General features: G+C 64.8%; 49 protein-coding genes and 1 pseudogene (1 of these 50 only partly in view). 29 read left to right on the top strand and 21 right to left on the bottom strand.

Annotation, left to right across the window (positions count from 1 at the left end; genetic code table 11):
• Positions 1-1,011, top strand: partial view of a urocanate hydratase gene (hutU, locus tag AC4HIX_RS11820; protein WP_475053517.1) — the 3' portion only. Its footprint begins 672 nt before the window's first position; only the last 1,011 of its 1,683 coding nucleotides appear in the window; its start codon lies off the left edge, out of view; the stop codon is at positions 1,009-1,011.
• Between the two features lie 92 nt (positions 1,012-1,103).
• Here hutU and AC4HIX_RS11815 read toward each other — a convergent pair whose 3' ends face one another.
• The 5 genes from AC4HIX_RS11815 to ugpB all read right to left on the bottom strand — a co-directional run bounded on the left by AC4HIX_RS11815 (position 1,104) and on the right by ugpB (position 6,217).
• Positions 1,104-2,045 carry a glycerophosphodiester phosphodiesterase family protein gene (locus AC4HIX_RS11815; RefSeq protein ID WP_475053515.1) on the bottom strand — a complete coding sequence of 314 codons (942 nt, stop codon included), beginning with the start codon at positions 2,043-2,045 and terminating at the stop codon, positions 1,104-1,106.
• Positions 2,045-3,100, bottom strand: a complete 1,056-nt coding sequence (locus AC4HIX_RS11810; protein WP_475053513.1) for a sn-glycerol-3-phosphate import ATP-binding protein UgpC — start codon at positions 3,098-3,100, stop codon at positions 2,045-2,047. The genes AC4HIX_RS11815 and AC4HIX_RS11810 overlap by 1 nt, the downstream gene beginning before the upstream one ends.
• 11 nt (positions 3,101-3,111) lie before the next feature.
• On the bottom strand, positions 3,112-3,963 hold the full coding sequence (ugpE, locus tag AC4HIX_RS11805; RefSeq protein WP_475053512.1) for a sn-glycerol-3-phosphate ABC transporter permease UgpE: 852 nt from the start codon (positions 3,961-3,963) through the stop codon (positions 3,112-3,114).
• Positions 3,963-4,844: a sn-glycerol-3-phosphate ABC transporter permease UgpA gene (gene ugpA / locus AC4HIX_RS11800; protein ID WP_008558267.1), complete on the bottom strand. Its 882-nt coding sequence runs from the start codon at positions 4,842-4,844 to the stop codon at positions 3,963-3,965. Before ugpA ends, ugpE begins: the two co-directional genes overlap by 1 nt.
• Before the next feature lie 71 nt (positions 4,845-4,915).
• A complete protein-coding gene (ugpB, locus tag AC4HIX_RS11795; RefSeq protein ID WP_475053507.1) occupies positions 4,916-6,217 on the bottom strand; it encodes a sn-glycerol-3-phosphate ABC transporter substrate-binding protein UgpB in 1,302 nt (433 codons plus the stop codon).
• 137 nt (positions 6,218-6,354) lie between these two features.
• Between ugpB and AC4HIX_RS11790 the strand changes: the two genes are divergently transcribed.
• Entirely contained in the window at positions 6,355-7,272 is a 918-nt protein-coding gene (locus tag AC4HIX_RS11790) for a LysR substrate-binding domain-containing protein (protein ID WP_475053505.1), read from the top strand.
• 101 nt (positions 7,273-7,373) lie between these two features.
• On the opposite strand, the gene AC4HIX_RS11785 is transcribed toward AC4HIX_RS11790, so the two are convergent.
• Positions 7,374-8,048: a GntR family transcriptional regulator gene (locus tag AC4HIX_RS11785; protein ID WP_475053502.1), complete on the bottom strand. Its 675-nt coding sequence runs from the start codon at positions 8,046-8,048 to the stop codon at positions 7,374-7,376.
• 107 nt (positions 8,049-8,155) lie between these two features.
• Here AC4HIX_RS11785 and AC4HIX_RS11780 point away from each other — a divergent pair, with 107 nt between their 5' ends.
• From AC4HIX_RS11780 to argE, 13 genes are all read left to right on the top strand, one after another.
• Positions 8,156-8,758 (top strand): amino acid synthesis family protein, encoded by a 603-nt coding sequence (locus AC4HIX_RS11780; RefSeq protein WP_475053500.1) that lies wholly within the window; start codon positions 8,156-8,158, stop codon positions 8,756-8,758.
• Complete coding sequence (locus tag AC4HIX_RS11775; RefSeq protein WP_475053499.1) at positions 8,730-9,533, top strand: alpha/beta fold hydrolase; 804 nt, start codon at positions 8,730-8,732, stop codon at positions 9,531-9,533. The genes AC4HIX_RS11780 and AC4HIX_RS11775 overlap by 29 nt, the downstream gene beginning before the upstream one ends.
• Positions 9,530-10,456 (top strand): flavin reductase, encoded by a 927-nt coding sequence (locus AC4HIX_RS11770; protein ID WP_475053497.1) that lies wholly within the window; start codon positions 9,530-9,532, stop codon positions 10,454-10,456. The genes AC4HIX_RS11775 and AC4HIX_RS11770 overlap by 4 nt, the downstream gene beginning before the upstream one ends.
• Complete coding sequence (locus AC4HIX_RS11765) at positions 10,453-11,490, top strand: LLM class flavin-dependent oxidoreductase (RefSeq protein WP_475053495.1); 1,038 nt, start codon at positions 10,453-10,455, stop codon at positions 11,488-11,490. The genes AC4HIX_RS11770 and AC4HIX_RS11765 overlap by 4 nt, the downstream gene beginning before the upstream one ends.
• Positions 11,491-11,502: 12 nt before the next feature.
• Positions 11,503-12,966: an aldehyde dehydrogenase gene (locus AC4HIX_RS11760; RefSeq protein WP_475053492.1), complete on the top strand. Its 1,464-nt coding sequence runs from the start codon at positions 11,503-11,505 to the stop codon at positions 12,964-12,966.
• A 296-nt stretch (positions 12,967-13,262) separates the two neighbouring features.
• Positions 13,263-14,537, top strand: coding sequence for a flavin-containing monooxygenase (locus AC4HIX_RS11755; RefSeq protein WP_475053491.1), 1,275 nt, complete (start codon positions 13,263-13,265; stop codon positions 14,535-14,537).
• A 123-nt stretch (positions 14,538-14,660) separates the two neighbouring features.
• Positions 14,661-15,077, top strand: coding sequence for a RidA family protein (locus tag AC4HIX_RS11750; protein WP_475053488.1), 417 nt, complete (start codon positions 14,661-14,663; stop codon positions 15,075-15,077).
• Between the two features lie 122 nt (positions 15,078-15,199).
• Positions 15,200-15,874, top strand: coding sequence for a DUF1028 domain-containing protein (locus tag AC4HIX_RS11745; RefSeq protein WP_475053487.1), 675 nt, complete (start codon positions 15,200-15,202; stop codon positions 15,872-15,874).
• A 35-nt stretch (positions 15,875-15,909) separates the two neighbouring features.
• Entirely contained in the window at positions 15,910-17,406 is a 1,497-nt protein-coding gene (locus AC4HIX_RS11740) for an aldehyde dehydrogenase (RefSeq protein WP_475053484.1), read from the top strand.
• Between the two features lie 27 nt (positions 17,407-17,433).
• Positions 17,434-18,372 (top strand): LysR substrate-binding domain-containing protein, encoded by a 939-nt coding sequence (locus AC4HIX_RS11735; RefSeq protein WP_475053482.1) that lies wholly within the window; start codon positions 17,434-17,436, stop codon positions 18,370-18,372.
• A gap of 104 nt (positions 18,373-18,476) precedes the next feature.
• Positions 18,477-20,546, top strand: coding sequence for an oxidoreductase (locus AC4HIX_RS11730; protein WP_475053481.1), 2,070 nt, complete (start codon positions 18,477-18,479; stop codon positions 20,544-20,546).
• 11 nt (positions 20,547-20,557) lie between these two features.
• Complete coding sequence (locus AC4HIX_RS11725; RefSeq protein ID WP_475053479.1) at positions 20,558-20,764, top strand: dodecin; 207 nt, start codon at positions 20,558-20,560, stop codon at positions 20,762-20,764.
• Positions 20,757-21,908 carry an acetylornithine deacetylase gene (argE, locus tag AC4HIX_RS11720; RefSeq protein WP_475053478.1) on the top strand — a complete coding sequence of 384 codons (1,152 nt, stop codon included), beginning with the start codon at positions 20,757-20,759 and terminating at the stop codon, positions 21,906-21,908. Before AC4HIX_RS11725 ends, argE begins: the two co-directional genes overlap by 8 nt.
• Before the next feature lie 9 nt (positions 21,909-21,917).
• On the opposite strand, the gene AC4HIX_RS11715 is transcribed toward argE, so the two are convergent.
• Positions 21,918-23,318: an aspartate ammonia-lyase gene (locus AC4HIX_RS11715; RefSeq protein ID WP_475053476.1), complete on the bottom strand. Its 1,401-nt coding sequence runs from the start codon at positions 23,316-23,318 to the stop codon at positions 21,918-21,920.
• A 250-nt stretch (positions 23,319-23,568) separates the two neighbouring features.
• Here AC4HIX_RS11715 and AC4HIX_RS11710 point away from each other — a divergent pair, with 250 nt between their 5' ends.
• From AC4HIX_RS11710 to AC4HIX_RS11690, 5 genes are all read left to right on the top strand, one after another.
• Positions 23,569-24,660 (top strand): ABC transporter ATP-binding protein, encoded by a 1,092-nt coding sequence (locus tag AC4HIX_RS11710; RefSeq protein WP_475053473.1) that lies wholly within the window; start codon positions 23,569-23,571, stop codon positions 24,658-24,660.
• Positions 24,660-25,589 (top strand): ABC transporter permease, encoded by a 930-nt coding sequence (locus tag AC4HIX_RS11705; RefSeq protein WP_475053471.1) that lies wholly within the window; start codon positions 24,660-24,662, stop codon positions 25,587-25,589. Before AC4HIX_RS11710 ends, AC4HIX_RS11705 begins: the two co-directional genes overlap by 1 nt.
• 3 nt (positions 25,590-25,592) lie before the next feature.
• Positions 25,593-26,402, top strand: coding sequence for an ABC transporter permease (locus AC4HIX_RS11700; RefSeq protein ID WP_421054972.1), 810 nt, complete (start codon positions 25,593-25,595; stop codon positions 26,400-26,402).
• Positions 26,403-26,422: 20 nt separating this feature from the next.
• The gene (locus tag AC4HIX_RS11695; protein ID WP_475053467.1) at positions 26,423-27,460 is read left to right on the top strand and encodes an extracellular solute-binding protein; all 1,038 of its coding nucleotides are present in this window, start codon (positions 26,423-26,425) and stop codon (positions 27,458-27,460) included.
• A 267-nt stretch (positions 27,461-27,727) separates the two neighbouring features.
• The gene (locus AC4HIX_RS11690; RefSeq protein ID WP_475053464.1) at positions 27,728-28,630 is read left to right on the top strand and encodes a complex I NDUFA9 subunit family protein; all 903 of its coding nucleotides are present in this window, start codon (positions 27,728-27,730) and stop codon (positions 28,628-28,630) included.
• Positions 28,631-28,706: 76 nt separating this feature from the next.
• On the opposite strand, the gene AC4HIX_RS11685 is transcribed toward AC4HIX_RS11690, so the two are convergent.
• The 3 genes from AC4HIX_RS11685 to AC4HIX_RS11675 are packed head-to-tail and all read right to left on the bottom strand — an operon-like array spanning position 28,707 to position 32,222.
• Positions 28,707-30,884: a xanthine dehydrogenase family protein molybdopterin-binding subunit gene (locus AC4HIX_RS11685; RefSeq protein WP_475053462.1), complete on the bottom strand. Its 2,178-nt coding sequence runs from the start codon at positions 30,882-30,884 to the stop codon at positions 28,707-28,709.
• A gap of 1 nt (position 30,885) precedes the next feature.
• The gene (locus AC4HIX_RS11680) at positions 30,886-31,347 is read right to left on the bottom strand and encodes a (2Fe-2S)-binding protein (protein WP_475053461.1); all 462 of its coding nucleotides are present in this window, start codon (positions 31,345-31,347) and stop codon (positions 30,886-30,888) included.
• 35 nt (positions 31,348-31,382) lie between these two features.
• Positions 31,383-32,222, bottom strand: coding sequence for an SDR family NAD(P)-dependent oxidoreductase (locus tag AC4HIX_RS11675; protein WP_475053459.1), 840 nt, complete (start codon positions 32,220-32,222; stop codon positions 31,383-31,385).
• A 201-nt stretch (positions 32,223-32,423) separates the two neighbouring features.
• On the opposite strand from AC4HIX_RS11675, the gene AC4HIX_RS11670 reads away from it, so the two are divergent.
• Complete coding sequence (locus tag AC4HIX_RS11670) at positions 32,424-33,314, top strand: AraC family transcriptional regulator N-terminal domain-containing protein (protein WP_475053456.1); 891 nt, start codon at positions 32,424-32,426, stop codon at positions 33,312-33,314.
• Positions 33,315-33,351: 37 nt separating this feature from the next.
• Here AC4HIX_RS11670 and AC4HIX_RS11665 read toward each other — a convergent pair whose 3' ends face one another.
• The 5 genes from AC4HIX_RS11665 to AC4HIX_RS11645 all read right to left on the bottom strand — a co-directional run bounded on the left by AC4HIX_RS11665 (position 33,352) and on the right by AC4HIX_RS11645 (position 39,783).
• Positions 33,352-34,737, bottom strand: a complete 1,386-nt coding sequence (locus AC4HIX_RS11665; RefSeq protein ID WP_475053454.1) for an aldehyde dehydrogenase family protein — start codon at positions 34,735-34,737, stop codon at positions 33,352-33,354.
• Entirely contained in the window at positions 34,734-36,407 is a 1,674-nt protein-coding gene (locus tag AC4HIX_RS11660) for an acetolactate synthase large subunit (protein WP_475053452.1), read from the bottom strand. Before AC4HIX_RS11660 ends, AC4HIX_RS11665 begins: the two co-directional genes overlap by 4 nt.
• A gap of 35 nt (positions 36,408-36,442) precedes the next feature.
• Positions 36,443-37,951, bottom strand: coding sequence for an FMN-binding glutamate synthase family protein (locus AC4HIX_RS11655; protein WP_490399105.1), 1,509 nt, complete (start codon positions 37,949-37,951; stop codon positions 36,443-36,445).
• Positions 37,952-38,263: 312 nt separating this feature from the next.
• Positions 38,264-38,872 carry a RidA family protein gene (locus AC4HIX_RS11650; protein WP_475053448.1) on the bottom strand — a complete coding sequence of 203 codons (609 nt, stop codon included), beginning with the start codon at positions 38,870-38,872 and terminating at the stop codon, positions 38,264-38,266.
• Entirely contained in the window at positions 38,872-39,783 is a 912-nt protein-coding gene (locus AC4HIX_RS11645) for a LysR family transcriptional regulator (protein WP_475053447.1), read from the bottom strand. Before AC4HIX_RS11645 ends, AC4HIX_RS11650 begins: the two co-directional genes overlap by 1 nt.
• Before the next feature lie 128 nt (positions 39,784-39,911).
• On the opposite strand from AC4HIX_RS11645, the gene speB reads away from it, so the two are divergent.
• On the top strand, positions 39,912-40,877 hold the full coding sequence (gene speB / locus AC4HIX_RS11640) for an agmatinase (RefSeq protein WP_475053444.1): 966 nt from the start codon (positions 39,912-39,914) through the stop codon (positions 40,875-40,877).
• A 630-nt stretch (positions 40,878-41,507) separates the two neighbouring features.
• Here speB and AC4HIX_RS11635 read toward each other — a convergent pair.
• From AC4HIX_RS11635 to AC4HIX_RS11615, 5 genes and pseudogenes are all read right to left on the bottom strand, one after another.
• Positions 41,508-41,675, bottom strand: a pseudogene (locus AC4HIX_RS11635) (TetR/AcrR family transcriptional regulator); the annotation flags it as partial.
• A 1-nt stretch (position 41,676) separates the two neighbouring features.
• Entirely contained in the window at positions 41,677-43,239 is a 1,563-nt protein-coding gene (locus AC4HIX_RS11630) for a trimethylamine methyltransferase family protein (protein WP_475053442.1), read from the bottom strand.
• Between the two features lie 4 nt (positions 43,240-43,243).
• The gene (locus AC4HIX_RS11625) at positions 43,244-45,649 is read right to left on the bottom strand and encodes a GcvT family protein (RefSeq protein ID WP_475053439.1); all 2,406 of its coding nucleotides are present in this window, start codon (positions 45,647-45,649) and stop codon (positions 43,244-43,246) included.
• Between the two features lie 144 nt (positions 45,650-45,793).
• Positions 45,794-47,845, bottom strand: a complete 2,052-nt coding sequence (locus AC4HIX_RS11620) for a 2Fe-2S iron-sulfur cluster-binding protein (protein WP_475053438.1) — start codon at positions 47,843-47,845, stop codon at positions 45,794-45,796.
• Positions 47,846-47,933: 88 nt separating this feature from the next.
• Positions 47,934-48,554 (bottom strand): glutathione S-transferase family protein, encoded by a 621-nt coding sequence (locus tag AC4HIX_RS11615; RefSeq protein WP_475053435.1) that lies wholly within the window; start codon positions 48,552-48,554, stop codon positions 47,934-47,936.
• 144 nt (positions 48,555-48,698) lie between these two features.
• Between AC4HIX_RS11615 and AC4HIX_RS11610 the strand changes: the two genes are divergently transcribed.
• From AC4HIX_RS11610 to AC4HIX_RS11580, 7 genes are all read left to right on the top strand, one after another.
• On the top strand, positions 48,699-49,586 hold the full coding sequence (locus tag AC4HIX_RS11610; protein WP_475053432.1) for a LysR family transcriptional regulator: 888 nt from the start codon (positions 48,699-48,701) through the stop codon (positions 49,584-49,586).
• A 326-nt stretch (positions 49,587-49,912) separates the two neighbouring features.
• Entirely contained in the window at positions 49,913-51,049 is a 1,137-nt protein-coding gene (locus AC4HIX_RS11605; RefSeq protein ID WP_475053430.1) for an ABC transporter substrate-binding protein, read from the top strand.
• Positions 51,050-51,121: 72 nt separating this feature from the next.
• The gene (locus tag AC4HIX_RS11600) at positions 51,122-52,042 is read left to right on the top strand and encodes a branched-chain amino acid ABC transporter permease (RefSeq protein ID WP_475053428.1); all 921 of its coding nucleotides are present in this window, start codon (positions 51,122-51,124) and stop codon (positions 52,040-52,042) included.
• On the top strand, positions 52,039-53,028 hold the full coding sequence (locus AC4HIX_RS11595) for a branched-chain amino acid ABC transporter permease (protein WP_475053425.1): 990 nt from the start codon (positions 52,039-52,041) through the stop codon (positions 53,026-53,028). The genes AC4HIX_RS11600 and AC4HIX_RS11595 overlap by 4 nt, the downstream gene beginning before the upstream one ends.
• Entirely contained in the window at positions 53,021-53,776 is a 756-nt protein-coding gene (locus AC4HIX_RS11590) for an ABC transporter ATP-binding protein (RefSeq protein ID WP_475053424.1), read from the top strand. Before AC4HIX_RS11595 ends, AC4HIX_RS11590 begins: the two co-directional genes overlap by 8 nt.
• Complete coding sequence (locus AC4HIX_RS11585) at positions 53,773-54,462, top strand: ABC transporter ATP-binding protein (RefSeq protein ID WP_475053421.1); 690 nt, start codon at positions 53,773-53,775, stop codon at positions 54,460-54,462. The genes AC4HIX_RS11590 and AC4HIX_RS11585 overlap by 4 nt, the downstream gene beginning before the upstream one ends.
• Before the next feature lie 213 nt (positions 54,463-54,675).
• On the top strand, positions 54,676-56,775 hold the full coding sequence (locus tag AC4HIX_RS11580) for a TonB-dependent siderophore receptor (protein ID WP_475053418.1): 2,100 nt from the start codon (positions 54,676-54,678) through the stop codon (positions 56,773-56,775).
• A gap of 82 nt (positions 56,776-56,857) precedes the next feature.
• Here the strand turns inward: AC4HIX_RS11580 and AC4HIX_RS11575 are convergent.
• A partial coding sequence (locus AC4HIX_RS11575; protein ID WP_490399104.1) for an energy transducer TonB occupies positions 56,858-57,120 on the bottom strand: 263 nt, incomplete at its 5' end.

Genomic DNA, 57,120 nt, shown 5'->3' with positions numbered 1-57,120 from the left:
ATCGAGCGCTGGACCGCCAACGGCGAGGCGAAATCCGTGGGCCTGCTGGGCAACGCGGCAGAGATCTTCCCGGAGCTAGTGGAACGCGCCAAGGCGGGCGGCATCCGTCCCGATATCGTGACCGACCAGACCTCCGCGCATGACCCGGTGAACGGCTACCTGCCGCTGGGCTGGACCATGGGCGAATGGAAGGAACGCCGCGTATCAGAGCCTAAAGCGGTGGAAACGGCCGCCCGCGCCAGCATGCGCGTGCAGGTGAAGGCGATGTGCGATTTCCACGCGATGGGCGTGCCCACGGTGGATTACGGCAACAACATCCGCCAGATGGCGCTGGAGGAGGGGCTGGAGAACGCCTTTGACTTCCCTGGCTTTGTGCCCGCCTACATCCGCCCGCTGTTCTGCCGCGGCATCGGCCCGTTCCGCTGGGCGGCGCTGTCGGGCGACCCGGAGGATATCAAGAAGACCGACGCCAAGATGAAGGAGCTGTTCCCGGAAAACGAGCACCTGCACCGCTGGCTGGACATGGCGGAGGAGCGCATCGCGTTCCAGGGCCTGCCCGCGCGGATCTGCTGGATCGGCCTCGGGGACCGCCACAAGGCAGGTCTTGCGTTCAACGAGATGGTCCGCAACGGCGAGCTGAAGGCACCCGTCGTCATTGGCCGCGACCATCTGGACTCCGGTTCCGTGGCCTCGCCCAACCGCGAGACTGAGGCGATGATGGACGGCTCCGACGCGGTCTCCGACTGGCCACTGCTGAATGCGCTGCTGAACACCGCATCGGGCGCGACCTGGGTGTCGCTACACCACGGCGGCGGGGTCGGCATGGGCTTCTCGCAGCATTCCGGCGTGGTGATCTGCTGTGACGGCAGCGAGGACGCAGAGCGCCGGATCGGCCGGGTGCTGTGGAACGACCCGGCCACTGGCGTGATGCGCCACGCGGACGCGGGGTATGACATCGCCAAGGACTGCGCGCGCGAGCATGGGCTGAACCTGCCCGGCATCCTGGGCTGATTGAGAGAAGGCTGAAATCCGACGCGGATTTCAGCCATGAAAAATCCGATTTTTCATGGCCGTTTTCCGTGCCGGAAAACGGCCCCCTTTGTTCAGGCGGTGCGCCAGTGCAGCCCGTGCATCAGCAACTGCCGCTGCACCCGCCCCGGGTAGTCGGTGCAGATCGCATCGACGCCAAGGGCGATCATCCGTTCGATGTCCTCCGGCTCATTCACCGTCCAGACCACCGTTACCAGCCCCAGTTCGCGGGCGCGGGCCAGCGATTCCGGGGTGATGTCCTCGAAATAGGGGCACCAGAACTGGCCCTTGGCGGCGGCCACGCGGTCCGGCAGGTCCAAGGCGCTGCAACCGGCCACTGGGTTCACCGCCTTGGAGGAATCCTCGCCCACTTCATCGGCGTTGTCCGGCAGCTGGGTCAGGAAGGAGGCGGGCATCTCAGGCGCGATCCGCTGGCAATCCGCCAGCAGGTCCCAGTCGAAACTGTGCAGCACCGTGCGCGGCTGCATTGCGGCCTGGCGGACCTCTGACACTACTGCCTCGACCAGGGTCTGGCGCGCGGCGGTGTCCTCCAGCAGCTCCGGGTCGGATTTGATCTCCAGCAGCAGATGCACGTTTTGATGTTCGGGCCGTTGCAGCAGCGCCAGCAGGTCGGCAAGCCGGGGAATGCGCACGCCGCTCAGAAACGCCTGGTCCGGAAACCGCTGGCCGTATGCGCTGCGGCCGTCCAGCCCGCCCGCGTCATAGGCCTGCAGCTCGGCATAGGTCAGCTCCGAAACCTTCGGCTCTTCCCCCTGCAGCCAGCAGCCATCAGCGCCGCGGATCATCGAGCGTGTCAGGCGGTGGTTGTGGGTGATCATTGCCACGCCGTCGCGGGTGGCGGTGACATCCAGCTCCAACAGCTCCACCCCGGCTTTCAGGGTAAACTCAAAGCCTTCCATGGTGTTTTCCGGCAGCACGCCGCGGGCGCCGCGGTGGCCGATCAGGCGGATCACGCCGGGTTCGGCGGCAAAGGCAGGGATCTGGGGGTACTGCATCAGCCCTCCAGCCGTTTGCCGGTGGCGGCATCAAACAGATGGGTCAGCTCCGGCGCCGCCGAGAACCGGCGGATGCTGCCAGTGCCGTCATTGGCGTGGCCCGGGACGCTGGCGGTTATGGTCTGCTCCGTGCCGGGCAGGCGGCCGTGGATCAGGGTGTTGGCGCCCAGCTGCTCCAGCAGCTCCACCTCGATGGCGATGGGGCCAGCGGAGTCTTCCATCAGGTGTTCGGGACGCAGGCCAAGGGTGGCAGTGCCGGAATGGGTGGAGGCCACTGGCAGCACGCCGCCGCCGGGCAGGGCGGCCTGGCCGCCGCTGATTTCCGCCGGGAAGAAGTTCATCGCCGGGCTGCCGATGAAGCCCGCAACAAACACCGAGGCCGGGCGGTCATAAAGCTCAATCGGGGTGCCGAACTGCTCCACATAGCCGCCGTTCAGCACCATCAGCCGGTCGCCCAGCGTCATCGCCTCGACCTGGTCGTGGGTCACGTAGATCGAGGTCACCCCCAGCCGCTGCTGCAGCTTGCGGATTTCCAGCCGCATCTGCACCCGCAGCTTGGCGTCGAGGTTCGACAAAGGCTCGTCGAACAGGAACACCTGCGGATCGCGCACGATGGCGCGGCCCATGGCCACCCGCTGGCGCTGGCCGCCCGACAGCTGGCGCGGCTTGCGGTCGAGGTACTGCTTGATCTCCAGGATCTCCGCCGCCTCCTCGACGCGGCGGTTGATCTCGTCCTTCGGCAGTTTGCGGATCTTCAGGCCATAGGCCATGTTCTGGCGCACCGACATGTGAGGGTAGAGCGCGTAGTTCTGGAACACCATGGCAATGTCGCGCGCCGAGGGTTCCAGTTCGTTCACCCGGCGCCCGCCGATGGCGATCTCGCCGGAGGTGACGCTTTCCAGCCCCGCCACCATCCGCAAGAGCGTGGACTTGCCGCAGCCGGAGGGTCCGACGATGACGATGAACTCGCCGTCGTTGATGTCGCCTTCGACATGGTGGAGCACCTCGGTCGGCCCGTAGGATTTCACCAGGTCTTTGAGTTGAATATCAGCCATTTCGGGGCGCCTTACTTATCGGTTTCCGTCAAGCCCTGCACAAAGAGCTTTTGCATTGCGATGACCACAAACACCGGCGGGATCATCGCCAAGAGGGCCGTGGTCATGATGATGTTCCATTGCGGGCTCTGCTCGGCCGCCTCCAGCATCTGCTTGATCGACATCACGATAGTGGTCATCGAGGTGTCGGTGGTGATCAAAAGCGGCCAGAGGTACTGGTTCCAGCCGAAGATAAACAGGATCACGAACAGCGCCGCGATGTTGGTGCGCGACAAGGGCAGCAGGATGTCAAAGAAGAACCGGAGCGGCCCGGCGCCGTCGATGCGGGCGCTTTCCAAGAGCTCATCCGGCACCGTCAGGAACACCTGGCGGAACATGAACGTCGCGGTGGCCGAGGCGATCAGCGGGATCGACAACCCCCAGTAGCTGTTCAGCATTCCCAGATTGGCGACAACCTCGAACGTCGGCAGGATCCGCACCTCGACCGGCAGCATCAGGGTGATGAAGATCATCCAGAAGAACCCCATGCGGAACGGGAACTTGAAATAGACGATGGCAAAGGCGGAGAGCAGCGAGATAGCGATCTTGCCGGTGGAGATCATCAGCGCCATCGCCAGGGAATTCAGCAGCATCAGCCAGACCGGTGCGGTTTCAGTCCCGCTGAGGCCGGAGCCGAACAGGGTCTGCTTCATGTTCTCCAGAAAGTAGTCGCCGGGCCACAGGGGCAGCGGCGCCTGGTTCATGCGCAGCTGGTCATGTGTGGCGGCGACAAAGGTGATCCAAACCGGCAGCGCGATTGCCAGAACGCCAAGCACCAGCACCAGATGGGTGAGGAAAGCGGTGAGGGGGCGGTTTTCGACCATCAGTATGCCACCTTTCTTTCAACAAAGCGGAACTGGACCACGGTCATGGCGATGACCAGCACCATCAGCACTACCGACTGCGCGGCGGAGCCGCCGAGGTCGAGGCCGACAAAACCGTCGTTGAACACCTTATAGACCAGGATGGTGGTGGAGGTGCCGGGGCCGCCCTGGGTGACGGCGTGGATAATGCCGAAGGTCTCAAAAAAGGCGTAGACCATGTTGATCACCAGCAGGAAAAACGTGGTGGGGGAGATCAGCGGGAAGATGATGGTCCAAAACCGGCGTGCCGGGCCTGCGCCGTCGATGGCGGCGGCCTCGATCACGGAGTTGGGGATCGATTGCATGGCGGCGAGGTAGAACAGGAAATTATAGGCCACCTGCTTCCACGCCGCGGCCAGGATCACCAGTGCCATCGCCTGGGTGCCATTGAGGTAGTGGTTCCAGGTGATGCCCGCGAATTCCAGGAAATAGGGGAAGATGCCCAGGGTCGGGTTGAACATGAACACCCACAGCGCACCCGCCAGCACCGGCGCCACCGCATAGGGCCAGATCAGCATGGTGCGGTAGAACATGGCGCCGCGCACCACCCGCTGGGCAAAGCCCGCGAGGATCAGGGCAAATCCCATCGACAGCGCCGCCACCAGCAGTGAGAAAACTGCGGTGCGCTGGAAACTGGCCAGATAGTGGGGATCGGTGGCGAGAATCTCGAAATTCTCGAACCAGACAAATTCGGTGCCAAGGCCAAAGGCGTCTTCGATCAGGAACGACTGATACATCGCCTGGCTGGCCGGCCAGAGGAAGAACACCAATGTGATGGCGATTTGCGGCGCAACCAGCAGGTAGGGCAGCGCCGAGGTAGGGAAATGCACCCGTTTGAGCATGAAGGACCCCAATCAGGAAAATGACCCTGCCGCCCGGGGGAGGGCGGCAGGGCCGGATGTGTCAGAGTGGTTTACTTCGCGGTGCGCTCGAACTTGCGCAGCAGGTCGTTGCCGCGCTCAACTGCGGCGTCCAGCGCCTCCTGCGCGGTTTTCTCACCGCCCCACAGCGCTTCCAGCTCCTCGTTGATCACGTCGCGGACCTGAACGAAGTTGCCATAGCGCAGACCGCGGCTGTTGGCGGTGGGGGTGTTCAGGCTCAGCTGCTTGATCGCGGTGTCGGTGCCCGGGTTGCTGTCATAGAACCCCTGTTCCTTGGACAGCTCATAGGCGGCCGTGGTGATCGGGACATAGCCGGTCTCCTGGTGCCACCAGGCCTGCACCTCGGGCGAGGAAAGGTAGCTGAGGAATTTGGCGGTGCCTTTGTATTCCTCCTCCTCGTGGCCTGCCAGCACCCACAGGGTGGCGCCGCCGATGATCGAGTTCTGCGGCGCGTCGGCCACCTTGGTGTCCAGCGGCAGCATGGTCTGGCCGAACTCGAACTCCGCCTGCGAGGAGATCGAGCCGTAGTAGGCCGAGGAGTTCATCCACATGCCGCACTCACCGTTGGTGAACATCGGCAGGCTGTCGCCGCGGCGGCCGCCGTAGACAAAAAGGTTGTCCTTGCCCATCGAGGCGACGTCATCCAGGCGCGCGGCCAGCTTGTCATTGTTGAAGGTCAGTTCGGTGTCGAAACCGGCAAAGCCGTTTTCCTGGGTGCCGGTCGGCAGGTCGTGCCAGGCCGAGAAGTTCTCGATCATCACCCAGGACTGCCAGCCGAAGGACATGCCGCACTTCATGCCATTGTCGACCAGCTTCTGCGCGGCGGTTTTCACCTCGTCCCAGGTCTCGGGCACTTCGGCGCCGGCCGCGTCCAGCGCGTCCTTGTTGTACCACAGGACGGGGGTGGAGCTGTTGAAGGGCATCGACAGCAGTTCGCCCTCGGGGGTCTCGTAATAGGACACCACTGCGGGCAGGAAGGCGTCGCCGTCAAACGGTTCGCCTGCGTCGTTCATCAGCTTCTCGACCGGGTAGATCGCGCCCTTGGCGGCCATCATGGTGGCGGTGCCGACCTCGAAGACCTGCACAATCTGCGGGTGTTCCTTGGCGCGGAAGGCGGCAATCGCCGCTGTCATCGTCTCGGTGTAGTTGCCCTTGTAGACGGGCACGACCTTGTAGTCGTCCTGGGTAGCGTTGAAATCTTCGGCAATCTTGTTGACGCGTTCGCCATTGGTGCCGCCCATGGCGTGCCACCACTGAATTTCGGTTTCTGCAAATGCGGTGCTGCCGGCAACGGCCAGAATTGCCGAGGCGCAGAGCAAGGATTTAACGGACATGAGCTTCTCTCCCTAATTTGTTCTGCGATAGCTTTTGTCCGGGCCGGGGGATAATTCAAGCAAAAGTTTTTTGACAAAAATCATAACATCATGTTATGCGGCCGCGTGTTCAACACCAGCCGAAGGCCGCTAACCCCTTGAAATTCAGTCTCAGACAGCTGGAGGCCTTTCAGGCCGTTGCCCGCACCGGGTCCATCACCCGGGCTGCGGAGACGCTGGGAATCTCGCAGCCTGCCGCCAGCCGGCTGCTTTCGGATTTTTCCAAATCAGTGGCGGTGGAGCTGTTCACCCGCCAGGACGGGCTGCTGATTCCCACCAGCGAAGCGCGCTATCTGCTCTCCGAGGTGGGCCGCGTATTCGACAGCCTGAACCACCTGGAGGAGCTCAACCGCGACTTGACCGAGCGCACCGCGGGGCATCTGCGAATTGCTTGCCTGCCGGGGTTCGCCACAGCGCTGCTGCCCAAGCTGCTGGCCCGGTTCCTGGAGCACCGCCCCGGCGTGCGGCTGACGCTGGAGCCGGACCGGCCGGAGCGGATTCTGGAGTGGATCATCGGCGAGCAGTATGACTGCGGCATTACCGACGGTTTTGCCGCCCATCCCGCGGTCGAGAACATCGACATCCCGATCCGCACCGTCTGCGTGCTGCCCGAAGGGGATCCGCTGGCAGAACAGGATGTTATCTCGCCCCGCGATCTGCAGGACCGCAAGATCATCCACACACGGCGCGACAGCCCGTTTTACCGGAGGCTTCACAAGGCGTTTTCCGAAGCCAGGGTGGAGCTGAACAGCTGGATCGAGGTGCGCCAGTTCTCCACCGCCTGCATTATCATCAGCCATGGGCAGGGGGCCTCAGTGGTAAGCGCGTTGGACGCCGAGCAGTTCCGCGGCCAGGGCATTGCCGTCGTGCCGTTTGCGCCGGAGCTGCACCACCGGCTGTCGATCCTGCGGCCGGTGTCGGGCAGCCGTTCGCTGCTGGCGCTGGATTTCCTGGATGCCTTCGTGGACAGCCTGAAACCCTTCCGCGCCGATCCGCCTCAGCCGCCGCGGATCTGAGACTCGGCTGCCGGGGCAAGCGGCCCGCAGGCTGAAATCCGGCGCGGATTTCAGCCATGAAAAATCGATTTTTCATGGCCGATTTCCTCGCAGGAAATCGGTTACCCCTCTTTCAGCAGCCGCTCGGCAGTGTGTTTGGCGTCGCTCAGATGCTGTTCAATGGCTGCCTGCGCGGCCTTGGCATCCCCCGAGACGACGGCCCGGCAGATCTCCTGCATATGGGCGGGACCGGGTTTTTGCCGCTCTGCGGTTGATAGCGTCACAGCCCGCAGCCTGCTGATGCGGCCATTCAGACGCTGGGCGATTTCCCAGGCGACATTGTGGCCGGCGCCTTCAAAGATGATGCGGTAGAACTCGGTCGTCGCCTTCAGCATCGGGCCGGGCACGCCTGCCGCCACGGCCTCTTGCAGTTCGTGCAGCGCGGCCTTCAGCTGCTCCGCCAGCTCTGGCGTCATGTTCTGCGCACAGGCGGTGGCAGCGGCGGTCTCCAGCATCTGGCGGATGTCATAGATCTGCCGCGCGTCCTCCCACCCCAGCTGCGCCACGATCGGCCCCTTGCCAGGCAGGATCTCGACCAGCCCCTCTGCCTCCAGATACCGGATCGTCTCCCGCACCACGGTGCGGCTGACGCCAAGCTGGTCGCACAGGGGCCGCTCCACCAGCCGCTCGCCCGGGGCAAACTGGCCGGAGATGATCGCCTCGCGCATCCGCTCCTGCACGATATCGCGCAGGGTCTGCGGCTGGTGGTCGATTTTGCTCATGATGGGGCTGGTCATGTTTCTTCCGATAGCAAGGGGGGCAGGGTGGAACAAGGCCGCATTGACATACTGTATGATGGTATACCATATTACGGCAACTGGAATCAGACAGGAAAGACCCGCCCATGCCCGCCGAAATCCGCAAGACGCTGCTGCATGTCGAAGAGACCCTGATCGAGGGCGGCAAGGCAGCGGAGCAGCCGCTCAAGATGATTGCTGCGGTGGCGGTGATCAAAAACCCGTGGGCAGGGCAGGGGTTTGTCGAGGATCTGCGCCCGGCAATCCACGACTGCGCACCGGGTCTGGGGGAGAAGCTGACCGCGATGATCCTGGAGGCGGCAGGCGGCGGCGACAAGGTTGAGGGCTACGGCAAGTCCGCCATCGTCGGGGTGAATGGCGAGGTGGAGCATGCCTCCGCCCTCATCCATACGCTGCGCTTCGGCAATCACTTCCGCGAGGCGGTGGGGGCGAAATCCTACCTTGCCTTCACCAACACCCGCGGGCCTGCGAATGCCTCGCTGCAAATCCCGCTGATGGATAAGAACGACGGCGGGCGGCGCAGCCATTACCTGACCATCCAGCTGTCGGTGGCGGATGCGCCGGGTCCGGATGAGATCGTGATCGCGCTTGGTGCCTCCATTGGCGGGCGGCCGCATCACCGCATCGGCGACCGCTATCAGGACCTGAAGGAACTGGGCCATGACGTCGACAACCCTGCCGCTGTCTGAGCCCTATGGCCCGGTGACCTGCCAGCGGGCAGGGCGCGGCGATCCGGTGGTGCTGATCCACGGGGTCGGCATGCAGTCGGCGGCTTGGGGGCCGCAGATTGAGGCGCTGTCCCTGACCCATCAAGTGATCGCGCTGGACATGCCCGGCCACGGCGGCAGCGCACGGCTGACGGAGGGCTCCGAACTGCCGGATTATGTGGCCTGGCTGCATGAGGTGCTGCAGGCGCTGGATCTGGGACCTGTCGCGCTGGCGGGTCATTCCATGGGCGCGCTGATTGCAGGCGGCTATGCGGTCAGCCACCCGCAGAACGTCTCCCGCGTGGCGCTGCTCAACGGGGTGTTCCGCCGCTCGGATGAGGCCCGGCAGGCCGTCGAGGCGCGCGCCGCCGAAATCCGCGCGGGCAGTTTTGATCTGGACACGCCTCTCACCCGCTGGTTCGGCAGCAGCGATGCCGACCGGCAAGCGCGGGCGCAGGTGGGTGAATGGCTGTCGGCTGTGGACCTTGACGGTTACGCCGCCGCCTATTCCGCCTTTGCCCGCGGCGACAGCACCTATGCGGACAGGTTTTCTGGCATCCGCTGCCCGCTGCTGGCGCTGACCGGCGACGGCGATCCGAATTCGACGCCCGACATGGCGCATGCGATGGCCGCTGCCGCACCGCAGGGCCGGGCGGTTGTCATCGAGGGCCACCGCCATATGGTCAACCTGACCGCCCCCGCAGAGGTCAACGCCGCCTTGCGGGACTGGCTGAATACGGAAGGAGCGACGTCATGAGAGATATCGACCCGCGCGCCCTGCGCCACGCCTTTGGCACCTTCATGACCGGGGTCACGGTGGTAACGGCACATGACCCGGACGGAAACCCGATCGGCTTTACCGCCAACTCCTTCACCTCCGTGTCGCTGGACCCGCCGCTGGTGCTGGTGTGCATCGCCAATTCCTCCAGCAACTATACGGCCTTCGAGCAGGCCGGGGGCTTTGCCATCAACGTGCTGGCAGAGGACCAGAAAGATGTCTCCAACACCTTCGCACGGCCCGTCGAGGACCGCTTTGCCGCCGTCAGCTGGCAGAAGGGACCGCAGGGCAGCCCGGTGTTCAGCGGTGTCTCCGCCTGGTTCGACTGCTCCATGCACAAAAGGGTTGAGGCTGGCGACCACCTGATCCTGATCGGCCGGGTGGAGGCGTTTGAGACCTCGCCCGCGCCAGGGCTGGGATATGCCCGCGGCGCTTATGTGACCGCTGCGGCTGAGGCCGAGGCGCTGAGCCAGGGCGCTAAACTGATCGTCTCGGCATTGATCGAGCATGAGGGCAAGGTGCTGCTCCTGGGCAACGACCAGGGCAAGCTGACGCTGCCGGAAATCCGGGTTGGCAAGGAGGGCGCCTCTGCCGCCCTGGCCAAACTGATCGCGGAAACCGGCGTCGAGGCCGAACCCGGTTTTATCTATTCCGTCTATGAAGACAAAGCGCGCGAACATCAGCACATCTCGTTTCTGTGCCAATCGGCCGGCGGCACACCGGCCAAGGGCGTTTTCACACCGCTGACCCAATCCACGCTGATGGACATTGCCGACGCGGCGATGTGCACCATGCTGGAGCGGTTCGCGAGTGAGGCCCGGATGGGCAATTTCGGGGTGTATTATGGCAATCAGACCACCGGGCAGGTCCGCCCAGTGGCGACAGGGAGCAAGGGCGCATGAAATTTTCCCTCTTTGCGCATATGGAGCGGATTTCGGAAGCCGACGATCAGAAGCGGCTCTATGACGAGTTCATCCAGTTGTGCAAAATCGCCGACGACGGCGGCATGCACGCGGTCTGGACCGGCGAACACCACGGGATGAACTTCACCATCTCGCCGAACCCGTTCCTGAACCTGATCGATGTGGCGCGCCATACCAAGAACGTGCGGCTGGGCACCGGCACGGTGATCGCGCCTTTCTGGCATCCGATCCGGCTGGCGGGCGAGGCGGCGATGACCGACATCATCACCGAGGGCCGCCTGGACCTGGGCATCGCGCGCGGGGCCTATTCGTTTGAATACGAACGCATGATGCCCGGCATGGATGCCTGGGAGGCGGGCCAGCGGATGCGGGAGCTGATCCCGGCGGTGCAGGGCCTGTGGCAGGGCGATTACGCGCAGGAGGGGGAGTTCCATTCCTTCCCGAAAACCACCTCCTCGCCCAAACCGCTGCAGCAGGACGGCCCGCCGATCTGGGTCGCCGCGCGCGATCCGAACAGTCATGAATTCGCCGTGGCCAATGGCTGCAACGTGCAGGTGACACCGCTGTGGAAGGGCGACGAGGAGATTGCCGACCTGATGGGCAAGTTCAACGATGCCTGCGCCAAGCACAGCGACGTGCCGCGGCCCAAGATCATGCTGCTTCAGCACACCTATGTCGCAGACAGCGCCGAGGATGTGAAACGCGGGGCGGAGGAGCTGAACCGCTTCTACTGCTATTTCGGGGCCTGGTTCATGAACAAGCGGGACGTCAGCCAGGGCTTGATTGATCCGCTGAGTGACGAGGAGATCGCCGCACACCCGTTCTACAGCCCCGAGGCAATGGAGCGTGATCTGGTGATCGGTGAACCCGCGGCGGTGATCGAGCGGCTGAAAAAATATGAGGCGCTGGGGTATGATGAATACTCGTTCTGGATCGACAGCAGCATGAGCTTCGAGCGCAAGAAAGCCTCGCTTGAGCGGTTCATCACCGAAGTCATGCCCGCGTTTCAGTAAGGGAGCCTGAGAATGCAGACCTTCCAGCAGTACATTGGCGGAGCGTTTGAGGACGCAGGGGAAACCTTCGAGACCCTCGATCCGGCCACCGGCAAACCCTGGGCGCAGATGCCAAGCGCATCGGCGGCGGATGTGGACCGTGCAGTGCGGGCCGCGGAGGCAGCGTTCTTCTCCAGCGAATGGGCCGGCATGACCGCCACCCGGCGCGGCAAGCTCTTGATGCGGCTGGCCGATCTGGTGACGGAAAACGCCCCGCTTCTGGCAGAACTGGAAACCCGCGACACCGGCAAGATCATCCGCGAGACCTCGGCCCAGATTGCTTATGTGGCGGAATATTACCGCTATTACGCAGGGCTGGCCGACAAGATCGAGGGCGCGCATCTGCCGATCGACAAGCCCGACATGGAGGTCTGGCTGCGGCGCGAGCCGGTGGGGGTGGTGGCCGCCATCGTGCCGTGGAATTCGCAGCTGTTCCTGTCCGCTGTCAAAATCGGCCCGGCGCTGGCCGCGGGCTGCACGGTGGTGCTGAAAGGTTCCGAGGAAGGCCCGGCACCGATGCTGGAGTTCGCGCGGATCTTTGATCAGGCAGGCTTCCCGCCCGGTGTGCTGAACGTGATCACTGGCGGGCCGGAGGCAGGCGCGGCGTTGACCAGCCACGCATCCGTGGCCCATGTCGCCTTCACCGGCGGGCCGGAAACCGCGCGGCATATCGTGCGCAACTCGGCGGAGAACCTCGCCTCCACCTCGCTGGAGCTGGGCGGCAAGTCGCCTTTCATCGTGTTTGACGACGCCGATCTGGAAAGCGCGGTGAATGCGCAGGTGTCGGGGATCTTTGCGGCGACCGGGCAAAGCTGCGTCGCGGGATCGCGGCTGGTGATCCAGAAGGGCATCAAGGACGCCTTCCTTGCGCGGCTGAAAGAGAAAGCCGAAGCGGTGGTCATTGGCGCGCCGGATGACATGGTGACAGAGGTCGGGCCGCTGTGCACCCTGAAACAGCGCGACCATGCGGTGCGCCTGATCGAGGCATCGGTGCAGGCAGGGGCCAAGCTGGTCACCGGCGGCACCGTGCCGGAAGGGGAGGGGTTCTATTTCCCGCCCACCGTGCTGGACTGCTCGGACGCACCGGATGCGCCCTGCCTCAGCACCGAATTCTTCGGGCCGGTCTTGTCGGTGGTGGATTTCGAGACCGAGGCAGAGGCGATGGAGCTTGCCAACAATACCGCCTTTGGCTTGGCCTCGGGCGTATTCACCCAGAACCTCACCCGCGCGCACCGGATGATCCGGGGTATCCGCGCGGGCATTGTCTGGGTCAACACCTACCGCGCGGTCAGCCCGATTGCGCCCTTTGGCGGACACGGTCTGTCGGGCCACGGGCGCGAGGGCGGGCTGCAGGCGGCGCTGGATTACACCAAGGTCAAGGCGGTCTGGCTGCGCACCAGCGACGATCCGATCCCGGACCCCTTCGTGATGCGGTAGGGCGGGCCGGACCTTAACATCTCCGGCAGCGCCTCCTGACCTGGCGTCTTGTCTCTTTGCCTGCCGCAGGCACCGGATCCGTTCTTCATCTGGCTGAAAATATCCTCGGGGGAGCGCGAGGGGGCAGACAGCCCCCTCGTTCAAGCCCTTGAACTCAGCCATAATCCGCTGCTTAGCTCCACGCGAACCAGAGGTAAGCCATAGATTTCTTTTTCCTGACCCGGCGGTGTGGAATTCCTGTTGAGGAAGCGCGGCGGGGTGCAGCCCTCGCTGCAGTGTCAGGAGAGGGTCTGGAGATGGCGATAGAAAAGATTGACACGCTGGTTGTTGGTGCGGGCCAGGCGGGCGTCGCCATGAGCGAGCATCTGACCAGCAACGGCGTGCCGCATCTGGTGCTGGAAAAGAACCGCATCGCCGAGGCCTGGCGGACCGGCCGCTGGGACTCGCTGGTGGCCAACGGCCCGGCCTGGCACGACCGCTTTCCCAACCTGGAGTTCACCGGCACCGATCCGGAGGCCTTTGCCGGCAAGGACCGAGTGGCGGATTATTTTGCCGAATATGCCGAGCGCATCGGGGCGCCAATCCGCACCGGGGTCGAGGTCCTGAGCGCCGAGCGCATCGATGGCAGCGGCGGGTTCCGGGTCAAAACCTCGGACGGGGTGATCGAAGCGCAGCGCATCGTGGCCGCAACCGGCGCCTTCCAGCATCCGGTGATCCCGCCGGTGGTGCCGCAAGGGGCCAGCGTCAATCAGCTGCACTCCTTCCATTACCGCAACCCCGATCAGCTGGCTGACGGCGCGGTGCTGGTGGTGGGCGCAGGCTCCTCCGGCGCGCAGATTGCAGATGAGCTGAACCGCGCAGGCCGCAAGGTCTTTCTGTCGGTGGGGCCGCACGACCGCCCGCCGCGGATGTACCGGGGCCGTGATTTTGTCTGGTGGCTGGGTGTTCTGGGCCTGTGGGACCAGGCAGCGCAGGAGCCGGGCAAGGAGCATGTGACAATCTCTGTCAGCGGCGCCTATGGCGGTCAGACCATGGATTTCCGGCGCCTGGCAGGCGAGGGAGTGACCCTGCTGGGGCTGACCGAGTCCTATGAGGGTGGCACCATGAGATTTGCAGACGACCTGCAGGAGAACATCGCCAATGGCGACGCCGATTACCTGAAGATGCTGGATCTGGCTGACGCCTATGCCGCCCGCACCGGTATAGACCTGCCGGAGGAACCAGAGGCGCGCAAGGCCTTCCCGGATCCGGAGAGCCTGACCCATCCGATCCGGGAACTGGATCTGGAGAAAGAAGGCATCACCACCATCCTCTGGGCCACCGGTTTCCGCCAGGACTTCGACTGGATGAAGGTGAATGCGTTTGACGCCCAGGGCCGCCCGCAGCACCAGCGCGGGGTGTCGAGCGAGCCGGGGATCTACTTCCTGGGCCTGCCCTGGCAGTCGCGGCGCGGCTCGACCTTCATCTGGGGGGTCTGGCATGATGCCAAGCATGTGGCCGACCAGATCGCCATCCAGCGCGACTATGAAGCCTACCGCGGCCCCGCCGAACGCCGCGCGGATCAGATCTGAGTGCTGGCTTAGCCGCAGCCGAAGCAAGGGGTAGCCATAAGATGCTTTGGCTGTCCCGCGGCGCGTGAGAGTTTTTCCGGCAAACGCAATATCCGGCCGGCCCCGTCACATCAGGAGGATACCATGGCCCATACCCGCATCCGCAAGTTCAACACTTCAGACACCTACCCGGAACAGAACCTGGACAACGACCTGTGCCAGGCGGTGGTGACCACCGGCGGCAAGACCGTTTACCTGCGCGGCCAGTGCCCGCAGAACCTGGATGACGCAAAGAATATCGAGAGCCACGATCCGGTGGAGCAGACCCATAAGGTGATGCAGAACATCCAGCAGCTGATCGAGGAGTGCGGCGGCTCGATGGAGCATCTGGTCAAGGTGGTGGTCTATATCACCGACGTGCGCCACCGCGAGGCGGTCTACCGCACCATGGGCGAATACATCAAAGGCGTGCATCCCGTCTCCACCGGGCTGGTGGTGCAGGCGCTGGCGCGGCCCGAGTGGCTGGTGGAGATCGACGGCACCGCCGTTATCCCGGACTGATCCGGAAGCGCGGAGGGGGCTGTCTGCCCCCTCTTGAGCCTGCGGCTCAATTCACCCCCGAGGATATTTCCGGCCAGATGAAGAACGGATCCGTCTCCAGTGGCTGGTGAGGAGGAGAGACGATGACATTTTCGCTTGTGGCGCGCTGCGCGGAAACGGGCATGTTCGGGGTGGCGATCTCGTCCTCCTCGCCGGCGGTGGCGGCGCGCTGTTCCTTTGCCCGCGCGGGCGTTGGCGCGGTGGCGAGCCAGAATGTGACCGACCCCAGCCTGGGTCCCTTGGCGCTGGACCTGATGGAGCAGGGCATGACCGCCGCCGCCGCGGTGGCCAAGGTGCGCGAGATCGGGCGGTTCATCGAATACCGGCAGGTGCTGGCGGTGGACAGTATTGGCGGCACCGCCATTCATTCGGGGCCGAACTCCCTGGGGATCTGGACCCAGGCGGAAGGCCGGGATGTCGCCTCGGGCGGCAACTTGCTGGCCAATGACGGGGTCTGTCAGGCAATCGTGGACGGGTTTCAGGCGGCGGAGGGCCATCTTGGCGACCGGCTGATTGCCGCAATGCGCGCCGGGCTGGCCGCGGGCGGCGAGGCCGGGCCGGTGCATTCGGCCGGCATGAAGATCGTCGACAAGGTGAGCTGGCCGGTGGCCGATCTGCGCTGCGATTGGACCGAGGACTGCCCTGTCGAGGCCGTCGCCACCGCCTGGGAGGTCTACAAGCCGCAGCTCGACGCCTATGTCCAGCGCGCGCTCGACCCGCGTGAGGCGCCGTCTTACGGCGTGCCCGGGGACGAATGAACGGCGGATAGGCGCGGCGCATCAGGGAGAAAGACATGCTGGACTACACTTACGACGACTGGAAATCCCGCGCCGCGGCGCTGACCTTCCGCGGCCAGGCTTTCATTGACGGCAAATTCACGGATGCGGCCTCGGGGAAGACTTTTGCCAGCGTGAACCCCGCAACGGGCGAGGTGCTGGCGCAGGTCGCCGAATGCGATGCCGAAGACGTGAACCGCGCAGTGGCCGCCGGGCGCCGGGCCTTTGAGGACGGGCGCTGGTCGCGGATGGCGCCGGGGGACCGCAAGGCGGTGCTGCTGCGGCTCGCCGGTCTGATCCGGGAAAACCTGGAGGAGATGGCGCTGCTGGACTCCCTGGACATGGGCAAGCTGGTGACCGATGCGGTGACAATCGACGCGCCCGGATCTGCGCATTTCTTCCAATGGTATGCCGAGGCCATCGACAAGGTCTATGACGAGGTGGCGCCGACCGGGCCGGGCGATCTGGCGCTGGTGTCCCGCGTGCCCTTGGGCGTCGTTGGGGCGGTGACGCCCTGGAACTTCCCGCTCGACATGGCGACCTGGAAGGCGGCGGCGGCGCTGGCGGCGGGCAACTCCGTGGTGCTGAAACCGGCGGAGCAGTCTCCTTTGTCCGCGCTGCGGCTGGCGGAGCTGGCGGCGGAGGCCGGGGTGCCGGACGGTGTCTTCAACGTGGTGCCGGGCTTTGGCGCCACCGCGGGAAAGGCGCTGGGGCTGCATATGGACGTGGACTGCCTCGCCTTCACCGGCTCCACCGCCATCGGCAAGATGTTCATGCAGTATTCCGGCCAGTCGAACCTCAAACAGGTCTGGCCCGAGACCGGCGGCAAAAGCCCGAACCTGGTGTTTGCCGATTGCGAGGATCTGGATGCGGCTGCGGACATGGCTGCCTTTGGCATCTTCTTCAATCAGGGCGAGGTCTGTTCGGCCAACTCACGGCTTTATGTGGAGCGTTCGATCAAGGACGCCTTTGTCGAGAGGCTGATTGCCCGGGCCGAGGCAACCCAGCCGGGTGATCCGCTGGATCCGGCCTCGGAAATGGGCGCCATCGTGGATGAAAAGCAGACCGAGGGCATCATGCGCTTCGTTGAGGCGGGCAAGGCCTCAGCCAATCTGGTGGCAGGCGGTGAGCGCGTCACCGTGGATGGCAAGGGCTGCTTTGTGCAGCCGACGATCTTTGATGACGTGCGCCACGATAACCCTTTGGCACGGGATGAGATCTTTGGCCCCGTCCTGTCGGTGATCCCGTTTGACAGCGAGGAGGAGGCCGTCGCCATGGCCAATGACTCGATTTACGGGCTGGCAGCCTCGGTGTGGACAGACAACCTCAGCCGCGCCTGCCGGGTGGCGGACAAGCTGCATGTGGGTACAGTCTCGGTCAACACGGTGGACGCGCTGTCGGCGCAGACGCCGTTCGGGGGCATGAAGCAGTCCGGCTTCGGGCGGGATCTGTCTTTGCACTCGCTGGAGAAGTACACTGCCCTGAAAACCACCTGGATCAAGTACAAAGCCTGATCCGCCAAGCCCCGGGAGAGCCTGCCCTTGCCAGTCAGATACACGCTGCGCCAGCTGGAGTATTTTGTGGCCGTGGGGGCGGCGGGCTCGATCGCGCTGGCCTCGGAGAAGGTGAATGTGTCGTCGCCGTCGATTTCGGCGGCGATTGCCCAGCTGGAGCAGGAATTCGGGCTGCCGCTGTTCGTGCGCCAGCACGCCCAGGGGCTGGCGCTGACCCAGGCGGGGCGGGTGATGCTGGAGCAGGCCCGCACCGTGCTGCGGGAGGCCGACCGGCTGATGGACATCGCAGGCGATATCTCCGGCCAGGTGCGGGGGCCGCTGGCAATCGGCTGCCTGGTGACCTTTGCCCAAGTGGTGCTGCCTGCAGTGCGGCGTGGGTTCGAGGACCGGTATCCGGATGTGAACGTGCGCCAGATCGAACTGGACCAGGCGGCGATCTTCAGCGGCATCCGGCGGGCGGAGCTGGACATTGCGCTGACCTACAACCTGGATATTCCGGCGGATCTGCGCTTTGTCACCCTGGCGGAGCTGCCGCCCTATGCGCTGGTGGGCGAGGGCCATCCGCTGGCGGATCTGCCCGAGGTCACGGTGAAGGAGCTGCGCGAGCATCCGATGGTGCTGCTGGACCTGCCGTTCAGCGCGGAATATTTTCTGTCGTTCTTTCATGAGGCCGGGATCAAGCCCAACGTGGCCGAGCGCACCCGCGATATGGCGGTGATGCGCAGCCTTGTGGCCAATGGCTACGGTTATTCGATTGCCAATATCCGCCCGGTCAATGACCAGTCCCCCGATGGCAAGACGCTGAAGTTTATCCCGCTGAAGGGCGATTTGCGGCCGATGCGGATGGGGCTGCTGATGGCGCCGGACTCGGAGAATTCGATCACCATCCGTTCCTTCGTCGAGCATTGCGCGGAGCTGGTGAAGGACGGCGCGCTGCCGGGGCTGAACGCCGCGCCCCAGGGCTAGGCCACCGGCTTAGCGGCAGGCTAATCAATGCTTCCGCAAGCGCAACTTTCGCCTTTGGCCCGGTCCTGTACCCTTTGGGCACTCTTGCACGAAGGAGATGGAAATTGCGCGATCCCCGCTATGATATTCTGTTCGAGCCGATGAAGATCGGCCCGCTCACAGCCAAGAACCGGTTTTACCAGGTGCCGCACTGCAACGGCGGCGGCTATCGCGACCCCTCTGCTGCGGCGGCGATGCGGGGCATCAAGGCCGAGGGCGGCTGGGGGGTGATCTTCACCGAACAGTGCGAGATGCATCACACTTCGGAAATCACCCCGTTCATCGAACTGCGCCTGTGGGAGGACAAGGATATTCCGCAGCTGCGCCGGATGTCGGAAAAGATGAAGACCCACGGCGCGCTGGCCGGGATCCAGCTGGCCTATTCCGGGATCAACGGCCCGAACCTTTATTCCAAGGAGGTGCCGCTGGCGCCCTCCGCCCTGCCAATCCGCACCTTCACCAACGACCCGGTGCAGGCCCGCGCGCTGGACAAGCAGGACATCAAGGACCTGCGCCGCTGGTTCGTGAATGCGGCGAAACGGTCCAAGGCGGCGGGCTTTGACCTGATCTGCCTGTATGGCGCACATGGGTTCGGCATTTTCCAGCACTTCCTGAGCCGCGCGACCAACCAGCGTACGGATGAATACGGCGGCTCCTTGGAGAACCGGGCGCGGTTCAGCCAGGAAGTTATCGCGGACATGCGTGATGCGGTCGGGGACACTATGGCGATCACCCTGCGGGTTTCCTTGGATGAAACCATCGGCGAACTCGGTTTCTCCAACGCTGAGGTGCGCGATTATATCGAGATGAACAAGGACCTGCCGGATCTCTGGGACCTGGCACAGGGGACGTGGGAGGATTGCTCCGGCCCGAGCCGCTTCAAGGAGGAAGCCGCGCAGGAGCAGCTGGTGCGCGGCATTCATGAGCTGACGGACAAGCCAATCGTCGGCGTCGGCCGCTTCACCAGCCCGGACGTGATGGCCAAGATGGTGAAATCCGGAACGCTGGACTTCATCGGCTGCGCACGCCCGTCGATTGCCGACCCCTTCCTGCCCAAGAAGATCGAGGAAGGCCGCATCGAGGACATCCGCGAATGCATCGGCTGCAACATCTGCATCACCGGCGACATGACCATGTCGATCAGCCGCTGCACCCAGAACCCGACTTTCATGGAGGAATGGCGCAAGGGCTGGCATCCGGAGAAGATGAACACCAAGGGCAGCAGCTCCAACGTGCTGGTGGTCGGCTCCGGCCCGGCGGGCCTGGAGGCCGCCTGGGCGCTGTGCCGCCGCGGCTATGACGTGGCGGTGGCCGAGGCCAAGGACGTGATCGGCGGGCGGGTGACCCGCGAGCGCCAGCTGCCGGGTCTCAACGCCTGGGGCCGTGTGGTCGACTACCGCGACTATCAGCTGAGCCAGCGCCCGAATGTGGAGATCTACCGCGAAAGCCCGCTGGATGCGGACAGCATCCTGGAGTTCGGGTTTGAGAACGTCTGCATCGCCACCGGCTCCGCTTGGCGCCGCGACGGGGTCTCCCGACAGCATGTGGTGCCGATGCCGGTTGCCGAGGGCGCCAAGGTCTATACCCCTGACGACCTGATGGACGGCACCATCCCCGAAGGCCGCGTGGTGGTCTATGACGATGATCATTACTACATGGGCGGGGTTCTGGCCGAGCTTTTGGCCTCGAGGGGTGCGCAGGTGACGCTGGTCACACCGTCGGCTTATGTCAGCGACTGGACCAACAACACGCTGGAGCAGGTGGCCATCCACCCGCGCCTGGTCGAGGCCGGGGTGGAAATCGTGCTCAATCAGGGCATTACCGAAATCCACGCCGGTCACGTGGTCAGCAACTGCACCTACACCGACCGCACCTGGAATATCGAGGCGGACGCGGTGGTGATGGTCGCCTCGCGCATTGGCAACGACGCCCTTTATGAAAACCTCCTCACCCGCCAAGCGGAATGGCTGGACGCAGGCATCAAATCGGTCAAACTGATTGGTGATGCGAACGCGCCGGGGCCGATTGCGTGGGCAACTTACGCAGGCCACCGCTATGCGCGGGAGCTGGACGGGCCGGACATCGGCGATGCGCTGCCGTTCCGCCGCGAGATCACCGAGCTGGCCGCAGAGTAAGGAGAAAGGTGATGAGTGACGCAGTTTATAAGACAGTCGACGTGGTGGGCAGCTCCGCCAGCAGCATCGAGGACGCGGTGAGCGGGGCGATTGCCCGGGCGTCCAAGACGATCGACCACATTGGCTGGTTTGAGGTGGGCGAGATCCGCGGCCATGTCGAGGATGGCAAGGTCGCCCACTACCAGGTCGGCCTCAAGATCGGGTTCCGGCTTGACTGACCTTGCCAGGACGCTGGAGATCCTGGAGCGGCTAACCGGCTTTGACACGGTCAGCCGCAACTCCAACCTGGATCTGGCCGCCTATGCGGAGGGCGTCCTGACCAGTCACGGCTTTGCGGTGACGCGCATCCCGTCGCCGGATGGTTCGAAAACGGGGCTTTATGCCGAAAAAGGCCCGGCGGGGCCGGGGGTTCTGTTGTCGGCGCATACCGATGTGGTGCCGGTGGACGGGCAGGACTGGACCCGCGACCCCTTCCGCCTGACCCGCGAAGGCGAGTGCGTCTATGGCCGCGGCACCACCGACATGAAGGGCTATGTGGCCAGTATTCTGGCATTGGCCGGCCGGGCGGCAACGGCGGATTTGAAAGAACCTTTGAAGATTGTCCTGTCTTATGACGAGGAAATCGGCTGCGTTGGCATTCAAGAGATGCTGGAGCGTCTGGCGCCGCTGACCGGCAGCCCGCGCGCCTGTTTCGTGGGGGAGCCGACGGAGATGCAGGTGGCCACCGGCCACAAGGGCAAGGCCGCCCTGCGCGCCGTCTGCCACGGCCAGAGCGGCCATTCGGCCCTTGCGCCGGAATTCACCAACGCATTGCATCTGGCAGCGGACTTCCTGTCCGAACTGCGCGCGCTGCAGGCGGATTTCGCCGCCAACGGCGCGCGGGATGCGGCCTATGATGTGCCCTATACCACTGTGCACGCAGGCAAAATGTCCGGCGGCACCGCGCTTAACATCGTGCCGGACCGGGCTGAGCTGACGTTTGAATACCGCCACCTCGCCGCCGACCGTGCCGAAGACATTCTGGCCCGGATTGAAGCCGCAGCGGAAATGGTCAGCGCCCGCTACCCGGCGCCGGAGGCGCGCATCGAAGTGGAGCAGCACAACGCCTACCCCGGCCTTGACGTGCCGCCGGACAGCCCAGTGGTGGCCTATGCCCGGAAACTCGCCCGCAGCAACCGCTCCACCAAGGTGGCCTTTGGCACCGAGGCGGGGTTCTTTGCCCAGCTCGGCATTCCCACCGTGGTTTGCGGTCCCGGCTCGATGGCGGGGCAGGGGCACAAGCCGGACGAGTATCTGGAGCTGAGCCAGCTGGCCGCCTGCGATGCGATGATGGACCGGATCCTGGAAGACCTGACCGGCTGAGGCCGGAGCTTAACGCTCCGGCTCTTTCAGCATGGCCGCAGCCGTTAAAATTTGCTCGGTTTTGTCAGCTGACAATTTCCCGGATTCCGCCAGCACCTCGCGGAGGCTGCGGCCGCTGGCCAGGGCTTCCTTGGCGATCTTTGCGGCGGCGTCATAGCCCAGGTACGGGGCCAGGGCTGTGGCCAGCACCAGGCTGTTGTCGAGCAGCGCGGCGCAGCGGTCCTCGTTGGCGGTGATCCCCTTCACGCATTTCTCTGTCAGGACTTCGATGGCATTCTTCAGAATGCGGATGGATTCCAGCAAGTTATAGGCCACCACCGGCTCCATCGCGTTCAGCTGCAACTGCCCGGCCTCGGCGGCCATGGTGATGGTCAGGTCATTGCCGATCACCTGGTAGCAGACCTGGTTGACCACCTCCGGGATCACCGGGTTGACCTTGCCCGGCATGATCGAGGACCCCGCCTGCACCGCGGGCAGGGTGATCTCGCCAATTCCCGCGCGCGGGCCGGAGGACAAAAGCCGCAGATCGTTGCAGATCTTCGACAGCTTCACCGCCACCCGCTTCAGGACGCCGGAATAGGTGACAAAGGCGCCGAGGTCGGAGGACGCCTCGATCAGGTGGCCCGCCTGGGTCAGCTCAAACCCGGACAGCTCCGACAGGCAGCGCAGCGCCAGCGGCGCATAACCGGGCTCCGCGTTGACGCAGGTGCCGATGGCGGTGCCGCCCAGGTTCACTTCGGTCAGCAGCCGGCTGACATCGCGCAGCCGGTCGATATCCTCGCCCACGGTGACGGCAAAGGAGGCGAACTCCACCCCCAAGGACATCGGCACCGCGTCCTGCAGCTGGGTGCGGCCCACCTTGGCGATGCCGTCGAAGGCCCGGCCGCGTTCGTCAAAGGCTTGCTGCACCCTGTGCAGCGCCTCGCACAGCGGCGCGGTGCTGGCCAGAACCGCCAGCCGGATGGCGGTCGGGTAGACGTCATTGGTGGACTGGCCGTGGTTCACGTCGTCATTGGGGTGCAGATGCGCGTAATCGCCCGGTCGGTGGCCCATCTGCATCAGGGCCAGGTTGGCGATCACCTCATTGGCATTCATGTTGGTGGAGGTGCCGGCCCCGCCCTGGATCATGTCCACGCTGAAATGCTCATGATGCTGCCCGGAGATGATCTCCGCACAGGCCGCGGTGATCGCGGCGGCCTTGTCCTGTGCCAGCCCGCCGGTTTCCGCATTTGCGCGGGCGGCGGCGGATTTCACCATCGCCAAGGCCCGCACCAGCGCCGGGAAATGCGACAGCGGAACACCGGTGATCGGGAAGTTCTGCCGCGCCCGCTCTGTCTGGATGCCGTGCAGGCTGTCTGCGGGCAGGTCCACCTGCCCGATCGTGTCTCGTTCCGTGCGCGTTCCGTGCATTGACTCACCGTTTCGCTGTTGGGAATGCCGCCCCCAGCTTAGCGGTACCTGCGCGCAGGCCAAAGACACGGTTTCCGCCGCAAGGCTTAGGGGCAGGCAAAGCCGAAGAGGGGTGCTGTAAGATATTGATTTTGAACAAGTAAGAAAGATTAGGCAAAGACTAACATTTGCTGAGGGAGTCAATTCTTAGTGCAGCCCCCGGGCCTTCCTATGCTGGATCAAACGAAACGCGGCAGACGGGGAGGCGCAAGTGCCCGGCAACAAGACAGATGCGATTGATGTGCGCAATGCGGTCAAACGCTATGGGGATTTCACCGCCCTCAAGCGCATTTCGCTGACCATCAAGGACAATGAGTTCTTCACTCTGCTGGGGCCTTCGGGCTGCGGCAAGACCACGCTGCTCAGGATGATCGCGGGTTTCGAGGATGTGACCGAGGGCGAGATCCTGCTGTTCGGCGACGAGATCGAAAGCCTGCCGCCGCATCAGCGGCCGGTGAACACGGTGTTCCAGAACTATGCGCTGTTCCCGCATATGACGATCCTGGACAACGTGGCCTTTGGCCTGGAGATGCGCGGCAAGTCCAAATCCGCCGCCCGCAAACGTGCGGGCGAGATGCTGGAGCTGGTCCAGCTGTCGCAATTCGCTGCCCGCAAGCCGTCCCAGCTCTCAGGCGGCCAGCAGCAGCGTGTGGCGCTGGCGCGTGCGCTGGCGCCACAGCCTAAAGTCCTGCTTCTGGATGAGCCGCTGTCGGCGCTGGACCTGAAGCTGCGTAAAGCCATGCAGCTTGAGCTGAAGCACCTGCAGCGGGAAACCGGGATCACCTTCATCTTCGTGACCCACGACCAGGAGGAAGCGCTGACCATGTCCGACCGCATAGCGGTGATGTCGGCGGGCGAGATGCAGCAGCTGGGCACCCCGACCGAGATCTATGAGCAGCCGCGCAACATGTTCGTGGCGGATTTCATCGGGGAAACCAACCTGTTGGAGGTGTCTGTCGATCAGGTGATGAACGGCCGCGCGGTCTGCCACTTTGGCGGCGGTCATGCGCTGACCTGCAATTCGGTGGACGGCATCGGCGCAGGCGCCAAGGTGCATATGTCGGTGCGGCCTGAACGCCTGTTCATGTCCGACGTGCCGGTGGAGGCCGAGAGCCTCAAGGGCCGGGTTGCCGAGAACATCTTTGTCGGCACCGACATCAGCACGCTGGTCGATCTGGCCGAGGGACCGCAGTTCATCGTGCGCACCTCCAATTCCGACCGCGGCAACAAGCGGATCTTTGAGCCGGGCAGCGAGATTTTCGTCAACATGGAGCTGGGGGCCGGGCGCCTCCTGATGGACTGATGGCAGCAGGCGCAGCAAGCGGCGGCTCAGCCCGCGCAGACACCTACAAGGACGCCCGCGGCTGGCTGCTGCTGCCGTCCTGGGCGGTGCTCGGCATCTTTGTGCTGGGTCCCGTCTGCATGATGCTGATCTATTCCTTCCTGACCAAGGAGTTCCGCGGCGGGGTGATCTGGGAACCTTCACTCGCGGCTTACGATCAGTTCTTCTTTGACCGCGGGCTGTTCGGGGATGAGCCGCCGAAGCTCGAGTGGACCTATATCACCATCTTCTGGCGTTCGATCTGGCAGGCCGGGGCGGCGACGCTGCTCAGCCTTCTGATCGGCTTCCCCACTGCCTATTTCATCGCCACGCGGCCGGAAAACGTGCGGCCCGTCTGGGTGTTCCTGATCACCATTCCCTATTGGGTGAATCTGCTGATCCGCACCGTCAGCATGAAATTCCTGCTGCGCGATCAGGGGCCGCTGAATGACTTCCTGATCGGCACCGGGCTGATCGACTCTCCCATCCATATCGTCAACACCAACTTTGCGGTGCAGCTGGGGCTGTTCTACTCCTACCTGCCGTTCATGGTGCTGCCGATTTATGCCGCGGTGGAGCGCTACAACTTCTCGCTCTCCGAGGCGGCGGCAGACCTTTATGCCAGCAAATGGACCACCCTGCGCCGCATCGTGCTGCCTGCAGTGAAACCGGGCGTGGTGGCGGGCTGCATCCTGGTGTTCGTGCCGTCGATGGGCTCCTTCCTGGCGCCGGATCTCTTGGGCGGGGCCAAGAACTTCATGATCGGCTCGCTGATCGAGGAGCAGTTCAAGGGCAACGCCGGCAACTGGCCCTTTGGCGCAGCGGCTTCGATGATCCTGCTGACCATGGTGCTGATCATCCTGATGTTCTCCGCCCGCCAGCAGGCCAAAGCAGACAAGGCAGGGGAATGAGCCATGGCGCATGTGAATGAAAATATCAAAGCCTACAAAGGCTTCCGCTCGGTCACCCTGTTGTGCCTGGTGGTGCTGTACGCCCCTCTGGTGATCGTCACCATCTACAGCTTCAACGCCTCCGCTTCGATCACCAACTGGGAAGGTCTGTCATTCCGCTGGTACGCGGACGTGTTCACCGGACCGGAAAGCGCCAAGTTCAAGAGTGCGGCCTTCAACAGCTTCACCATCGCCATCATGGCGGCCACCGCCAGCACGATGATTGCCACATTGGCAGCCACCGCCATGGTGCGCGGCGGCCAGTTCAAGATGCGCACAGTGTCCTTTGGCCTGATCTCGCTGCCGCTGATGGTGCCGGAGATCGTGACCGCAGTGGCCACGCTGATCTTCTTCAACGCCATCGGCTTCACCCGCGGCTACCTGACCATCCTGGTCGCCCATATCGCCTTCTGCATCCCCTTTGCCTATCTGCCGATCTCGGCCCGGATGCAGGGGATCGAGGACAGCTTCGAGCAGGCGGCGATGGACCTTTACGCCACCCGGCGGCAGGCCTTCACCAAGATCCTGATGCCGCTGATGGCGCCGGGCATCATCTCCGGCTTTCTCTTGGCCTTCATTGTGTCGCTGGATGACTTCATCATCACCAATTTCGTCAAGGGCGCGGGCGTCGAGACCCTGCCCACCGCGATCTTCGGGTCGGTCAAGCAGGGCATCAAACCCAACATCATGGCGATCTCGACCATGCTGCTGAGCGTCTCGGTGGTGATGGTCACCATCAGCTACTTCGTCAGCAAATCCGACAGCAATAAATGATCCAAAACGGGAGGAACCTCATGAAAACCCTGCTGAAATCCAGCGCCGCCGCGCTTGCGCTGAGCCTCGCTGCCAATGCCGCCGCCGCCGAGGGCAAGCTGGTGCTGTACCACTGGTTCGAATACATGCCGCAGGAGCTTTTGGAGAAGTTCACCGCCGAGACCGGCATCAAAGTGACGATGGACACCTATGACTCCAATGAATCCATGCTGGCGACGCTGAAGGCGGGCGGCATGGGCACCTATGACCTGGCGGTGCCGGGCGATTACATGGTCAAGATCATGGCTGGTGAGGGCCTGCTGGACACCATCGGCGACGGTGAGCTGGCCAACAAGGGCAACATCGCACCGGAATGGGCCGACCCCGGCTTTGACCCGGGCCGGGCGCATTCCATTCCCTACCAGTGGGGCTCGACCGCCTTTGCGGTAAACCGCGACGCCTATGGCGGCGATATCCTGACCACTGGCATCCTGTTCGAGCCGCCGGCAGAGCTGTCGGGCAAGATCAACGTGCTGGACAGCCAGGGTGAGATGATGGCGCTGGGATCGCTGCATCTGGGCATCCCCCAGTGCTCCACCGACCGCGACCAGCTGAAGGCGCTGAATGCGATGCTGCAGGGGGCCAAGCAGCATTGGGCCTCGTTCAACTCCGACACTGCCAAGGAGGTGCTGGTCTCCGGCGATGCCGCTGCGGGGATGATCTACGACGGCTTTTCCGCCAAGGCGCGCGCCGAAGGGGCCAATGTGGAATATGCCTTCCCCAAGGAGGGCTATGTTGTCTGGATGGACAATGTGGTGCTGCTGAAAGACGCGCCGAACCGGGAGAATGCGCTGAAATTCATGGATTTCCTGTTGCAGCCTGAGAATATCGCCGCGGTCACCAACTATGCCCAGTACAATGCAGGCGTGGCCGGGACTGAAGCCTATCTGGACGCGGACCTGGCTGCGCTGCCGGAACGCAACCCACCTGCGGCAGCGGGCCAGGGCGTGTTTATCGAGGTCTGCGACCAGCAGACCCAGGCGGTTTACGACCAGATCTGGACCAACCTCAAAAAATGACCGCCGAAGCGAGGGGGCTGTCTGCCCCCTCGCGCTCCCCCGAGAATATTTCCGGCAAGAGGAAGGGAGGAGTGTCTTTAGACCGCGTCTGAGGCCAGCCGGGTTGCAATTCACGCCGGCGGTGGCCTAGGCGGCTCGCCGCGCTATGTGATGGCGCAGCTATGGGTTGTTCCGCCCGGGCGTGTGTGCCGCCCGGGCTGGCCTGTGGCGGGACGGGGCCGGCAGCGGTCCGCGTCAGTTGCACGGGCTAACGCGGGGCAATTCGCCATGAAGACCAGCGTCCGGAATGTTATTGTGCTTGGCGGCACCGGGTTTCTCGGCCAGCGGGTGGTGCGCCGGCTGCAGGACCGCGGCTGCCCGGTCAGCGCCGGAACCCGGTCGCCGGATGCAGCCGCTTCTTATCGCAGCAGCTGGGATAGCGGGGTCCGGCTGGTGGGCATGGATCTCGAGGACCCGGACTCGCTGGCGCGGGCGCTGGAGGGGGCGTCGGCTGTGGTCAATTGCATCGGGTTTTATGCCGAAACCCGCCAGCAGAGCTTTCAGGATGTGCACACCGATGCCGCCCGGCAGATCGCCCGGCTGGCGCGTGACAGCGGTGTTCAGCAGCTGGTCCACATTTCCGGGATTGGCGCCAGCCTGCAATCGCCCTCCGCCTATGTGCGGGCCCGGGCTGAGGGTGAGGCCGCCGTGCGCAGCGTCTGCCCTGGCGCCATCGTCCTGCGGCCCAGCGTGATGTTCAGCCGCAGCGGCGCCTTTTTCGGCGATCTGCAGAAGATCGTCGATCACCTGCCGGTGATCCCGCTGTTCGGCAGCGGGCGTACGCGGCTGCAGCCAGTATGGGCGGGCGACGTGGCCGAAGCCATCTGCCGGATCCTGGATGGCGCGCGGGCGCCCCGCAAGGTGTTTGAACTGGGCGGGCCGGATGTTTTCACCTACCGGGAAATCCTGCGGCGGCTGGCCGCCCGCTCCGGCCGCCGGCGCCTGCTGCTGCCGGTGCCCTTTGCGCTGTGGCGGGCGGGCGCGGCGCCGCTGTCGCTGCTGCCGCGGCCGCCGGTGACCCAGGCGCAGATCGCCCTTATGGAGCAGGACAATACCGTGGGGGAGACGATGGCGGGATTTGCCGATCTCGGGATCACCCCGCACTCCGCCATTGGCATGGGGCTGGTCTGAGCGGCGGGGCAGTCAAATCCCTTTGCTTCAACCGGAATTTCCCGCACCAGGCCACTTGCCCGGTGCGGGGAGCGGCTCAGGCGAAGCTGACGCCGTTCAGGTTCATCGGCAGCTCTGTCACCCGCGGGCCGTCCGCCGCGATGGCATTGGCCAGCGCCGGGGCCGAGGGCGGGGTGCCGGGCTCGCCCACGCCGGTTGGCATCTCGGCAGAGGGCACGATATGCACCTCGATGGCGCCGATATCGCCGATCCGCAGCGGCTCATAGTCCGGGAAGTTGAACTGATCGACGACGCCTTCGGTCAGGGTGATCTCGTTGCGCATGGCATGGCCCAGGCCGTAACCGATGCCGCCTTCCATCTGCGCCTTGATCACATCCGGGTTGACCGCGATGCCGCAATCCACCGCGCAGGTGACCTTTTCGATCTTCACCCCGTCATCGGTATTGCCGGAGATCTCCACCAGCTCAGCCACGTAACTGCCAAAGCTTTTGTGGACGGCGATGCCTTGGCTGCGGCCCTCCGGCGCGCTGCCCCAGCCGCCCTTGTCGGCGGCCAGTTTCAGGACGCCCGCCAGCCGTTGCTGATCGGCGCCGCCGCCCTCCAGCAGGGCGAGGCGGAACTCCACCGGGTCGCGGCCGGCAGCGCGGGCGGCTTCGTCCATCATCACCTCCATCACATAGGCCGTGTGGGTGTGCCCGACTGAGCGCCACCACAGGACGGAGGTCGCCTTGGCCACGTCGGTGAGCCCGGTGAACTGCCCCGGGATCCTGTAGGGGGTGTCCGCTACGCCCTCGACCGAGCTGTGATCGACACCGCCGTGCACCATCATGCTCTCAAACGCGGTGCCCTTGAGGATAGATTGCGCGGCGATGCGGTGGTCCCAGCCGGTGATGTTGCCCTCCGCGTCCAGGCCCACCCGCACCCGGTGCGCCACGGCGGGGCGGTAATAGCCGCCGGTGATGTCATCCTCGCGCGACCAGACCAGTTTCACCGGGCGCGAGCGGTCGGTCAGGGCAAAGGCCAGCGCCGCCTCCACCTGGTAATCCGCCGTCGGCGTGGCGCGTCGGCCGAAGGAGCCGCCGGCAAACATCGTGTTGATGCGGACCTTCTCCATCGGCAGCTGGAAGATCTGCGCCATCGCCATATGCGGGCCGGAGGGGAACTGGCAGCCGTCGTGCAGGGTGACGCCGCCGTCTTCATCGGCCTCGATGGTGCAGGTGAGCGGCTCCATCGGCGCGTGCGCCAGCAGCGGGAAGTAGAAGGTCTGCTCCACCACCTGCGCCGCCCCTTCTATCTGCTCTGTGGTGGCGGCCTGGTCCGCGCCGGTCACGTTATACTCCGGCTCTGCGTTCACCGCGGCCAGCAGTTCTTCGCGGATCTGGTCCGAGCTGCGGTTTTCGGCGTTGGCGAAATCCCAGTCCACGGTGATTGCATCGCGGGCCTGGAAGGCGCCCCATGTGTCCTCGGCATAAACTGCGACACCTGCCTGGTTGGGCAGCAGGGCCGCGCGGAAATAGCCTTTGACCTCCTTGGTACCAGCATCGTCAAACCCGTTGGCCAGCCCGCCCATCCGCGGGCTGCGGATGATGACGGCAACCATCTGGTCCGGCAGATGCAGGTCCATCGCATACATCGCGGTGCCGTTGGTCTTGGGCAGGGAGTCCTTGCGCTTGACCGAGGCATTGCCGATCAGGCGGAATTCGCTGGGCTCCTTCAGCCGCGGCTCTGCCGGGGCCTCCATCTGCGCGGCGGCGGCGACAAACTCTGCCAGCGGCGCCTCTTGGCCTGCGCCCTTGATGACGCCATCCTCCAGCGTCAGCTCCGCGGCGTCTGCGCCCCAGGCCTCAGCCGCGGCCTTGATCAGCATCTCACGCGCGGCGGCCCCGGCCTGGCGGTATTGCATAAAGGAATTGGCCATCGCGGTGGAGCCGCCGGTGCCCTGCATCTGGCCGAACGCCAGGTTGGCATAGCGCGAAGCGTCGGAGGGCGCGAACTCGTATTGGATGTCTTCCATTGAGACGCCCAGCTCCTCGGCGATCAGGGTGGTGAGGCCGGTGGCCGGGCCCTGGCCCTTCTCGAAGTGCTTGACGATTGCGGTGACGGTGCCGTCTGCGCTGATCTTCACAAAGGGGTTCAGCTGCGCCGGCGCGGCGCCTGCGGCCAGAGCGCCGTTGGGGCGGACGCCGACATATAGGACGGCAGCGGCGGCGGCAGCGGATGCGAGGAAGCCGCGGCGGGAGGTGTTGAGGGTCATATCAGGCCTCCATCATTTCGGATGCGCGCTGGATCGCGGCGCGGATGCGCTGGTAGGTAGCGCAGCGGCAGGCGTTGCCGTTCATGTAGCTGTCGATCTCTTCCGCCGATGGCTTGGGGTTTTCGCTAAGCAGCCCCACGGCAGACATGATCTGGCCCGATTGGCAGTAGCCGCATTGCACCACGTCCAGTTCGACCCAGGCGTCCTGCACGGCCTTGGACACCTTGGAGTTCAAGCCTTCGATGGTGGTGATCTCGGCGCCCTCGGCGTCCTCGACATAGGTCTGGCAGGAGCGCACAGGCTCCCCGTCCAGATGCACGGTGCAGGCGCCGCAGGCGGCCACGCCGCAGCCGAACTTGGTGCCGGTCAGCTTCAATTCATCCCGGATCACCCACAGCAGCGGGGTTCCGGGGTCGGCCTCGACCTGATGCGTCTGGCCGTTGAGTTTCAATGAAATTGCCATGGCTATGGGGCCTCCCCTTGGCTGGAATGACAGGTTCAGGATTTTTCGAAGTCGGCAAAGGCATCGGCGTAATCGGGATGCCAGCGCGACAGGGCCGGTCGGTTTTCCAGGATGTCGCCCAAGGCCCAGGTGACCCGGCGGCGGTCGCGGCCCGGTGTGACGTCATTGTCCGGGCAGAGGATATAGAAATCGCCCGCCGCCATGCGGGTCAGCAGGTGGTCCACCGTCTGTTCTGAGGTCCAGGCGGCGGCGGGTTTTTCCGGCATGAAGCTGGCGATCATGCCGGTATAGGTAAAACCGGGCACGAACAGATGCGCGGTGATGGGCGCATCGGCCTGACGCAGGTCATGGGCCAGCATCTCCGTCAGCACCTTCACGCCAGCCTTGGAGACATTGTAGCCCGGGTTGCCCGGCGGTGTGGTGATGCCCTGTTTAGAGCCGGTGTTGACCACTACCGCAGGGCGCGCGGCGCCGATCATCCGGGGAAGGAAGGCCTGCACACCGTTCAGAACGCCAAAGAGGTTCACCTCGATCATCGCGCGCCAGGCGTCCGGTTCTTCCCAGCTGCCGGAGGGGCGGGCGATGCCTGCGTTGTTCATCAGCACAGCCACCTCGCCCGCGTCAAAGGCCGCATCGGCCAAGGCTGTGAGGTCCTGCGGCTTGCTGACGTCGGTTGGAACCGCCAGCACCGGCGCGCCGGCCTTCACCTGGCTGCGCAGCTTTTCGGCTGCCTGGTCCAGCGCCTCGCCCGGCAGGTCGGCCAGCACCACCCCCAGCCCGGCCTGGGCAAACCGTTCTGCTGCCGCAAATCCAACTCCGCTGGCGCCGCCGGTCACCACCGCCACGCCGCCTGCTGCAATCGCGTCTTTGTACATGAGATGTCCTCCCGGAAGCGTTGTGCCGCCAGGGCTTGCCGCCGCCCCGGCTGTGTTTGTTGCAGCAAAAGGTAGGGCGCGCGGGACGGATTGCCTTGCCTGATCCTCCGGATGATCTGCCTGATCCTCCGGCGGGCCGGGAATTGCGGTTCTTTCGCCGCCGCCGCCCGCCTATATTCAGGGCGAAGAGGAGGACCGCCCATGGTGCCGCAGGATCTGATCGACGACGTTGCCGCCTTTGTCCGCGAAAAAGGCGCGCCGGAAGACGGGTGCGAGACCGGGGTCGACGGGCTGTTTGCCTTTTGCCGCGAGACCCCGACCGCGTTTCAGGCGATGGTCTATGAGCCGGTCATGTGCCTGGTGCTGCAAGGCGCCAAGGAAGCGCATCTGGAGGACCGGGTGATCCGATACGGCGCGGGCATGTCGCTGATCGTCAGCCACGCGCTGCCGGTCACGGCCGGGGTGATCGAAGCTGCACCAGAGAAGCCCTATGTCTCGCTGGCGCTGCGGCTGGATCTGGCCACCGCGCGCAGCCTTTATGATGAGATCGGCGCGGCGGAGGGGCAGCAGCGGGGCACGCATTCGATGAGCGTGGCGGACAGCGACACGGCGCTGACCGATGCGATGGCGCGGCTGTTCCGGCTGTCGCAGGACCCGGTGGAGGTGCAGGCGCTTGCGCCTTTGGTGCTCAAGGAGATCCATTTCCGGCTGTTGCGGGCCCAGCACGGCGGGATGCTTCGGCAGCTGCTGCTGCACGAAAGCCCGGCCAGCCGGATTTCCAAGGCGATTGCGCTGATCCGCACCGGCTACAAGGCGCCGATCGCGGTGGCAGAGCTGGCCGCCGCGGCGGGGATGAGCCAGTCGACCTTCCACGAGCATTTCAAGTCGCTCACCTCCACCACGCCGCTGCAATACCAGAAGGAGCTGCGCCTGCTGGAGGCGCGCCGCCTGCTGATGAGCGGCGGGAAATCGGTGGCCTCGGCGGCGTACGACGTGGGCTATGAAAGCCCGACCCAGTTCAGCCGGGAATATGCCCGCAAATTCGGTATCCCGCCGCGGGACGAGAAGCCGGCACAGGCGGCGGCGTCCTAGGCAGGCTTTTCGACGGCCTGCCCGGTGCACCACCGCGTCAGAGCTTGATCACCGCCATCTTATCCTGGGTCATGTCATGCATCGTGTAGCCGATGCCGCCGGTGTTGTAGCCGGACTGGCGGCGGCCGGCGAAGGGCATCCAGTCAACGCGGAAGGCGGTGTGATCGTTGACCATGACCGCGGTGGCATCGAGCTGGCGTACTGCCTGCATCGCGGTGTCAAGGCTTTGGGTGAAGACCGCGGCCTGGAAGGCATAGGGCAGGCTGTTGGCGGCCTCAATCGCCTGCGGAATGCTGTCGGTGCTGTAGACGCAGATCACCGGGCCAAAGATTTCCTGCTGCGAGACGCGGGCATCCGCGGGCGGGTCCAGCAGCACGGTGGGGGCGTAGGTGGTCTCGCCCAGGCGCTTGCCGCCCGCCAGCAGTCTGGCGCCGCCGTCCAGCGCCTCGTTCACCCAGTCCTCGACCCGGTCGACCTCGCCCGGGCGGATCAGCGGGCCGCAGTCGACGGTTGGGTCGGTGGCGTCGCCCACTTTCAGCGCCTTGGCGGCCTCAGCCAGTTTCTGCGCGATCTCTTCGGCCCTGGCGGCGGGGGCAAAGACGCGCTGGACCGAGACGCAGACCTGGCCGGAGTGGTAGAAGCCGCCCTTGGCCAGCAGCGGGATCATCGCGTCGATCTGCACATCCTCGGCCACGATCACCGGGGCGGCGCCGCCGTGTTCCAGCGCGCAGCGGGTGCCGGGAGCGAGTTTCGAGCGCAGCATCCAGCCGACGCGGGCGGAGCCGATGAAGGAGAAGAAGCCGACGCGCGGGTCGGTGATCATCATCTCTGCCACCGCGTTGGAGCAGACCACATCGCGGCACCAGTCCTGCGGCAACCCGGCCTCATGCAGCATGGCGACGAAGGTTTCGCAGGACAGCGGCGTATCCATTGCCGGTTTGACGATCACCGGGCAGCCGGTGGCGACGGCGGGGGCGACCTGATGCACGATCAGGTTCAGCGGGTGGTTGAAGGCGCTGGCGGCCACCACCACGCCGATCGGCTCGCGCTGGGTAAAGGCGATGCGGCCCGATCCGGCCTCGGTCAAATCCATCGGGATTTCGGTGCCGGTCGTCTGGCCGATCTCATGCACGCAGAGCCCGACTCCGTCGATGGCGCGCTTGACCTCGACCTTGGCGTCCACCAGGGGCTTGCCGCCTTCGCTGGCGATCAAGAGAGCGAGCTCGTCAAAGCGGTCCTCCATCAGCCGGGCGGTTTTCTTGAGGATATCTATCCGCTTGTAGGCCGGCAGCCACCCATCGCGCTGGCGGAACAGGTTGTGCGCGGTGTCCAGCATGGCGTCGATTTGATCCCAATCGCTGGTTTCGACCGTGCCGATACGCTCAAGGCTGAAGGGGTTCACGACGTCTATGGGTTCGCTCATATCAGGCATACCTTTGCGGCCAGTTCCTCGATCAGGACCCGCTGGTTTTCGCTGTAGTCCACCGGCACATCAATCAGATGCACGCCGCCTGCGTCAAAGGCTTTTTCAAAGGTGGGCAGCAGGTCTTCGGTGCGCTCGATCCGGTGGCCGGTGGCGCCGTAGCTGCCTGCGTACTGGACAAAATCGGGGTTGTTGAACTCCAGCCCCCAGTCCCCGAACCCGGCGTGCGCCTGTTTCCAGCGGATCATGCCATAGGCGCTGTCGTTCAGCACGGTGACCACCAGGTTCAGGCCGAGGCGGACAGCGGTTTCCAGCTCCTGGCTGTTCATCATGAAGCCGCCGTCGCCGCAGATCGCCATCACCCGGCGGTCCGGGTGCAGCTTGGCCGCCATCATCGCCGAGGGCAGCCCTGCGCCCATGGTCGCCAGCGCGTTGTCCAGCAAAACGGTGTTGGGCTGGTAGGCCTTGTAGTTGCGGGCGTACCAGAGCTTGTAGATGCCATTGTCCAGCGCGATGATATCGCATTCCCCCATCACCTTGCGGGTGTCGGCCACCAGCCGCTGCGGGATCACCGGGAAGCGCGCGTCATCGGCGCCTTCGGAGATATGGCCGTCGGTCTCCTGCTTGACGCGCTCGAAATAGCTGCGGTCGAAGTCCAGCGGCCCGCCCAGGATCTTGCCCAGCCGGGTGATGGACTGGGCCAGGTCGCCGACCACCTCCAGCTGCGGAAAATAGACCTGGTCGACCTGCGCCGCCTTGTAGTTCACATGGATCACCTTGGTGCCGCCTTCCTCCATGAAGAAGGGCGGTTTTTCGACCACGTCGTGGCCGACGTTGATGATCAGGTCGGCGCGTTCGATGGCGCAGTGCAGATAGTCGCCATCCGACAGCGCGGCGGTGCCCAGGAACAGGTCCGAGCGTTCGTCGACCACGCCCTTGCCCATCTGGGTGTTGAAGAAGGGGATCTGGATCAGGTCGGTGAAATCGCAGAGCGCGGAGCGGGCCTTGCGGCGGTTGGCGCCGGCCCCGACCAGCAGCAGCGGCATCTTGGCGGCCCGGATCATCTCCGCCGCCTCGTTCAGCACCTCGTCCCCTGCCACTGCGTAATGGCGCGGGTGCGGTTGCAGGACGGAAGTATCGGTTTCCTCTGCCGCGATATCCTCCGGCAGTTCCAGCAGCACCGCGCCGGGGCGTTCCTCCTCGGCGGTGCGGAAGGCCTCGCGGATCAGCGCCGGGATGGTGTTGCCGTGCACGATCTGCTTGGACATTTTGCAGATCGGGTCGAACAGGCCCACCACGTCGATGATCTGGAAGCGGCCCTGTTTCGATTTCTTGATCGGTTTCTGGCCGGTGATCATGATCAGCGGCATGGCCCCCAGATGGGCATAGGCGGCGGGGGTGGCGAAATTGGTGGCGCCGGGGCCAAGCGTGGCCATGCAGACGCCCGCCTTGCCGGTCAGGCGGCCATAGGTGGCGGCCATGAAGGCCGCGCCCTGCTCGTGGCGGGTCAGCACCAGTTCGATCTTGGAGGTGCGCATGGATTCCAGCAGGTCGAGATTTTCCTCGCCCGGGACGGCAAAGACGTATTCGACGCCTTCGGTCTCCAGTGCGGCAACAAGCAGGTCGGAGGCTTTGGATGGAGCTGGGGTCGAGGATTGGGTGTCTGGCATGGGGGCTCCTGTTGGTTGAATGGCTTGGGGGCGGGTTACTGCGCGGCGTGCTGCTGCTCCGGCGTGGGATACAGCTCATCCATCGAGACGGAGCGGCCGTTATCCAGCACGATGCGCGCGTGGTAGCGTTTCAGCAGCCGCGGCTCGGCCACGCCGCAGCTGTGGGCGATGATGCCGACCTCTTTCTTCATGTTCTTCGCGTAATAGGCGACGCGTTCGGATTTGCTGGCCGGGTCGAGGCCGAACTGTAGCTTGCGGTTGTGGGTGGTGATGCCGGTGGGGCAGGTGTTCTTGTTGCACTGCAGGGCCTGGATGCAGCCGAGCGCAAACATGAAGCCGCGGGCGGAGTTGACGAAATCGGCCCCGGCGCAGAAGGCCCAGGCGGCCTCTGACGGGTTGATCAGCTTGCCGCTGGCGCAGACCTTGATGCGGTCGCGCAGGCCATAGCGGGTGAGCACGTCGACGGTCAGCGGCAGGCTTTCGCGCAGCGGCATCCCCATGTTGTCGATCAGGCTCATCGGGGCGGCGCCGGTGCCGCCGTCGGCGCTGTCGATGGTGATGAAGTCCGGCGCGCTTTCGATGCCGCGGGAGAGGACCTCCTGGCACAGCCCCTCGATAAAGCCATAGGCGCCGAGCACCGCCTTGAAGCCCACCGGCTTGCCGGTCACCTCGCGGACATAGGCGATCATGTCCAGCAGGTCGCCGACGCAGTCGATTTCCGGGTGGCGGTTGGGGCTGATCGCGTCCTCGCCGGGGGTGAGGCCGCGGATTTCGGCGATTTCCTTGGTGACCTTGGCGCCGGGCAGGATGCCGCCCTTGCCGGGCTTGGCGCCCTGGCTGAGCTTCAGTTCGAACATGCGGACGGTTTCATGGGCCGCCACCGCGCGCAGCTTGTACTCGTCAAAGCCGCCCTCGGGCTTGCGGACGCCGAACTTGCCGGTGCCGATCTGGAACACGATGTCGCAGCCGCCTTCCAAATGGTAGGGCGACAGGCCGCCCTCGCCGGTGTTGAGCCAGATGCCGGCCTTTTTGGCGCCGGCCGAGAGCGCCCGCACCGCGGGAACCGAAATGGCGCCATAGCTCATGCCGGAGATATTGAAGATCGAGTCCGTGGTGTAGGGGTGGCGCGCATAAGGGCCGAGGGTGAGGGCGGCAGGCGGCGAGGCGTCCTGCGCCAGCGACGGGAAGGGGCAATTGGCGAAATAGACGGTGCCGGGCCGCCGCAGGTCACGGGTGGAGCCGAAGGCGATGGTGGAGTCGACATTCTTGGCGGCGCGGTAAACCCAGGAGCGTTCGGCGCGGTTGAACGGCATCTCCTCGCGGTCGAGGGCAAAGAAGTATTGCCGGAAAAACTCTCCCAGGTGCTCGAACAGATACCGGAAGCGGGCAATCACCGGATAGTTGCGGCGCAGGGTGCTGTCGGTCTGTGTCTTGTCGCGGACATACAGAACGATCAACCACAACAGGCCTGCTCCGATGGCAAATACAAAAAGGTAAGACAGCAATTCGAGCAGCGCCAGGACGGTGCTGGATATCTGGGACATGTTCTCCATCGCTCCTTCAGGGGCTCGGCGGCGGTTGGCTCCGCACGCCCGGCTTATGCCGTTACAGAATGTGCATCGGCCGCAGGTAATGCATTCACGGGCCGATCACTTCCTCAGGAGCCGCGCCGGAGGCGGTATGAAAGCCGCAGGCCCGCAGGGCAGGTGCGCCCTGGGTATAACGGGTGGCAGGCCGGTTTGGTTCCACCCTGCGGCGCGGGCGCCGCTCCTGTTCGCGATACTGCGCCAGCGGGGCGAAAGTTGTCCAGACCGAGGGACGGGCCGACTGCCTAACTCAGGCGGCCGGGTCCGGCGTCAGGCTTCCGGCCTGATACGGAATACCGCCTCAATCTCAACAGCCGCGTTTGCGGGCAGGCTTGCGCTGCCGACAGCAAAACGCACATGGTTTGCTTTCTCCGGCCCCAACGCCTGCACCATGAAGTCCGACGCACCGTTCACGGCTTTGGGATGGTCGGAGAAATCCGGGTGGGCATTCACGAAACCGCCCAGCTTGATGAGCCGTTCGATCCTGCCGAGATCGCCGATGGCGGCTTTGGCGCGGGCCAGGATGCCGATCCCGCAGCAGCGCGCGGCTTCGATCCCTTGTTCAATATCGATGTCCTGGCCGAGCTTTCCTTGGATTACCCGGCCATCTGGCGCTATGGATATCTGCCCCGAGATATACAGAAACTCCCCATCCACCAGATAAGGGGCGAAATTGCCCAGGGGCCGGGGGGCTTGGGGCAGTATTACTCCAAGGCTTGCCAGGTTCTTTTCAATCGAATTCATGAAATAGCTCCGAAGATTGATCTGTGTTTGGTAAAAATGCGCCGGATCAGGGTTAACGCGATTGGCAACCCATGCCCAGACTTGAACCAGGGTATGGCTGCCCAGGACCAATGGCTTTCCAGTCTGCAGGATCATCAGGTTTGTGCGGCGGGTGCGGGCCGGTGCCGGCAGGCGGCGCGGACATCCTGGACAAACAGCTCCACCGCGCGCCGGTGGACCTGGTTGCGCCGGGTGGCGAGGCAAAACGCGGAGTGCCAGCGCAGCTGCGGGTGGGTGAGCTCGCGGAACCGGCCTGCGCGCACCCAGGCATCGGCATAATGCACCGGCAGCGGGCCGAGGTACTGGCCGGTTTCGATCAGCATCGCCATCGCCTCCATGTTGGCGACCACCGCCTGGGGGTCGGGGCTGCCGAGATCGGGGGAGACCAGCATGTCATAGGAGCGCTGGCAGAGCGGGTGCTGGGCGACTTCCTGCGGGCTGACCTGCTGCTGCGGCAGGGTGAACAGCGGGTGGTCCTGGCCGCAGTAAAGGCGATGTTCCTCGCTGCACAGCTCCTCATAGGCCAGGTCGGCGATCTGGTTGCGGAACGGTGCGATGGCCGCATGCAGGGCGCCGGTGATCAGCTGCTGGGTCAGGTCGGCGGGGGAGGCAACGACGATTTCCAGCCGCACTTCGTTGGGGCGGGCGAGGAATTTCCGCAAGGCGCGGGTCAGGTTGAGGCCGGGCAGGCTGCTGACCGCGTCCACCACGCCGATGCGCAGGTCGCCGGTGACGGCGTCGCGCAGCTCCAGCAGTTCGGCGTCGAAGTCGCGCGCGCTGCGCAGGATATCGCGGGCCTTTTCATAGGCGATCTCGCCGCGCTCGGTCAGGCGGAAGCCGCCGCGGCCGCGCTCGCACACCCGGTAGCCGAGCGAGGTTTCCAGATCGCGGATGCGGATGCTGATCGCTGACTGGGTGACTCCCAGCGCATATTGCGCGTCAGAAAACCCGCCGCAGTCGACGACGGCGACAAAGGTCTCCAGCAGCGTATTGCGCAGAAGCTTCATGGTGCGGATCCTCCCTGCGGTGCGGCAGCTATTACATGAGACTTTTTCATGTGAGCATAAGCAATGTGAAATAGTTTTATGCTGTGCACTGTGCTGAACTGCCGCCAGACAGATAAAGGAAGATGCTTATGTCTGGACACGGGTACGACTCCGGCCGCCTGAACCTGCCCTTTGTCGGCATCGCCAGTTTTGGCAAGAAGCCTTACGTGGAGGAGTGGGACAGCATCGACGCCGACGTTGCGGTTCTGGGTGCGCCGTTTGACTTCGGCTGCCAGTTCCGCTCCGGCGCGCGGTTCGGGCCGCGGGCGGTGCGCGAGGCCTCGACGCTGTTCAGCTTCGGCCATGCCGGCGCTTATGATCACGAGGATGACGCCACCTATCTGGGCGCGGACGTGCGGATCGTCGATCTGGGCGATGCCGACATCATCCACACCAAGACCGAAGAGAGCCACGCCAATATCGAATACGGCGTGAAGAAGATCCTGGACGCGGGCGCGCTGCCCGTCACCATCGGCGGCGACCATTCGATCAACATCCCCTGCATCAACGCCTATGCCGAGGACTGCGCCAAGAACGGGCCGATCCACGTGATCCAGATCGACGCGCATCTGGACTTCGTCGACGAGCGCAAGGGCGTCACCGACGGCCACGGCAACCCGATGCGCCGCGCGATCGAGAAGGATTACGTCTCCGGCATGACCCAGCTGGGCATCCGCAACGTGTCCTCGACCGCCAGGGAAGGCTACATCGACGCCCGCGAGCGCGGCTCCGACATCCTGTCGGTACGCCAGGTGCGCAAGCTGGGGACGGACGCCGTGCTGGAGCGCATCCCCCAAGGCGCGCGCTATTACGTGACCATCGACATTGACGCTTTCTGCCCGTCGATCGCGCCCGGCACCGGCACCCCCAGCCACGGCGGCTTTCAGTATTATGACGTGCTGGAAATCCTGCAGGGGCTCAGCAAACGCGGCGATGTGGTGGGGATCGACCTGGTGGAGGTTGCCCCGGCCTATGACCCGTCCGAGAGCACGCAAATCCTGGCCGCACAGCTGTTGCTGAACTTCATCGGCTTCATCTTCCACAATCAGCAATGAGCATGTTCCCATTGCCCCGGGAACTGCAGGGCGGCAGCAGGCTCGCAGCCGTTTTGCCTGTTTCATCTTTCCAAAAAAACTCCGGGGAGCGCGAGGGGCCGGCCCCGCGCGCCCCCCCCGGCCCCGTCCGCGGGCCCTCTTGCCGTCCGCAAACGCCCGCGCTGCCGCCACGGCTTCGGGATCAGGCGCCACCCCGGTGAACCCCAGCAGGTAGCCTTCCAGCCGCGCGGTGCGGGCCTGCATCGGCTCGCGAACCTCCAGCGCGTGGTAGCCGCATTGCATGAAATAGAGGATCCGGGCGCGGGCGTCGGCCTCATAAGGGCTATAGCCGTGGCGCTCGAACATGGCGGTCACCGCCTTGAGCCGCAGCGCATCCGCCGCGTCGATGCGGTTGCGGACCTTGCCGTCGCGACGCGACCATTCGCGGACCGCAAAATCCAGGGACGCGTCGAACAGGTCCGGATCGACGAAACAGCGGAAGAAATTGCAGACCGCCCAGGTGATATTGTCAGCTGGCAATTTGCAATGGGTCAGGATGGGCGCGGTGTTGCGGGCCTCCCAATCGTCCAGCAGCGCCTCCAGCAGGTGTTTGCGGCTCTTGAAGTACCAGTAGAAGCTGGAGCGCGAGACCCCCAGCCGCTCGCCGATGGCCAGCACCTTGACCCCGGCCACGCCTTCGCTGACCAGCAGGTCGCGGGCCACGTTCAGCCAGTCTTCCGGCGTCACCTTCACATGGCCGCTGAGCGGCTCCTTGTCCGGGTTGTCCCGGTGCAGCACCGGGGCCGCGCGTTTGCCCATGTCAGCTCTCCGGCGGGGCGCCGCCTTCGGCGGTGCGTTTGGCGATGAAGCTCTTGAGGGCGTCAACGCGGGTTTCATCGGTTTGAGGCCGGGTATCACGGGCCAGGATGTCCTTCCAGACCCGGGTGGCCCGCTGATTGGCGTCCAGGCTGCCGCGTTCGGTCCAGGTGCCGAAATTGGCGTAGTCATGCACCACCGGCTCATAGAACTCGGTGCTGTAGCGGTCCATGGTCTGGGGGGCGGCAAAGAAATGCCCCTGCGGCTCCACCTGCGACAGCGCGCTGGCGTAGCCGATCTCATCCGCCCCCGCCTGGGCGCCCGCGCAGAGTTCGGCAATCATGTTGAGGACCTCGGCGTCGGTGATCAGTTTTTCATAGGACACGGTCAGCCCGCCCTCCAGCCAGCCGGCCGAGTGGATGATCACCGTGGCGCCGGCCATCAGGCAGCCCCAGAGGCCCATCTGGTTTTCATTGGCTGCCTGCACGTCGTTGCAGTTCGAGGCCGACCCGGCCGCCGACCGCCAGGGCAGGCCGAGGAAGCGTGCCAGCTGGCCCGCCGCCAGCGAGGCCTGGAAATGCGCAGGGGTGCCAAAGGCCGGCGCGCCGGATTTCATGTCCACGTTGGAGGTGAAGGTGCCATAACACACCGGCGCGCCGGGGTTTGTCAGCTGAGTCAGCGTCAGCGCCGCCAGCACCTCCGCGTGGCTGAGGGTAATGGATCCAGCGACGGTGATCGGCGCCATTGCCCCCATCAGGGTGAACGGCGTGATGATCGAAACCTGGCCGTGACGGGCAAAGTCGATCAGCCCCTGCGCCATCGGAATGTCCAGCGTGCGCGGGCTGTTGGTGTTGATGATGGTGTAGCAGCGCGGCTCATACCGGAATTCGGCGTCCGACAGGCCGCGGAAATCGCGGATCATCTCGAAACAGTCCATCACCTGCGGCGTGCCGCGGGAATAGATGAAGGGGAACTTGTCCGTCAGCGTCATCTGCGCCTCGGTGGTGAAGTAGTGGCGCAGGTGCACGGGCACGTCCTGCGGCTCCACTTGGGGCGAGATCATGTGGAAGACGTCGAAGTGATGGGTGAGCTTGAGGTATTCCAGATAGTCCCGGGCGGAGCCGGGACGGCGGCCGCGTTCAAGATCGGTGGCATTGGGCGCGCCGGCGCCGGCCTGAAACACCAGGCTGCCGAGCTCCAGCGTGATGTCGCGCTCACGGCTTCCTGCCCGGCAGGTGATCGAGCGAGGGGCTGTGGCCAGCGCCGCCTCCACCATGTCGCGGCCGATAAAGACCATTTCGCTGTCTTCATCGACGCGGGCGCCGCCCCTGGCGTAGATCCGGCGGGCCTCGGGCAGCAGTACCTTTATGCCCAGTTCTTCCAGCATTTTCAGCGCGGTTTCATGCATGTCCGCGATCTGATGCGCCAGGAAGACCTCCATCAGCGGGAAGGGGTTCTTGAGCTGGCGGTAGTTCACCTGGCGCTGCGGGGCCGGGGCGGCCTCCGCCCCGCGGCTTCGGCCCCGGCGGCGGCGTCCGCGGGCGGCGCTGTCGTTTTCGATGGTCATCGTGTCAGCCTCTCATCGCTTTGCCGGAGGGGTCGTAGGGGGAGGGCGCAATCACGCGGGCGGCGCGTTCCTGGCCGACGATATGGACGGCCAGTCCGGTGCCCTCTGCGGCGGCGTCGCGGTCCACCATTGCCATGGCGAGCGATTTGCCCAAGGTATGGCCATAGCCGCCGGAGGTGACAAAGCCGACGCGGGTTTCGCCCTGCCAGACCGGCTCAAAGCCGCTGGCGTCGGCATCCGTGGCGTCCACTTCCAAGGCCACAACAACCTGCGCCGGGCCGCCTGCCGCGCGTTCCTTCAGTGCGGCCTCGCGGCCGATGAAGTCCTTGTCCCAGCCGATCCAGCGGTCCATGCCGGTCTGCGCCGCGGTGTAGCCTTGGGTGAATTCGGCGCTCCAGATGCCGAAGCTTTTCTCCAGCCGCAGGCTGAGCAGCGCGTTGAAACCGTATTCGCGGATGCCAAGGTCTGCGCCTGCCTCCAGAAGGGTCTCGCGCAGGGTGATGTGCTCGGCGGCGGAGCAGTGGAGCTCATAGCCCAGTTCACCGGCGACCGAGAGGCGGCCCACCTTGAGGCGCAGCATCCCGATGTCGAAGGTGCCGCAGCCCATGAAGGGGAGGTCCGCGAGGGGGCCGTCTGTCAGCTTTTCCAGCACCTTGCGGCTGTTCGGGCCGGAGAGGCTGAAGCCGGTGATGGCGTCGCTCACGTCGCGCACCGCGACGCCGTCGCCCATGTGGTCCTGGAACCAGCGCATGTGCCATTCGCGCAGGTAATAGCTGCCCATGATCCACCAAGTGCCGTCCCCCCAGTTGAACACGGTCAGGTCGCCCTTGAGTCGGCCTTCGGGCGATAGCATCGGCGCCAGTTTGGCGCGGCCCGGGGCGGGGAGTTTCGAGGCCATGACGCGGTTGAGCCAGGCCTCGGCGCCATCGCCTGAGACCTCGAACCGGGAGAAGGCGGAAATGTCCAGGAGGCCCACGGACTCGCGCACCGCCTTGCATTCGTCTGCGACGATCTCAAAGGCGTTGGAGCGTTTCAGGGTCGGGGTTTCGGTGAAGTCTTCCGACGGGGCAAAATAGAGCGGGATTTCAAGCCCGTAGCTTGCGCCCCAGCGGCAGCCCGCGCGGGTCATGTCCGAGTAGGCGGGGGCCTTCTTCAGCGGGCGGCCTGCGGGCAGCTGCTCGTTCGGGTAGGTCATCACAAAGCGGCGGGTGTAGAACTGGCCGGTGGTTTCCTTGATGAAGCGCTTGTTCTGGGCGTAGTCGCCGAAGCGCGCCACATCCATGCCAAAGACATCCGCCTCCGGCTCGCCGTGGATCATCCACTCGGCCAGCGATTTGCCGACGCCGCCGCCCTGCAGGAAGCCCGCCATCACGCCGCAGGCGCACCAGTAGCCGGGCTTGCCGCGCACCGGGCCGACCAGCGGGTTTCCGTCGGGGGCAAAGGTGAAGGCGCCGTTGACCCAGGTTTTCACACCGGTGGTTTGCAGCGCCGGGTAGCGTTCGAAGCCCAGCGTCAGTTCGCGTTCGATCCGGTCGGGGTCTTCCTGCTGCAGCTCGAACCCGTATTCCCAGGGCGCGCCGTCCATCATCCAGTGCTCGTGGTCGATCTCGTAGATGCCCAGCAGGATGCCCTTCTGGTCCTGGCGCATATAGGTGAAGCCTTCCAGGTCCACGGTCATCGGCACCTCGAAGTCGAGCTGTTCCAGCTCCGGGATGGTGTCGGAGATCAGGTAATGGTGGTTGAGCGGCGAGACCGGCAGTTCGATGCCCGCCATACGGCCCACCTGCTTGGCCCAGAGGCCTGCGGCGTTGACCACATGTTCGGCGTGGATGGTGCCCTTTTCGGTCACCACCTGCCAGCCGTCCGCGACCTGATGCAGTTCCAGCACGCGGTTGTGCTCGATGACTTCCGCGCCGCGTTTCTTGGCCGCCCCGGCGTATGCGTGCACGCTGCCGGTGGTGTCGACATAGCCCTCGCGGTCGGCCCACATGCCGCCAATGATGCCCTCGGTGGACATGATCGGACACAGCTCGCCGGCCTCCTGCGGGGTGATCAGGCGGCAGTCGTCGATGCCGATGGACTGGAAGGTGCGGTAGGCCGATTGCAGCCATTCCCAGCGGTCCGGTGTGCCGGCCAGCGTCATGCCGCCGGTCATGTGCATGCCGACGGACTGGCCGGATTCCTGTTCGATCTCGGACAGGAGGTCGATGGTATAGGCCTGAAGCGAGGCGATGTTCGGGTCGGCGTTCAGCGCGTGAAAGCCGCCCGCGGCGTGCCAGCTGGAGCCGGCGGTCAGCACCGAACGCTCGATCAGGCAGACGTCGGTCCAGCCGAACTTGGCCAGGTGATAGAGGACGGAGGCGCCGACAACGCCGCCCCCGATGACAACGGCGCGATAGTGCGACTTCATGGCTTTGCTCCCTGTCTGACACCGCCGGGCCAGCGGGGAGCGTCCCCGAATCCGCCCTTTGGACAATTCTGTCCAATTCATCGGCGATCCTGGACACTCTTGTCCAGAGAAATCTTGCACGGCGGTTTCAGGCGCGGGGGAGGGTCAGAGATCCAATTCGATCGTGTCCGTTGCCGGAACCGCGCAGCAGATCAGGGCGTCGCCGTCCTCGGGCGCGGCAGCGGGCGGGGTGCGGTAGGCGAGTTTGCCCGCCAGAAGCCGGGTGGCGCAGCTGCCGCAATTGCCCTCTCGGCAGCTGAACTCCGGCGTCAGCCCGTGGCTTTCGGCCAGCTCCAGAAGCGTACCGTCCGCCGGGGTCCAGGGCTGTTCAAAGCCTGATTTCCTGAAGCGGACGATGGCGGAGTCCACTTCGGGAACAGCGTCCCGGAGGTTTGGGGCGTCTGTGGCGCGCGTCAGCGCGGACGGCCCGAAAGCCTCGGCATGGATGTCTGCATCCTGGACCCCAAGATCCAGCAGGCCGTTGTAGGCCGCCTGCATGAAACCGCCCGGGCCGCAGAGGTAGACATCGGCGCCTGTCTTCGGCAGCACGTGCTGCAGGACCCCGGCGCTGAGCCGTCCGCCATGATCGAAGTCCCGGCCCGCCGTTTCCTTCGCGGCTGGCGCGCTGATCAGCGAGACATAGCGGATCTGTCCGCCGGCGGCTTGCTCCAGATTGCGGAACTCGCGGGCAAAGGCGCGTTCCTGAGTGGTGCGTGCCGCGTGCAGGATGGTCAGGGAACGCATATGGCGGGTGCGGACCCCCTCGCGCAGCGCGTGGCGTGCCATGGCGATCATCGGGGTGACGCCCACGCCGCCGGCGATCAGAACCGCAGGGCGGTCCGCTGTGGTGTCCAGGAAGAACCCGCCGCGCGGCGCCTTGGCCTCGATCACCGCGCCGGTTTGCAGGTGGGCGTGCAAGTGGCGGGACACGGTGCCGGCCTCCTCGCGCTTGACCGAGATGCGGTAGTGGCCCTCGCCGGGGGCGGAGGACACGGTGTAGGTCCGCACCAGCGGCGTCTCCGCGCCGGGCGGTGTGATACGGATGGTCAGGAACTGGCCGGCCTCGGAGGGCAGCAACGGGCCGCCGTCCTCCGGCTCCAGATAAAAGGAGCGGATCACGGTGCTTTCCATCTCTGTCCTTGCCACCCGGTAGCGGCGCCAGGTGCTGCGCTGCTGTTCCAGCTTGGCGCGGGCCTCTGCCTCTGCCCAGGTATCGGTCATCAGCGTATTGGGCGAAAAGGCACCGCGTTCGGCGCGCAGGGGCAGGATGCCTTCCAGCCAGGTGCCCTTGTGCAGGGTAAACCGCCAGCCGCGCTCAGCACCGTGGAAGGCGGTAACCTCAGGATGCGTTTCGTCCAGCAACTCTACGGTGCCGGTCAGCAGAAGCAGGCTGCCGGTGGTGAAGTCCGGGAAAACCAGGCCCGCGCGCGGGTTCAGCAGGAAATTCCCCAGCGTGTTGAAGTGGTTGTTGCCCGGGAAGTCGGGGATCGTCAGGCGGTTGCCGTCGATCCGGACAAAGCCGGGCCGCCCGCCGCGGTGCGAGACATCGACGCCTTCGCGTTCCGGGCGGCTGGCGGCGGGGATGTGGCTGGCGACAAAGAACATGTCGGCATCTGCGATCAGCGCGGTGTGGCTGCTGTCGAAATCTGTGAAGTGCTGCGGATGTGCGGGGGAGTGCTGTTCGACGGCTTCCAGCCCGCGCAGCTGGATGTACTGCGGGCAATTGCCGAAGGACTGGTCGACGCGCAGGGTCAAGCCTTCGGGGCCGGCCGCGGACACCCGCCCGTTGACCCGGTTGCGGCGGCGGCTGTGCAGCTCGATTCCAAGCATGCCAAGCGCGGCGCCCTCGCGGATCGCGGCCTGCACCGGATCGCGGGTGTCCGGCTGCAGCGCGATATCCAGGTGCTGGGGGTCCGGGGAGGCGGCAAAACCGGGCGGGCCGCTCAGCAGGCTCGCCCAGGGCCAGCCTTCGCTGTCCACGGCGCCAACCGCCAGAAACGGCAGCTGGGCATAGAACAGCCGGTGCTGGTCCGGCATGAAGCTGCGTATCACCCGGCGGCCGAAGGTCTCCATCATCTCGCGCTTGCCGGTGCGGGCCTGCATTTCCTGTTCGCCTTCGTGGAAGGGGGAGGGGGTATTTGCATCGAGGGGTGTCATGGAAACCTCCTGTTTTGCGAGAGGGTTGCGCGGCCGGCCCCCAACCCCGCCCCTGACCGGGCCGCCGCGCGCTGAGGTTAGGGCGCGATCAGGCTGCCAGGCCAACCTTGGTGGCGGGCATCGGCTTGAAACCTTTCAGCCCTTCGATGTTGGCCAGCAGGCCGCGCACGTTGGGGTAGGGCTCCAGCGAGATGCCGCCTTCGGGCGCGTGGGCAACATAGGAATAGACCGCCACGTCGGCGATTGTGGGGGTGTCGCCGACCAGGAAGCTGCGGCCCGCCATATGGGCGTCGATCTTGCCCAGCACGCGGGCCGCCACGGTGGCGCAGAACTCTGCATCCAGCGGGGCGTTGAAGACGTTGATCAGCCGCGCTGCTGCCGGGCCAAATGCGATTTCACCCGCGGCCAGGGTCAGGAACTTCTGCACCTCTGCCTCTTTCACTGGATCGGCGGGCAGCCAGGCCGGGGCAAATTTGCGGGCGAGGTAGACCAGGATGGCGTTGGAATCGCTGATGACGGTGTCGCCGTCCTCGATCACCGGCACCTGGCCTGCGGGGTTCAGCGCCAGGAAGGGCGGCTGTTTGTGCTCGCCCGCGGCCAGGTCGACGGTGACTGCCTCATGGGCGATCCCGGCGAGGCTGGCGAACAGCTCCACCCGGTGGGAGTGGCCGGAGAGGGGGAAGCCGTGGATGCGGATAGAATGGGGCATGTCTGGGGTCCTTTTGCTTGGCATCTGCCGTGGGTTTTTGAAGACACCCGGAAGATACGCCGCCTAAGGTTTGGCGATAATATTCCTTGTTGTGGAATAATTATGTACGTTGCATTCATAAAGAGGGCGACGGGAGCACCCCCGATGGACAAGCTGGACTGTATGCGGACCTTTGCCGCGGTGGCGGCGCAGAGCTCCTTTACCGGCGGGGCCCGGCAGATGGGGATCAGCACCAAGCTGGCCAGCAAATACGTCGCCCGGCTGGAGGAGCAGCTGGGCGCGCAGCTCTTGAACCGGACCACCCGCAAGGTGACGCTGACCGACACCGGGCGGGCCTATCTGGAGCGCTGCCTGCCGCTGCTCGATCAGTTCGACGAGCTGGAGGACGTGGTGCAGCTGCGCCAGCAGGAGCTGGCAGGCTCTATCCGCATCACCGCGCCCACCGGCTTAGGCAGCCGTGAGCTGGTGGAGGCCTTGCAGCCGTTCCAGCAGGCGCACCCAAAGGTGGCGGTGGAGCTGGTGCTGTCCGACCGCCACTTGCCGATGCTGGAGGAGGGGGTGGATCTGGCGGTGCGCTTTGGCGCGTTGAAGGATTCGGGGCTGGTGGCGCGCAAGCTTTGCACCATGCGGCGGGTGGTGGTGGCGTCGCCGGAATACCTGGAGGCCCACGGAGAGCCGGCCGAGCCGGAGGCGCTGGCCACCCACAATTGCCTGCTGCTCACGACCGGGCCGCAGCCGGAGGCCTGGGCGTTCGGGCGGGGCAGCGGGGCGAGAACCATCACCGTCGGCGGCAGCTTTCGGGCCAACTCGCCGCGGGCCGTGGCGCATATGGCAGTCAATGGCCTGGGCATTGCCCGCTGCCCCCACTACACCGCGCTGCCGTTCCTTCTGGACGGCAGGCTGCAAGTGCTTTTCGAACAACAGGAAACCGATCCGGTCACGCTCTATGCCGTGTATCCGCCCAGCCGCCATCTGACCGCACGGATCCGCGCCTTGATCAACCATCTGGCGGGCTGTTTCGGACCCGGTTGACCGGTGGGTCCGGCACCGCATTTGCAGCTTTGTCTCATCTTTCTAAAAATACTCCGGGGAGCGCGAGGGGCTGGCCCCTCGCATCTGCCGCTGCCGCATCTGAACGGTTCGCAGGTAAATAGGGCAACAATATTGCCATATTTATTTTATGCTTGAAATAATAATCCAAGACTGCGTAGGCTCACCTTTAGGGCTGGCGCAAGATCAGCCGGGGAGATGCGGGCTTTCGCCGGGCTTGGCTTCTGCTGCCGCCGCGGTAAAGTCGCAAGCATTTGATCAAGAACCCTGGTTTTGGGCCGGGGCACATTCTGGGAGGATTGAACGATATGAAAACAATTCGGATGCTGGCGATGGCGGCTGCAATTCCGGCGCTGGCAACGGCCGCGCACGCGGAGACAAAGATCGGCATGATCACCACCCTGTCCGGCGGCGGTGCCGGGTTGGGCGTGGATGTGCGCGACGGGTTCATGCTGGCGATCGAACAGGACGGCCGCGAGGGCGTCGAGGTGGTGATCGAGGACGATCAGCGCAAGCCCGACGTGGCGGTGCAGATTGCCGACCGGATGATCCAGTCCGAGAAGGTGGACATCATGACCGGCATCATCTGGTCCAACCTGGCGATGGCGGTGGTGCCTGCTGCAACCGCGCAGAACGTTTTCTACCTGTCGCCGAACGCAGGCCCCTCGGCCCTGGCGGGCAAGCGCTGCCACCCCAATTACTTCAACGTTGCCTGGCAGAACGACAACCTGCACGAGGCCGCGGGCGCCTATGCCAACGAGGCGGGGCTGAAGAACAGCTTTATCCTGGCGCCGAATTACCCGGCGGGCAAGGACGCGCTGACCGGCTACAAGCGAATGTACGAGGGCGAGCTGGCCGGTGAGATCTACACCAAGCTGGGGCAGACCGACTATGCCGCCGAGATCGCGCAGATCCGTGCCTCCGGCGCCGACTCTGTCTATTTCTTCCTGCCCGGCGGCATGGGGATTTCCTTCCTCAAGCAGTACGCAGGCAGCGGTGTTGATCTGCCGGTGGTCGGCCCGGCGTTCTCGTTCGATCAGGGCATCCTGCAGGCGGTGGGTGATGCTGCGCTGGGGGTGAAGAACACCTCGCAGTGGAACAAGGATATCGACAATGAGGCCAACGCTGAATTTGTCGCGTCCTTCCAGGAGAAGTACGGCCGCCTGCCGTCGCTCTATGCCAGCCAGGGGTTCGATACCGCCAACCTGATCCTGAGTGCGCTGGACAAGGCGGAAGTGTCTGACCAGGACGCTTTCCGCGCGGCGCTGAAAGCGGCGGAGTTCGCATCGGTCCGCGGCGACTTCAAGTTTGGCGACAACCACCACCCGATCCAGGACATCTATGTCCGTGAAGTGATCAAGGAAGGCGATGTCTATACCAACAAGATCATCGCCACCGGCCTGAAAGACCACGCCGACGCTTATGGCGGCGAGTGCAAGATGTAAACTAAGCGCTTGAGCGGAGACGCCTTTCGCGGCGTCTCCGCAAGCGGTCAAGCTTCCCCTTCGGAAAATCAAATGACGTATATTCTAGTTCTGGAGCAGATCCTGAATGGGCTCCAGCTCGGGGTGATGCTGTTTCTGATGGCAGCCGGGCTGACGCTGGTGTTCGGGGTGATGGGGCTGATCAACCTCGCCCACGGCTCGCTATATATGGTGGGTGCCTTTGCCGCCGCCGCAGTGGCGGGCTGGACCGGCTCGTTTCTGCTGGCGCTGACCGCGAGCCTCGCCGCCGCGGCCGCCGCCGGGGCGCTGATGGAGCTGGTGGTGATCCGGCGCCTGTACCGGCGCGACCATCTGGATCAGGTGCTGGCGACCTTTGCGCTGATCCTGATTTTCTCTGAGGGCACCCGCTGGCTGTTCGGCTCCTTTCCGTTGTTCCTGGATGTGCCGGCCTATCTGTCGGGGCCTGTCAGCCTGCCGGGAGGCATTGAATATCCGCTCTACCGGCTGACCATCATCCTGATCGGATTGGGCATTGCCGCCGGGCTGTTCCTGCTGATCGCCCGCACCCGCATCGGTATCCAGATCCGCGCAGGTGAGGCGGACCGGGAGATGATTGCCGCCCTCGGCGTCGATATTTCCAAGCTCTACACGCTGGTTTTTGCCCTTGGCGCGGCGCTGGCCGGGCTGGCGGGCGCGCTGGTGGGCGCGATCCAGTCGGTGCAGGTCGGCATGGGTGAGCCGGTGTTGATCCTGGCCTTTGTGGTGATTGTGATCGGCGGCATCGGCTCCATCAAGGGGGCATTGGCCGGGGCGCTGCTGGTGGGGATGACCGACACCTTGGGCGGCGTGTTCCTGCCGCAGCTGTTCGGCCTGTTCCTGGATCCGGCCAGCGCGGCCTCTGCCGGGGCGTCGCTGGCGTCGATGCTGATCTATATCCTGATGGCGGCAATCCTGCTGGTGCGCCCCTCGGGTCTGTACGGGGGGAGCGCATGATGCTGACGCGTGAGAGCCTGCTAAATTGGGCAATGATTGCGGCGCTGCTGATCGTGCCGCTAGCGGCGTGGTCGCTGGATGAGCCCTTTATCATCACCTTGGCGACCAAGGCTGCGATCCTGGCGCTGGCAGGGGTGGGGCTGAACATTGCCCTCGGCCTTGGCGGGCTGATCAGCCTGGGCCATGCGGCGTTTTTCGGGATCGGCGGCTATGCCATGGGCATCCTTGCGGCCCATGCCCAGAATTATGAGCCGCTGTTTGAATGGCCGTTCCTGTTCGAGGGCAGCAACCAGATGCCGCTGATCTGGCTGGTGGCAGTGGTCTTCAGCGCGCTGGCCGCGTTGGTGATCGGGGCGCTGTCCCTGCGCACCTCGGGTGTCTATTTCATCATGATCACCCTCGCCTTCGGCCAGATGCTCTATTACTTCGCGATCAGCTGGAGCGCCTATGGCGGCGAGGACGGGCTGTCGATCTGGGTGCGGAATGATTTTCCGGGCCTCAACACGCTGGACCCGATCCAGTTCTTTGCCATTGCCTATGTGATCCTCTGCCTGGCGCTGGTGTTTGCAGCGCGGTTGGCGCGCTCACCCTTTGGTCTGGCGCTGGCGGCGGCGCGGCAGAACGAGGACCGGGTGCAGGCGGTGGGTCTTACGCCCTTTACCCTGCGGCTGACCGCATTCGTGATTTCCGGTGCCATCACCGGTCTGGCAGGCGCCTTGTTTGCCGATCTGAACCGGTTCGTCAGCCCCACCATGCTCAGCTGGCACACCAGCGGCGAGATCATGATTTTTGTGATCCTGGGCGGTGTCGGGCGGCTGTATGGGCCGGTGGCCGGTGCCGCGCTTTACATCATACTGGAGCATCTGCTGGGCGGGATCAGCGATTACTGGCAGATCTTCCTGGGCGTGCTGCTGCTGCTGATCGTGCTGTTTGCCCGCGGCGGGCTGATCGGGGCGCTGGCAGGACGGGAGAAGGCGCATGGCTGATGCGGTTTTGAGAACCAAGGGCCTGAGCAAGAGTTTCGGCGCGCTGCAGGCGAGCAAAGATGTCTCGCTGGACCTGCGGCCCGGTGAAATCCACGCGCTGATCGGGCCGAACGGGGCGGGCAAATCCACCCTGATCAAGCAGATCGCGGGCAATATCGCGCCGGACAGCGGCAAGGTGGAGCTGCTGGGCCGGGATGTCACTGCGCTGGACACCGTGGCGCGGGCGCGGATGGGGCTGGGGCGGACGTTCCAGATCTCGGCGCTGGCGATGGATTACACCGTGTTGCAGAACGCGGTGCTGGGGGCGCTGGGGGGGCGTGGCCGGCCGTTCCATTTCTTCCGCAACGTGATGAAGGACCCGGAGCTGCTGGAGCAGGCGCGCGACGCGCTGGAACGGGTGGGGCTGACACAGGACGCCAGCCGCCGCACCGCCGACCTGTCGCACGGCCAGCGCCGCCAGCTGGAGGTGGCGGTGGCGCTGACCTTGAAGCCGAGGCTGTTCCTGATGGATGAGCCGATGGCGGGCCTGGGTGCTGCCGGGTCCAGGGCGCTGACTGGCTTCCTGGATGGCTTGCGGCAGGAGGCGCCGATCCTCTTGGTGGAGCATGACATGGACGCGGTCTTTGCCCTGGCGGACCGGATCAGCGTGCTTGTCTATGGTCAGATAATCGCCACCGGCACCGCCGACGACATCCGCGCCAATGCCGAGGTGCGCCGCGCCTATCTGGGAGAGGAGGACGCCGCATGAGCCTGCTGACCTTACACGGCGTCGAGGCCTCATACGGCCCGGCGCAGGCCTTGTTCGGCGTCGATCTGGAGATCGGCGAGGGCGAGGTGGTGGCGCTGATGGGCCGCAACGGGATGGGCAAATCCACCACCATCAAGACCATCTGCGGCATGCTGGGAACCTCCAAGGGGGAGCTGCGGTTTGACGGCCATGACCTGCGCCAGCTGCCGTCCTACAAGATCGCGCGGCTGGGCGTCGGGCTGGTGCCCGAGGGGCGGCGCTGCTTTGCGCCGCTCACGGTGGAGGAGAACCTGATTGCCGCCGCCCGGCCCGGGCCCTGGGACATGAAGAAGGTCGCAGAGCTGTTCCCGCGGCTGGAGGAGCGGCGCAGCCAGACTGCGGGGTCGCTGTCGGGCGGCGAGCAGCAGATGCTGACCATCGGCCGCGCACTGATGACCAATCCGCGGCTGTTGATCCTGGATGAGGCAACCGAAGGCTTGGCGCCGGTGGTGCGGCAGGAGATCTGGGCCGCGATCGGCCGTCTCAAGCGCGAGGCGGGGCTGGCCATTCTTGTGGTGGACAAGTCGCTGAAGGAGCTGTCGGCCATCGCCGACCGCGCGGTGATCCTCAACAAGGGCAGCAACGCCTGGGGCGGCGGCATCAGTGAGTTGCCGCCAGAGGTGGCAGACCGGTACCTGGGAGTGTGACCCTATACCCGGCCAAACGCGCCGCAGGGGCGCAAAAGGTGATGCATTTTTGCAAGTTTTGAGAACGACGGGCTGCCGTTTCCGGCAGCCCGCGGGCGTTTCGCCCGGCGGGGGCTGATTGGCCCTTGACCCTTCGCGGGAACCTTACTAGCCCGCAGTCACCCAGCAATACGTCAGGCAGAAATTTCAACCGCAAAATAGCGGAGATGGGACATGATTCTGCGACGTACTGCTGCGTCAGCTTGCGCCCTGCTGGCAGCCATGCCGGCATTGGCCGAAGTTGTCGAGCTTGAACAAATCAACGTAAACCAGCAAAGCGGCGAGGGCTTCTTCGGCGAAAGTGTTTCGCTGGAGACCGGCACCATTGCCAAGACTGGCGACCCGATTGCGGAGACGCCGCGGTCGGTGACGGTTGTGACCGCCCAGGAGATCGCCGCGCGCGGCGCCCGGAATGTGGAGGAGGCACTGCAATATTCCGCAGGCATCGTCGGCGGCCAGTGGGGGCTGGACAACCGCGCCGACTGGTATCTGGTGCGCGGCTTCAGGGCCAGCACGCTGCATGACGGGCTGCCTGCCCGCTATGGCTTCTATAATGACACCAAGCCTGAGCCCTTCCTGCTGAACAGCGTCGAAGTGCTGAAAGGGCCGGCCTCCGGCCTTTACGGCAGCGGCTCGGTTGGCGGGGTGGTGAACACCGCCTCGAAAACTGCGGCGCAGGAGTCCGAGAGCCTGCTGCAACTGCAGGCGGGGTCGCATGACCGCAAGCAGGTTGCAGCGGATGTGAGCGGTGATCTGAACGCAAGCGGCACCCTGCGCTATCGCTTCGTCGGCGTGCTGCGGGACTCCGAAACCCAGGTCGATCATTCGCAGGACGATGTGCTGGCGCTGGCACCGTCCATCACCTGGCGGCCGAATGAGGATACCGAGCTGACGGTGCTGGCCAACTACCAGGATAACGAGGGCAGCCCGCTGATCCAGTTCGCCTCGATCTATGGCACGCTGCTGCCCGCGACGGGGTTCGGCAATGGCGATTTCCTTCCCAGCAGCGTCTTTGTCGGCGAGCCGGGGTTTGACCGGTTCGACAGCGAGCAGCGCGCCATCACCGCGATGTTCAAGCACCGCTTCAACCCGGTCTGGAGCCTCAACGCCAACGCGCGCTATCTGGAAGCCGAGGCCCTGTACCAACACGCCTGGTGGGCTTTCGACAACACCGGCACGGGCCGGTACAATCCAGACGGCACCATCAACCGCACGTTCTACCGCGCGGAAAACAAGCTGAAGACCTGGGCTATCGATGCCTATGCCACCGCGGAATATGCGTTTGGCGGCTTTGACATGCGGACCTTTGCCGGGGTGAGCTACACCCGCGGGCATTATGACAGCGATACCGGTTACGGCGCCCAGGTCGGCCCCATCGACCCGTTCAACCCCGATTATGCCGGCTACCCGTCGATCACTGTCGCTGACACGCCCGGCACTTCGATCACTGAGGCGGGTGCCTATGTGCAGCATCGCGCCACCTATGACGATCGGCTCTTCATCGATCTTGGCCTGAGGTATGGCGACATCGAAACCGGGGCGAGCAATGGCAGCTTTGGTGCGACGAGCATTGCCGCCAAGGACAGCGAGTGGACCGGCAATGCCGCGGTAATGTACCGGTTTGGCAATGGTGTGGCTCCCTACATCAGCTATGCCGAGAGCTTCCGCCAGGATGCGATCGGCACCGATGTGAATGGCACTCCGTTTGAGCCGACCCGGGGTGAGCAGGTTGAAATTGGTGTGAAATACCAGCCGCTGGGCACCGATACGCTGCTGACGGCGGCGGTGTTCGACCTGACCAAGTCTAACCTGACGGTGGCCGATCCGGGCAATCCGGGCTTCCAGATGCAAACGGGGGAAGCCTCCGCCAAGGGGCTGGAGCTGGAGGCATACCACCGGTTCGGCGACCTGACGGTCGACGCCGCCTATACCTATCTCGACACCGAGGATGCCGAGGGCGACTACATTGCCCAGGTGCCCAAGAACGCGGCGTCGCTGTGGCTGAATTACGAGCCGCAGGACGGCAGGCTGCAGGGTTGGACGTTCGGCGCCGGGGTCCGCTACAACGGCGAGGCCTGGGGCGGGGCCAGTACCTATCTGACGCCGTCCTACACGCTGTATGATGCCGCGGTGTCTTATGGGCAGGACAACTGGCTGGTCTCGCTGAACGTGCGCAACCTGAGCGACGAGCGCTATGTCACCACCTGTTCGGGCGGCGCCTGCTACTTTGGCGACGGACGTAATGTGGCGTTGACGCTCACCACGAAGTTCTGAGCCGTTCTGCAGCGGTTCAGGAACAGGAAAAGGCCCGCGCAGTCAGCGCGGGCCTTTTTGCGGGCCGGACCCGCATCCGGGCCTATTTGGAGAAGCTCATTGGCAGGGTGAAGGTGAGCTGGCTGAGACCGAGTTTCTTGGGGGCGGAGGGGAATTTTCCGGCCCGGGCGACCGCCTGCAGCGCCGCCTGGTCAAATACGGCGCTGCCGGAGGATTTTGCAATCCGATAGTTGAGCAGCTGCCCGGTGCGGGAGACGGTGATCCGCACAACCGCCCGTCCGCTGCCACTGGCGCCGGAGGGGAAGCGTTTGCGGTGCTCGATGCGGCTGCGGATTTTGGCTCCCC

Source organism: Leisingera sp. (assembly GCF_982940295.1).
This window is presented reverse-complemented; position numbering and strand designations above follow the sequence as displayed.

Coding starts and splice junctions, on each gene's coding strand:
- AC4HIX_RS11815 (WP_475053515.1), bottom strand. CDS start 2,045: ATGCAGTACCCCCAGATCCCTGCCTTTGCCGCCGAACCCGGCGTGATC.
- AC4HIX_RS11810 (WP_475053513.1), bottom strand. CDS start 3,100: ATGGCTGATATTCAACTCAAAGACCTGGTGAAATCCTACGGGCCGACC.
- ugpE (WP_475053512.1), bottom strand. CDS start 3,963: ATGGTCGAAAACCGCCCCCTCACCGCTTTCCTCACCCATCTGGTGCTG.
- ugpA (WP_008558267.1), bottom strand. CDS start 4,844: ATGCTCAAACGGGTGCATTTCCCTACCTCGGCGCTGCCCTACCTGCTG.
- ugpB (WP_475053507.1), bottom strand. CDS start 6,217: ATGTCCGTTAAATCCTTGCTCTGCGCCTCGGCAATTCTGGCCGTTGCC.
- AC4HIX_RS11785 (WP_475053502.1), bottom strand. CDS start 8,048: ATGACCAGCCCCATCATGAGCAAAATCGACCACCAGCCGCAGACCCTG.
- AC4HIX_RS11780 (WP_475053500.1), top strand. CDS start 8,156: ATGCCCGCCGAAATCCGCAAGACGCTGCTGCATGTCGAAGAGACCCTG.
- AC4HIX_RS11775 (WP_475053499.1), top strand. CDS start 8,730: ATGACGTCGACAACCCTGCCGCTGTCTGAGCCCTATGGCCCGGTGACC.
- AC4HIX_RS11770 (WP_475053497.1), top strand. CDS start 9,530: ATGAGAGATATCGACCCGCGCGCCCTGCGCCACGCCTTTGGCACCTTC.
- AC4HIX_RS11765 (WP_475053495.1), top strand. CDS start 10,453: ATGAAATTTTCCCTCTTTGCGCATATGGAGCGGATTTCGGAAGCCGAC.
- AC4HIX_RS11760 (WP_475053492.1), top strand. CDS start 11,503: ATGCAGACCTTCCAGCAGTACATTGGCGGAGCGTTTGAGGACGCAGGG.
- AC4HIX_RS11755 (WP_475053491.1), top strand. CDS start 13,263: ATGGCGATAGAAAAGATTGACACGCTGGTTGTTGGTGCGGGCCAGGCG.
- AC4HIX_RS11750 (WP_475053488.1), top strand. CDS start 14,661: ATGGCCCATACCCGCATCCGCAAGTTCAACACTTCAGACACCTACCCG.
- AC4HIX_RS11745 (WP_475053487.1), top strand. CDS start 15,200: ATGACATTTTCGCTTGTGGCGCGCTGCGCGGAAACGGGCATGTTCGGG.
- AC4HIX_RS11740 (WP_475053484.1), top strand. CDS start 15,910: ATGCTGGACTACACTTACGACGACTGGAAATCCCGCGCCGCGGCGCTG.
- AC4HIX_RS11725 (WP_475053479.1), top strand. CDS start 20,558: ATGAGTGACGCAGTTTATAAGACAGTCGACGTGGTGGGCAGCTCCGCC.
- AC4HIX_RS11715 (WP_475053476.1), bottom strand. CDS start 23,318: ATGCACGGAACGCGCACGGAACGAGACACGATCGGGCAGGTGGACCTG.
- AC4HIX_RS11705 (WP_475053471.1), top strand. CDS start 24,660: ATGGCAGCAGGCGCAGCAAGCGGCGGCTCAGCCCGCGCAGACACCTAC.
- AC4HIX_RS11700 (WP_421054972.1), top strand. CDS start 25,593: ATGGCGCATGTGAATGAAAATATCAAAGCCTACAAAGGCTTCCGCTCG.
- AC4HIX_RS11695 (WP_475053467.1), top strand. CDS start 26,423: ATGAAAACCCTGCTGAAATCCAGCGCCGCCGCGCTTGCGCTGAGCCTC.
- AC4HIX_RS11690 (WP_475053464.1), top strand. CDS start 27,728: ATGAAGACCAGCGTCCGGAATGTTATTGTGCTTGGCGGCACCGGGTTT.
- AC4HIX_RS11685 (WP_475053462.1), bottom strand. CDS start 30,884: ATGACCCTCAACACCTCCCGCCGCGGCTTCCTCGCATCCGCTGCCGCC.
- AC4HIX_RS11680 (WP_475053461.1), bottom strand. CDS start 31,347: ATGGCAATTTCATTGAAACTCAACGGCCAGACGCATCAGGTCGAGGCC.
- AC4HIX_RS11675 (WP_475053459.1), bottom strand. CDS start 32,222: ATGTACAAAGACGCGATTGCAGCAGGCGGCGTGGCGGTGGTGACCGGC.
- AC4HIX_RS11670 (WP_475053456.1), top strand. CDS start 32,424: ATGGTGCCGCAGGATCTGATCGACGACGTTGCCGCCTTTGTCCGCGAA.
- AC4HIX_RS11665 (WP_475053454.1), bottom strand. CDS start 34,737: ATGAGCGAACCCATAGACGTCGTGAACCCCTTCAGCCTTGAGCGTATC.
- AC4HIX_RS11660 (WP_475053452.1), bottom strand. CDS start 36,407: ATGCCAGACACCCAATCCTCGACCCCAGCTCCATCCAAAGCCTCCGAC.
- AC4HIX_RS11655 (WP_490399105.1), bottom strand. CDS start 37,951: ATGTCCCAGATATCCAGCACCGTCCTGGCGCTGCTCGAATTGCTGTCT.
- AC4HIX_RS11650 (WP_475053448.1), bottom strand. CDS start 38,872: ATGATCCTGCAGACTGGAAAGCCATTGGTCCTGGGCAGCCATACCCTG.
- AC4HIX_RS11645 (WP_475053447.1), bottom strand. CDS start 39,783: ATGAAGCTTCTGCGCAATACGCTGCTGGAGACCTTTGTCGCCGTCGTC.
- speB (WP_475053444.1), top strand. CDS start 39,912: ATGTCTGGACACGGGTACGACTCCGGCCGCCTGAACCTGCCCTTTGTC.
- AC4HIX_RS11630 (WP_475053442.1), bottom strand. CDS start 43,239: ATGACCATCGAAAACGACAGCGCCGCCCGCGGACGCCGCCGCCGGGGC.
- AC4HIX_RS11625 (WP_475053439.1), bottom strand. CDS start 45,649: ATGAAGTCGCACTATCGCGCCGTTGTCATCGGGGGCGGCGTTGTCGGC.
- AC4HIX_RS11620 (WP_475053438.1), bottom strand. CDS start 47,845: ATGACACCCCTCGATGCAAATACCCCCTCCCCCTTCCACGAAGGCGAA.
- AC4HIX_RS11615 (WP_475053435.1), bottom strand. CDS start 48,554: ATGCCCCATTCTATCCGCATCCACGGCTTCCCCCTCTCCGGCCACTCC.
- AC4HIX_RS11610 (WP_475053432.1), top strand. CDS start 48,699: ATGGACAAGCTGGACTGTATGCGGACCTTTGCCGCGGTGGCGGCGCAG.
- AC4HIX_RS11605 (WP_475053430.1), top strand. CDS start 49,913: ATGAAAACAATTCGGATGCTGGCGATGGCGGCTGCAATTCCGGCGCTG.
- AC4HIX_RS11600 (WP_475053428.1), top strand. CDS start 51,122: ATGACGTATATTCTAGTTCTGGAGCAGATCCTGAATGGGCTCCAGCTC.
- AC4HIX_RS11595 (WP_475053425.1), top strand. CDS start 52,039: ATGATGCTGACGCGTGAGAGCCTGCTAAATTGGGCAATGATTGCGGCG.
- AC4HIX_RS11590 (WP_475053424.1), top strand. CDS start 53,021: ATGGCTGATGCGGTTTTGAGAACCAAGGGCCTGAGCAAGAGTTTCGGC.
- AC4HIX_RS11585 (WP_475053421.1), top strand. CDS start 53,773: ATGAGCCTGCTGACCTTACACGGCGTCGAGGCCTCATACGGCCCGGCG.
- AC4HIX_RS11580 (WP_475053418.1), top strand. CDS start 54,676: ATGATTCTGCGACGTACTGCTGCGTCAGCTTGCGCCCTGCTGGCAGCC.